Source organism: Salinicola endophyticus, from assembly GCF_003206575.1.
GTDB classification, from domain to species: domain Bacteria; phylum Pseudomonadota; class Gammaproteobacteria; order Pseudomonadales; family Halomonadaceae; genus Salinicola; species Salinicola endophyticus.
Genome location: NZ_PZJO01000007.1, coordinates 57,039 through 113,445, shown reverse-complemented (window position 1 = coordinate 113,445; position 56,407 = coordinate 57,039). Strand labels below are relative to the sequence as shown.

Below are 56,407 nucleotides of genomic sequence, written 5' to 3'. Positions count from 1 at the left end.
AGCCGAACGGCTCGCCAAGATAGCCGAACGGCTCGCCAAGATAGCCGAACGGCTCGCCAAGATAGGGGAGCAGCTCGCTCATGACTGGCGCTCCTCCGGTGTCTGGCGCCTCTCCGGCGACTGGCGCTGGCGTGCTGCGATGCCGTTGTGCAGCACCAGCGCGCGCTCGTCGTCGGTGAACACGCCGACCGGGTGGCGTGACGCGCCGTCGTCGGCACTCTGTTCGAGCATGAAGTGGCGCAGGACGCCGCCGAAGGCGCGTTCCAGATTTTCCTGGGTGAAGGTCTCGGGCGTGGGGCCGTGGGCGAGCACAGTGCCCTTGATCAGCACGCTGCGATCGCAGAACTCCGGTACCGAGCCCAGGTTGTGGGTGGAGACCAGTATAACTCGACCTTCATCGCGCAGTTCGCGCAGGAGCGCGATGATCTGATCCTCGGTCTTGACGTCGACCCCGGTGAACGGCTCGTCGAGCAGAATCACCCGGCTATCCTGCGCCAGCGCCCGAGCCAGGAAGACGCGCTTGCGCTGGCCGCCGGAGAGCTCGCCGATCTGGCGCTGGCGGAACTCACGCATGTCGACCCGATCCAGTGCCGTCTCGACCGCCTCGCGATCCTGGCGCTTGGGGATTCTGAGCATGCCCATATGGCCGTAGCGGCCCATCATCACCACGTCCTCGACCAGTACCGGGAACTGCCAGTCGACCTCCTCGGACTGGGGGACATAGGCGATCAGGTTGCGCTTCAGGGCGCTATCCACGGACATGTCGAGCACGCGAATCTCGCCCCGGGCGAGCTTGACGAAGCCCATGATCGCCTTGAACAGCGTCGATTTGCCGGAGCCGTTGACCCCGACCAGCGCGGTGATGGTGCCGTTGGGGATCTCGAAGCTGGCGTCGCGCAGCGCGGTGTGGCCGTTGCGGTAGGTGACCGTGGCCCCCCTGACGGCAAGGCCGCCCCCCGGTGGTCGGGTGTCGGCGACCTGTGATGGTCGGGGGGCGGCGACCTGTGATGGTCGGGCTTCGGCGACCTGTGAGGCTCGGGTGTCGGCGGACGTCATTGCGCCTGTCCTTGGCTGAGCCCCGCGGTCAGACCATCGGCGATGGTTCGGGAGGTGACCTCGACCAGATCGATGTAGGTCGGTACCGGGCCATCGGCGGCGCTCAACGAGTCGACGTAGAGCACGCCACCGTAGCGGGCGCCGGTCTCGCGGGCGACCTGCTGCGCTGGCTTGGCGGAGACGGTGCTCTCGCTGAAGACGGCGGGGATGTCATGTGCACGCACTGTGTCGATCACCTGGCGAACCTGCTGCGGCGTGCCCTGCTGGTCGGCGTTGATCGGCCATAGATAGCGTTCCTTCAGGCCGAAGTCCCGGGCCAGATAGGAGAAGGCGCCTTCGCTGGAGACCAGCCAGCGCTTCTCCTCGGGGATGGCGGCGAACGTCGCGCGGACCGGCGCGATGGCGGCTTCGATCTGCTGCTGGTAGGCGGCCGCATTGGCGCGATAGGTGTCCGCGTTGTCCGGATCGTGCTGGATGAAGGCATCGCGGATGTTATCGACGTAGATCATCGCGCTCGACGGCGACATCCAGGCATGCGGGTTGGGTTTGCCGTCGTAGGGGCCGGCAGCGATGCTGATCGGCTCGACGCCGTCGGAGACCACGGCGCTGGGCACGTCATGGAGATGTTGGAAGAACTTCTCGAACCAGCGCTCCAGATCGAGTCCGTTCCACAGGATCAGATCGGCGCCCTGGGCGCGCATGATGTCGCCCGGCGTCGGCGAGTAGTCGTGGATCTCGGCGCCCGGTTTGGTGATCGACTCGACGGTTGCCGCATCCCCGGCCACGTTCCGGGCCATATCCGCGATCACCGTGAAGGTCGTCACCGCCTTGAACGGGTGGGGCGTGTCATCCTGCGCAAAGGCTGGCAGCGCGATCATCAGCGTCGTGAAGGTCACGATCCGCACCAGCGTCGAACGTCGATCAGTCATTCCAGGCATGCGGGGCTCCGAGTCGAAACGAGGCTTTACAGGGTGGCCGCCACCGGTGTGCTCCAAGCCCACTCACGGCGTCGAGCGCGAAACGGTAGCGTGATTTATTTTTACCATGGTTAAATAGTGTTCCTTTGGTTGCGATGTATAGCATCGGTTGATTCGGCTGTGAAGGGGGGAAGCGATGGCAATCGAAAAAGCGGGAGGGGCGCAGTAGGGAAGGCGCGCAGTGGAGAAAGGATCGAAGGGGGAGGAAAGGCGCGACGCGGGAGAAGCGGGGGAAGTGGGAGAAAGTGGGAGAAAGTGGGAGAAGTGGCCGGACCGCTCGAGGGGGCAAGCTCGGGTCCTTGACGTCCGGGTGGAGCTTGCCCATGAGCCGCTAATTCAGATCGTGTCCTCGATCTGCCAGTTGATCGGGACCGTGGCGATGCCGGCAGAGGGCGGCAGCGTCACGAGCATCTGTACCACGCGGGCGACCTCCTCGGGTTGGGTGACGCTGGCGCCATCGACCTGGGCGGCGGTGGCCATATCGGTCGCGACGAAGCCGGGGCAGATCGCGGTGGCGCGGACACGGGTCTCCGCCGTGCAGTGGCGCAAGCCGTGGACGAACGCCTGGGCGGCAAACTTGCTCATCGCGTAGAGACCGGAAGCGGCGGATCTGACCCTCAGCCCGGAGAGCGAGACGATCGAGATCACCTTGCCCTGTTCGGCGGCGACCAGGTGCGGCCAGGCTTGCTGAGTGAGCAGCATCGGCGCGCGGGCATTGACCGCCATCACGCGGTCGAACTCATCGCCACTCGCCTCCAGTACCGTCGATTGGCTGAGGATACCGGCGTTGTTGATCAAGGCATCCAGGCGGCCGAAGGTGCGCAGGGTTTCATCGACCCAGGCCTGGCCGCTGGCGGCATCGAGGGCATCGTAGTGATAGCTCAGCCAGTCGTCGCGCGTCGGACGTTCGCTGGGCGGGGTACGGCAGCCAAGACTCACGCGCCAGCCGGCGGCCAGCAGGGTGTCGGCAATGCTGGCGCCAATACCGCGATTGGCGCCACTGATCATGGCAACCGGAGCGTCGGACATGATCTCTCTCCTGGTTCGGATGGAGTGACGGATGGAATGACGGGTGGGGTGACGGGTGAGGGCCAAGCCAGGCCGCTGGGCGTTCTCGTCATGTTCAGCATGCCGCTTGCAGCGGTCTATCACCGCGCCTGAGTCGTCATGTTAGTGGTTGGCGGTCAGGAACGTCATTGTCGGGACTTATCTGTCGCGCCATGTCTCGAGCACGTCGACCAAGGTCGCTTCGAGCACCTCGCACAGACGTTCGACGTGCGTGCGCTTGAAGACCAGCGGAGGGCGGATCTTCAGCACATTGGCCTGTGGCCCGGTGGCGCTGATCAGCACCTGGCGCTCGCGCAGGCCGTCGACCAGCGCCTGCGCGAGCGCGGCGTCCGGTGCGCCCTGGGCATCGAGCACCTCGACACCGGCCAGCAGACCCGCACCGCGCACCGCGCCGAGCCGATCCGTGGTGGCCGCGATCTGACCCAGGCCGGCGTGCAGATCGGCGCCAACCGTGGCGGCCTGTGCCACCAGATTCTCCTCGGCCATGACGCGCTGGACCGCCAGCGCGGCGGCGCAGGACACGGGATTGCCGCCGAAGGTATTGAAGTAGCGCGCCGTCTCCCCGAAGTGGTCCATCACATCGCGCCGGCCGGCAACCGCGGCTACCGGATGGCCGTTGCCCAGCGGTTTGCCGAGCGTGACCAGATCGGCCCTGACGCCGTGGCGGGGGAAGCCCCACAGGACGCCGGTGCGGCCGAGCCCGGCCTGCACTTCGTCGGCGATATAGAGCCCGCCGGCGCGCCGGATCGTCTCGACCGCCGGGGCGAGAAACCCGACCGGATCGGTCACGATGCCGTCGCTGGAGAAGACACTGTCGAGCAGCAGCGCGGCGGGCCGGATGCCGTGGGCGGCGAGATCATCGATCGCCGCCTGCACGCCGGCGGCGAAGCGTACACCCATCGCCGCGGCGCCGTCACCGCGATCCACGGGCGCTGGCACGGTGCGCACGCTGGTGCCCAGCTTGACCTTGCTGCCGAGGGAGGGCGACGCCTCGGCGATCGCCTGGGTCACGCCGTGATAGGCCAGCTCGGTGACGATCAGCCCCTCGCCGCCGGTGAAGGCGCGGGCCATGCGCAGGGCGAGATCGTTGGCTTCACTGCCTGAACAGGTGAAGACCAGCTGTGCCAGGGGCGCCGGCAGTGAGTCGATCAGCCGTTCGGCGCAGTCGAGGATCGTCTCGTGTAGGTAGCGGGTATGGGTATTGAGGGTGGCCGCCTGGTTGGCGATGGCTTCCACGACCTTCGGGTGGCAGTGGCCGACACAGGCGACGTTGTTGTAGGCGTCCAGGTGCGCCGTGCCGTGACGGTCGAAGAGCCACACGCCCTCACCGCGCACGGGATGGAACGGCCGCTGATAGAACAGGCGGTAGGAGGCGCCGAGCAGGCGCTGGCGCCGCGCCAGCAGGGCCGCGTCGACGGCATCGTCATCTTTCACGCTGGGCTCCTGCATGTTCATTCTCCCGTACCCGATGAATTGAAGGGTGAATCGAGCGCCTCGCTCAGGCGGCGCTGGAAGGTCGCCGCGGACAGGCTCAGGCAGTGCTCCAGGGCCCGGCGGGAAGCGGCCGTATTGCGCAGCAGGTAGTCGGCGTTTTGCGGGTAGCGTCCGGCGCGATGGGTGGAGACCGTAATCGCCATTGCCAGCCGGGTTTCGATCAAGCCGCGCAGCAGTGCGCCCTCTGCATCATCGAGCGGCGAATGGGCATGATAGCCGGCGATCAGCGCCAGGGCCCCCGCCAGCGGATCGGCGGCATCCTTCATCTGGTAGGCCGCGGCCACGGCGAGATCGACCACCCGCGGGGCGAACAGCATATCGCCGAAATCGATGATCCCCGCGGGGTGCTCGGGCAAGGGGTTGGCGTCGCCCTGGGTCGATGTGAACAGCACGTTGTGACCATTGAGATCGTTATGGATCGGCTGACGCGGCAGCGCCGCCAGGCGTGGACGCAGCTGCTCGGCGAAGCGCTGAAGCCGGTCGCGGATGCGCTGGCGCGAGGCGTCATCGAGGCTATCGGTCTGCGGCAGCAGGTCGTCGGCGCGCTGCAGGTCCCATGGCATCGACAGCTCGCGAACCGGATGGTCGAAGTCGGCCAGGGCGACGTCGATCCGCGCCAGCCAGCCGCCTAGCCTGGACTGGAAACGCGGGGAGGCCACGTGGTCGGCCAGCGGCGTGCCGGGCAGGAAGGTCGACAGGCGCACGTGACTGACGCGGCCATCCTCGAGCCGCAGCGGTGGCGCCGGATCGCCATCGCGGTCGCGCAGCACCCGCGGAACCGGCAGGGTCGGATCCCGTTCGGCCAGGTGCATCAGCGCCCGGACCTGAAAATCGCTCACCGCCTGGCGCTCCGCCGGATGGGTGAACTTGAGCAGGTAGCGCTGGCCGTCGGCCGCCGCCGCGCGAAAATTGCAGTCGCGCTCGCCGCTGAGTGGCTCGAGGGTGGCAGCGAGGCCGAAGCGCGTGGCCAGCACCCGTTGGGCGGTCTCTGGCGACACCGTCAGGGCCGTGGCCGCGAGGACGTCCGTGCTGTCGTCTGTGTGACTCGTCATCATTCGAACCCCGACAGCGCGCTGACCAGGTTGTCGCCGAGGGCATCGGAGAGGTAGCCCCCCTCCTGCACGATGACGGTGGGCAGGCCGAGCTGGGCGATCTGGCGGGTGATCTGCGCAAAGCCCTGCGTGGTCACCGCGACGCCCTGGTAGGGGTCGTGTGCGTAGATATCGAGGCCGAGCGAGACGACGAGCGCACCGGGGGCGAAGTCGGCGATGCGCTCGCAGGCGCGGGTCAGCTGGCGCAGATAGCCAGCGGTCTCGAGCCCCTGGGGCAGCGGCAGGTTGAGGTTGTAGCCCTCGCCGGCGTCGCGCCCGGTTTCATGCGCGTGACCGGTGAAAAAGGGGGTCATGAAGTGCGGGTCCGCATGCAGCGAGACCGTCAGCACATCGTCACGGTCGTAGAAGATGCCCTGGGTGCCGTTACCGTGGTGAACGTCGATATCGAGTATCGCCACCCGGGCATGGTGACGGCGTAGCGCGCTGGCGGCGATGGCGGCGTTGTTGAGATAGCAGAAGCCGTTGGCACGCTCGGCGTAGGCGTGGTGCCCCGGCGGGCGGCACAGCGCGTAGGCGAGGCGATGACCTGACTGGACGTGGCGAGCCGCGCTCAGGGCGCACTGGGCGGCACCTCTCGCCGCCCGCCAGGTGCCGGGCCCGATCGAGGCGGCCATATCGCCCAGGTGGAAGCCGACCCGCCCGACCAGATGATCCGGGTAGGTGCAGGGCTCGCCGGGAAAGGGGTGGACGTTGGCGACCACTTCCTCCGGGTTGCGGTCCTCCAGAGCCAGCCAGCGGCTGTGGACGTGTTCGAGGAAGTCGAGATAGCGCGGGGTGTGGACAGGGGACAGTGTGTCGTGGTCGACCTCGGCATCCGCGGTGACCAGGGTATGGCCGGCGCTGGCGGCGGAGCGCTGCAGGCGATCGGCCCGTTCCGGCTGCTCGTTGCTGCGGCGGACCTGACCGCGCACGACGAAGAACTGCGGGTCGTGATCGCGGTGAGCGTCACTCACGAACACATGCATAGTCATCTCCCCCTGGTTGGCAGGTCTGCGATATCGGTACTCGGGCCCGTGCGGTACGGCCAGAGACCGCTGCCATGCTCACGGGCGCCGGGCCGCCATCAGCGCTTGGCACGTTCCCGGAACATCTCCATCACCCGCTGCTGGGCGACGCCGATATGGTAGTCCAGCGCCGCCTCGCCGGCGTCGGGGGAGCGGGTGCGCAGCGCTTCCAGAATCGGCTCGTGGGTATCGGCGACGCGCATGGCGTCATCGTAGAGCTGACCGATCAGCAGAATGCAGAAGCGCATCTCGTGGCACAGCTCGTCGAACACGCGCACCAGGCGCTGGTTGCCGCTGAACTCGCACAGCATGCGATGGAAGGCGACATCCTCCTCGATCTGCTGCACGGCGGTGCCGTCGCGGGCTACCTGGCGCATCTTCTCGAGCTGATGCGTGAGCGCCGCTTCCATCTCGTCGGTCAACTTGCCGGCGAGCAGGCGAACGGCGTGGCGCTCGAGGCAGAGGCGCAGGTCGTAGACATCCTCCAGCTCGTCGGCGTTGAAGGTGCGCACGAAGAAGCCGCGCCGGGGCTGGGAGACCAGCATGCCACGGCTTTCGAGCAGACGTGCCGCTTCCCGCACCGGGGCGCGGCTGACGCCGAAGTCGCGTGCCAGTTGCGCTTCGGCCAGATGCACCCCGGGTGCGAAATCCCCCTTGAGCAGCGCTTCCGTCAGCATGTCGGCAATCTGGTTGACCAGATCGCGCTGCTGAATGGTGGCAAATCCCTGCGTGGTCGTCGTCATGGCATCTCGTTTGGCTGGCGGTTGGCATCGCTCACACACTCTGTGGCGATCGTAGCGGGTCGACTGTCGAGTGTCGACAGTTTGAAAATTGCCTGATAGGTTAATGACAGACCCCGCGGTCGCCGACGATGACGGCGCTGTCGCATGCCCCCACAGGAGATCGATGATGGATATGGCGAATGACGCTCACCAGGCCTCGAAGCAGGTCGCACGTCGCGACCTGGCGGCAGCCTATCGGCTGATCGCGCATTTCGGCCTGGATGACAGCATCTATACGCATATCTCCGCACGTGCCGAGGCGGGCAAGGAGAACTTCCTGATCAACCCTTACGGCTATCGCTTCGAGGAAGTGACCGCGGCCAATCTGGTGACCGTCGATCTCGAAGGGAAGGTGCTCGACGATCCGGAGCGTGCCGGGATCAACAAGGCCGGCTTCACCATCCACAGTGCGATCCACGAGGCGCGCCCGGACGTTCACTGTGTACTGCATACCCACTCGGTGGCCGGTGTCGCCGTCTCGTGTCTGGAAGAGGGGCTGTTGTCCCTGAACCAGTGGTCGATGGAGTTCCACGGCCGCACCGCCTATCACGACTACGAGGGGATCGCCCTGGACCTGGCCGAGCGCGAGCGCCTGGTCGCGGATCTCGGCGACAAGCCGGTCATGGTGCTGCGCAACCACGGCATGCTGGTGTGTGGGCGTAGCGTCGGCGAGGCTTTCAAACGGATGCACAACCTCGAGCGCAGCTGTCAGGCACAGCTCGCGCTGATGGGCAGCGGCATGAAGATTCGCCGGGTGGACGATGCCCTGGCCGAGCACACCGCGCGGCAGTACGAAAAGTGGGACGCGGATCACGGTGTCACCGATCGCGATCCGGAGTGGGAGGCCTATCTGCGCCTGCTGCAGCGCATTCAGCCCGATTTCGAGGGCTGACGGAGCGCCGCTGGAGGCCCGCACGTCTGCCGGCGATCCCTGAGGTTGGATATCAGAGACGGGACAGTACGAGGTCGTACATCACCCGGTCGTACATCACCAGATTGGACATCACGAGGCTGGATACGAGAAGGCGCGCGGTAACCCTGACCTATCGCGCTGAACGCGTCTGAAAGGCGCTTTGACAGTGGTTCGAAGATTCGACAAATCCAATAACGACGAGATCTGCCATGACCCTGCTATCGTCCGTGACCGGCCGTCTGACGGCGGCCGCGCTATCGCTTGCTGTCGCACTGCCCGCCGTGGCTCAGGAAACGCCGTCATCCGGCGGAGTCGCCAATGTCGCCATTCAGCCCGAGCCGCCGGGGCTGATGCTGCCGCTGGTGCAGAATGCCCCCACCCAGCGGGTGGCCGGGAATATCTTCGAAGGGTTACTGCGTTACGACGCCGACCTCGAGCCGATGCCGCAGCTGGCGACCTCCTGGGAGATCAGCGACGATGGCCTGACCTACACCTTCCATCTGCACCCCGACGTGACATGGCATGACGGCGAGGCGTTCTCCGCCGCCGACGTGGTGTTCTCCGCCGATGTGTTCCTGCGCGAGACCAACCCGCGAACCCGCGCGATTCTCGACCACGTCGCCAGCATCGAGGCGCCGGATGACGAGACGGTGGTCTTCACGCTCAAGCAGCCCTTCCCGGCCTTCATCCAGGCCTTCGAGGTCGGTACCTTGCCGATCGTGCCCAAGCACCTCTACGCGGGCACCGATTTCTACAACAATCCGGCCAACAACCATCCGATCGGCACAGGCCCGTTCGAGTTCGCCAAATGGGATCGCGGCTCGGTGATCGAGCTGGACAAGAACCCGAACTACTACGAAGCGGGCAAGCCCTATCTCGACAAGATCTACTGGCACGTGATCCCGGATGCGGCGTCCCGGGCAGCGGCCTACGAGAACGGGACCCTGAACATCATGCCCGCCGGCTCGGTGGAGAACTTCGATATCCCGCGTCTCGCCAAGTTGGACGGAAGCTGCATGACGGAGGCGGGCAGCGAGTACTTCAACCCGTTCGCCATGCTGTGGCTCAACAACCGTGAAGGGCCGACCGCCGACAAGCGCTTCCGCCAGGCGGTGATGTACGCCATCGATCGTGATTTCGCCAAGAACGTGCTCTGGAATGGGCTGGGCAAGGTGCCCAACGGCCCGTTCAGTTCGACCCTGGCCGCTCATGACGACGATCTCCAGCCGTACCCCTACGACCCTGACAAGTCCAGGGAGCTGCTCGCCGAGATGGGCTACAAGGGCGAACCGGTACGCTTGTTGCCGCTGCCCTACGGCGAGACCTGGACCCGCTGGGCGGAAGCCGTGCGCCAGAACCTCGAGGATGTGGGCATCGACATCGAAACCGAGTCCTCGGACGTGGCGGGGTGGAACCAGAAGGTGAGTGACTGGGACTACGATATCGCCTTCACCTACCTGTTCCAGTATGGCGATCCGTCACTGGGCATCGCCCGGACCTACATCTCCAGCAATATCGCCAAGGGTTCGCCGTGGAACAACGTCGAGGGCTACGAGAACCCCGAGATCGACAAGCTGTTCGCCGCTGCCGCGGTGGAGAACGACCCCGACAAACGCCAGGCGATGTACGACCAGATTCAGCAGACGCTGCACGACGACGTGCCGCTGGCGTGGATCATGGAGCTGGCGCAGCCGACGATCTACCGCTGTAACGTGCATGACCTGATCACCACCGGTATCGGTCTCAACGACGGGTTCAAGAACGCCTGGATCGAGCAGTAGGCGACCCCCGTTTCGGTAGGCAGCGTCGGCGGCCTTCAGGTGGCCGACGCTCGGCGAGGACAGAACCATGGCTTATGTCTCTCTGATCCTGGGTCGTGTCGGCAAGGCCGTCATCGTGCTGTTGGCGATCCTGGTATTCAATTTCTTCCTGATTCACGCCGCCCCCGGTGATCCGGCGGCCGTCATGGCGGGCGAAGCCGGGGCGACCGACCAGCAGTTCCTCGACGATCTGCGCGAACGCTTCGGTCTCGACCAGCCACTGCCGGTGCAGCTCTGGCGCTACATGAGCGGGGTGCTGCAGCTCGACTTCGGCTACTCCTATCGCCAGCAGATGCCGGTGCTCGATCTGATTCTGGAGCGATTGCCGGCGACGCTGCTGCTCACCGGCGCGGCGTTCTGCATCTCGCTGCTGTTCGGGATCATCGCGGGGGCGCTGGCCGCCATGCGCGCCAAACGGCCATCGGGCTCGATCATCATGGGGCTGGCGCTGCTGTTCTATGCCACGCCGCTCTACTGGGTGGCGATGATGGCGGTGCTGGTCTTTTCGGTGACGCTCGACTGGCTGCCCGCCTACGGCTACTCGACGGTCGGTGCCGACTACACCGGCCTGGCCCACGTCGGCGACGTCGCGGTTCATCTGATTCTGCCGGCGCTGACGCTGGGGCTGTTCTTCATGGCGGTCTACACCCGGATGACGCGCACCTCGATGCTGAGCGTGTCGCAGCAGGATTTCGTCAAGACGGCACGCGCCAAGGGGCTGGCGCCGGGGGTGATCCAGCGTCGGCATATCCTGCGCAATGCACTGCTGCCGATCATCACCCTGGCCGGGCTGCAGGCCGGGCAGATGGTGGGCGGGGCGGTGCTGACCGAGACCGTGTTCGCCTGGCCCGGTATCGGCCGGCTGATGTACGAGGCGCTGATGCAGCGGGACTACAACCTGCTGCTGGGCATCTTCTTCTTCTGCGCGCTGCTGGTGATCCTGTTCAACATGCTCACCGACGTGATCTATCGGCTCGCCGATCCGCGGATCAAGCAAGGCGCTACCTGAATGCCTGCGCGGACGGATCGCTTTGCTATGGCCGCCGTCCTGGCGGCCACCGAAGGCCAGCCTGCGGCTGTTCCATTTCGCTCCCGGCGAAATGGTGCGCGGTGCTCTAGCGCAATCCTAACAGCCAGTTATGTCTTGCTCTCTGCGCGCCGAGCGCCTCGCGCTTCATTCCGCTCGGCGATCCAGGCAACTCTTTCTTTGGGGGCCGCATGAATTTCTTCAAACGCTTTGCCCAGAATCGTGGCGCCCTGGTGGGGCTGGTGATTCTCGGTCTGGTGGTGCTGCTGGCCTTGCTGGCGCCCTTTCTCTATCCCGACTCTCCCTGGCGCATGGTGCAGCGACCGTTTCTGGCGCCGGGCGAAGTCTCCGGTTTCTGGCTGGGCACCGATGTCATGGGGCGCGACGTCGCCGCGGGGCTGGCCCACGGCGCCTGGGTGTCGCTGCTGATCGGCTTGATCTCCACCGTGGTGGCGCTCGCCATCGGGGTGCCCCTCGGGGCGCTGGCGGGGTATTTCGGTGGCAAGGTCGACGACGCTCTGATGCGCTTCACCGAGTTCTTCCAGACCATTCCCAACTTTGCGCTGGCGATCGTGCTGGTGGCGATCATGGAGCCGAGTACGTTCTCTATCGTGCTGGCCATCGCCATCGTCAGCTGGCCGCCGGTGGCGCGCCTGGTGCGCGGTGAATTTCTCTCGATCAAGCATCGCGAGTACGTCGAGGCGGCGCGCCTGGTCGGCCAGACCCACCGTGACATCATCATCAAGCAGATCCTGCCCAATACGCTCTCACCGGTGATCGTGCTGGCCTCGCTCATGGTGGCCACGGCGATTCTGCTGGAATCCTCGCTCTCCTTCCTCGGTCTCGGCGACCCGGACACCATGTCCTGGGGCTACATGATCGGCGCCGCGCGGACGGTCATGCGCCAGGCCTGGTGGCTGTCGGTCATTCCGGGGGTGGCGATCCTGCTCACGGTGCTGGCGCTCAATCTGGTCGGCGAAGGGCTGGATGATGCACTGAACCCGCAGCTCGCCAGAGCTCGCTAGGAGACCGACCATGAGTGAACCCACACGAGAGTCCGGCGCGCCCCTGCTGCGTATCGAGCGCCTGTCGCTGGCCCTGCCGGAGGGCGCCGACCGGCTCTATGCCGTCGATAACGTCAGTTACGACCTGACGGCGGGCGAGATCCTGTGCGTGGTCGGCGAATCCGGTTCCGGCAAGTCGATGACGGCCAATGCGCTCATGGGGCTCTTGCCGAGCGGTGTGCGTGTCGCCCAGGGGCGGGCGCTGTTCGACGGCCAGGACGTGCTGGCGATGGATGAACTCAGCCACCGTGCCCTGCGCGGGCGGCGTATCGGCATGATCTTTCAGGAGCCGATGACGGCGCTCAACCCGCTGATGCGGGTCGGCGAGCAGATCGCCGAAGTGTTCGAGGCGCATGATTTGTTGACCCCGCGGGCGCGCAAGGAGAGGGCGCTGGCGCTGCTCGAGGAGGTCCGCCTGCCCGATCCGACGTCGGCGTTGCGCGCCTATCCCTTCGAGCTCTCCGGCGGCCAGCGTCAGCGGGTGATGATCGCCATGGCCCTGGCCCTCGAGCCGGAACTGCTGATTGCCGACGAGCCGACCACGGCGCTGGATGTGACCACCCAGGCGCAGATTCTGCATCTGGTGAAGGATCTGCAGGCGCGGCGCGGCATGGCGGTGATGTTCATCACCCACGATTTCGGCGTGGTCGCCGAGATCGCCGATCGCGTCTGCGTCATGCGCGAAGGCAAGATCGTCGAGATGGGGGAGGCCCGCGAGGTGCTCGACCATCCCCGGCATGACTACACCCGTGCGCTGATCGACGCCATCCCCGCCGATGTCGTGGCGGCGGTAGGAAGACCCGCCGATGTCCTGGCGGCGGTGGAAAGGCCGGGGGGTGCCATCCCGCCGCAGCGGGACGGCACGCAGTCGACACCGCTGTTGTCGGTCAGCGGCCTCGACAAGGTCTATCGCACCAGTGGCGGCTGGTTCCAGCCCAAGCGTGAAGTCGTCGCGCTCGATGGCATCGGCTTCTCGCTCGGCAAGGGCGAGACGCTGGGGATCGTCGGCGAGTCGGGCTCCGGGAAATCGACACTGGGGCGCTGCATCGTGGGCCTGAACCGGCCGGACAGCGGCGAGATCCGTCTAGACGGGGTGGACCTGAGCGCCCTGGAGGGCCGCGCGCTGCGAGCGCATCGGCGTCGCATCCAGATGGTCTTCCAGGACCCGTATGCGTCGCTCAACCCGCGCATCCGTGTCGGCATGGCGATTGCCCAGGGGCCGATCGCCAACGGCGTGCCCAAGGCCGAGGCGCTGGCACAGGCGCGGGCGCTGCTGGCAACGGTGGGGCTCGATGGCGGCGCCGCCGAGCGCTATCCCCACGAGTTCTCCGGCGGCCAGCGTCAGCGTATCGGCATCGCCCGGGCGCTGGCGCTCAACCCCGAACTGATCGTGGCCGACGAGGCCGTCTCGGCGCTGGACGTCTCGATCCAGGCGCAGGTGCTGAAGCTGCTCGATGACCTGAAGCGGGAGCTCGATCTCTCGCTGCTGTTCATCACCCATGACCTGCGGGTGGCGGCCCAGATCTGCGATCGTCTGATCGTGATGCAGAAGGGCCGTATCGTCGAGCACGGCAGCGCCAGGGAGATCTTTAACTCGCCGCAACACCCCTATACCCGCGAGCTGCTGGAAGCGATACCGGGACGCCGCGATGCGCCGGCGCCGGTGACGGCAACCGCCGGGGTGCTCTGAACCGATCCACGACACCGGGAACGCATGACGACCATGGAAACCGAACATCACGCTCGGACACCCGAACCAGGCGCCGGTGCACCCACCGTACAGGGCGTGCTGTTGGGCTCGGCCGAGATCATGACGACCTACATTGCCGCCTTCGAGCAGGTGGCGCCGCATATCCGTCTGGCACTGCCGGATGCCATCACCGATCCCGAGAGCGTGACCTTCGCGCTAGCCTGGGACCCGGGAGCCGAGGATTTCCGGCCCTATCCCCATCTGCGCCTGGTGTCGTCGATCGCCGCTGGCGTCAACGGGATTCTCCAAAGCCCCAGCCTGCCGAGTGACGTGCCGCTGATGCGCATTGCCGGTGAGTCCCAGGCCCAGATGATGGCGGGATTCGTGACCTGGCACGTGCTGTGGCATCACCGTCGCTTCGGCGACTATCTGCGCCATCAACGTCAACGCCACTGGGAGCGTCTGCCGAAGCGCGCCGCCGCGGATGTCCGCGTGGGGCTGCTGGGGGCGGGCAGGATGGGCGGGGCGGTGGCGCGCTCACTGGTGGCGCTGGATTACGACGTGGCGATCCATTCGCGCAGCGGGCGCAACCTGCCGGCCGGCGTCGAGGGGTTCAGCGGTGAGGCGGGGCTCGAGCGGCTCGCGGCGCGCAGCGACATCCTGATAAATCTGCTGCCATTGACCCCGCAGACCCGGGGCATCCTCGACGCCACGCTGTTTGCCCGGATGCCACGGGGCGCGGCGCTGATCCACGTCGGGCGCGGTGAACATCTCATCGAGGACGACCTGCTCGCGGCCCTGGCGAGCGGCCAGCTTGCGGCGGCCTCGCTGGACGTCTTCGCGATCGAGCCGCTGCCGCAGGATCATCCGTTCTGGCGGCACGAGCGGATCCTGGTCACGCCGCACGATGCCTGTGACTCGACCCCGCCACAGGTGGCCCAGGCGGTGGCGAAGGCGCTGCAGCGTCTGGAAAGCGGCCAGCGACCTGCGGGCATGGTAGATCGAACGGCGGGTTATTGAACCAGGCCTAGTCACGGATGGCGGACAACCAGGACACTCCATGAATACCTTCTTTCACGACGATCAGCTACTGCACCAGCCGCAGACCTATTTCTCCCGCGGCAAGATGCGCAAGCCCCAGGAAGTGCGCGACCGCGCCGAGCACCTGCTGGCCGCGGCCAAGCGGCTCGGTTTCCAGATCCAGGCGCCGACCGACCAGGGGGTCGGCCCGCTGCGCGCCGTGCACTCGCTGCCCTACCTGCGCTTTCTCGAGAGCGCTCACCGGCGCTGGCACGAGCTGGGCGAGGACTGGGGCGAGGAGGTGATCTCCAATGTGTTCGTGCGCTCGCCCAACGCCTTGCGCGGCATCCTTGCCGAAGCGGCGCGCTACCTGGCCGATGGTAGTGCGCCGGTGGGCCGGCACACCTGGCAGGCGGCCTACTGGGCGGCGCAGAGCGCGGTGGCGGGGGCCGACACCCTGCTCGCCGGCGAGCGCTTCGCCTATACTCTGTCGCGCCCGCCGGGTCACCACTCGGGGATCGACTCCGCCGGCGGCTTCTGCTTCCTCAACAACGCGGCTATCGCCGCACAGCGTCTGACCTCGCGCTATCCCCGCGTCGTCGTGCTCGATACCGACATGCACCACGGTCAGGGCGTGCAGGAGATCTTCTACGAGCGCGACGACGTGATGTATATCTCGATCCACGGCGACACCACCAATTTCTACCCGGTGGTCTGCGGTTTCGAGGATGAGCGGGGGCGCGGCGCGGGGCTCGGTTACAACCTCAATCTGCCGATGCCCCACGGATCACCGGAATCGGTCTTCTTCGCGCGGTTGGCAGAGGCTTGTCAGGCGATTCGCCTGTTCGAACCGGATGCGCTGGTGCTGGCGCTGGGCTTCGATATCCATGAGAAGGACCCCCAGGCCAAGGTGGCAGTCTCCACGTCGGGGTTCGGCAGACTCGGCCGCGACATCGCCGCCCTCGATCTGCCCACGCTGGTGGTGCAGGAGGGCGGCTACTACCTGGAAGGGCTCGAAGAGAACGCGGTGCGCTTCTTCGAAGGGTTGTTGGAGCGCTAAGACTTATTTCAGGCTGTTCTGCCGACGGTAGATATCGATGTTCGAGTGGTGGTGGCGAGATTGTGCCTCATGGCTCATGCCAATCTTCTGGGCGACCCTGGCGGACGCTCGGTGGTCGATGTCGACGATCGCCATAATGGAATCCAGTCCGCATTGCTCAAACCCGTAGCGAAGTGCGGCGCTAGCCGCTTCGGTGGCGAGGCCGGCACTCCAAGCTCTCCTGGCTAGACGATAACCGAGTTCGATCTCTTCCCTGCCATTGAGCTCTGTCGGACCCAGTCCGCAGAAGCCGAGCAGTACCCTGCGGGCCTTATCTTCCAAGGCCCACATTGCGAAGTTTCGCTCTGCCTGACAAGCCCGGTTGGCTGCAATGAAATCACGAGTCTTTTCAGTGCTGTAAGGCCCATGAAGCGAAAAACGCATGACCTCGGCATCGGCGAGAATCTCTGACAACGCGCCAATATCGGTCGGCCGAAATTCGCGGATTCGGAGCCTGCGGGTATCCACAATGGCGATGCTGTCGGTCATGTCGTCACTCACTTGCTCTGCTTCTGGGAACAGACTCAGCGGGGAGCGTGAGTCGCGGGGCGTTCGAGCTCATCGATGACCCGCATACCGATTATCGACGCCTCCAATTTTTCGTCACAGTCGTGTAATTATATCGTCCGTGTCATTCCCCCCCCCCATTCAAGCAGAAGCAGCGTGAAGATTTCACGGCGTATCAAGGCGTTGATCGTTATGGCCGTGGTTGTCTACGTGCTCGCGCACTTGATTCGCGCCATACTGTCGACGATGCTGCGTTCGAATGCGCTGCTGCATCCGTTGCGCCGGTCGCCGGCATCGCCGCGGCGTACCACGCGGCTCGAGAGCGACGAGGCCGAAACGCTGAAGCACCGCACGCGCTGCTGACGTCCAGTCGCTCGGCGCTTGTTGTGGTGTAAACCCGGCTCAATCCCCGTACATGTCACAGCGTCCCCCTTCACTATTAGGCGTGTCGAGATGGGGATATGCCGATCATCGACTCTGAGCGGCGAAGTCTGTCGTTTTCGGCGAGTCGTGTATTCGGCAAGCGTCCTGGCGCCTTATCAGATCGAAGACCTAGCATTCATGGTGATGCAAAAACTAAGGTCTAATACCTGGGCTGCGTAGTGCTGTGCTATAGAATCCGGTTTTGCAGCGGGTATCTACCTATGTCGCATCCTCTCCCTCCCTTGAATCCGCTGCGGGCTTTCGAGGTCGCGGCCCGGTTGTGCAGCCTGACCAAGGCGGCCGAGGAGCTGCACGTTTCGCAGGTCGCGGTGAGTCGTCAGGTCAAGGTGCTCGAGGACTACATGGGCGTGGTGCTGTTCTACCGCCAGCATCGCGGTATCGAGCTGACGCGGGAGGGGCTGGAGCTCTACCGAGGCGTGAAGAACGCCTTCAAGGAGATCTCCGACGCCAGCCGACGTGTCTCGCGTCGCGGGCGCAAGGATGTGCTGTCGATCCAGTCTTACACCACCTTTTCGCAGCGTTGGCTCATTCCCCGGCTGGCGGATTTCAACGCCCGCAACGACCTGCTCGAGGTCAAGCTCTCGTCGTCTCTGAAACCGGCGGACTTCGATAGCGGCAACGTCGACGCGGCAATCCGTGCCGGGCGCGGAGAGTGGTCGGACCTGCACGCCGAGAAGCTGGTGGATATCGAACTCATCCCCGTTGTCTCCGCCGCTCTGCAGGCCTCGGCCGGGATCAAGACCGTGCGCGATCTATCCCGCGTTCGGCTGCTGCACTCGATGGCCCGCTCCTCGGACTGGCAGCACTGGCTCGCCGCCTATGGCGATACGGTCGAGGACAAGGCGAGTGTTCAATTCGAGAGCTCTGCGCTGGCCTACGAGGCGGCGTCGACGGGTATGGGCTGCGCCATCGCCGTCAAGATGTTCGTGGAGAAGCAGCTCGAATCGGGAGAGTTCCTGGCCCCGTTCCCGGAGACGTTGAAGACCGGCGAAGCCTACTATCTGGTCTGGCCCAAGGGAACGCCGCCCTCGGATGCGCTGCTCAGATTTCTCGAGTGGATGCGGGGTGTGATGCAGACGCAAACGCCGGCAGCGCCCGCTGCCGGCGAAGAGGGAACGCCGCCGGCGCGGGTGCTGGACTCCCTCGGTTGAGGTCGGGCCGGCAGTGCGTCCGGTGCTAGACCTGCGCCGCTTTCTTGAAGAAGGACTTGCGCAGGCGCGGCAGGATCAGCGAGATCACCATGATCGCCAGCAGCGTCGCGCTGATGGGATCGGTCAGGAACGTGGTCATGTCGCCATTGGCGATCGAGACTGCGCGGCGGAAGTTGGTCTCCAGCATGTCGCCCAGCACCAGGGCGAGAATGATCGGCGCCAGCGGAATATCTACCTTGCGTAGCAGATAGCCGATCAGGCCGAACGCCAGCGTGATGAAGACCGGGAAAATGGCGTTCTCTGTGGCATAAGCGCCCATCAGGCTGATCCCGGCAACGATGGCTGCGATGATCGGCCCCGGGATGTCAGACACCTTGGCCCAGAAGCGAGCCCCCGCCAGACCGATGATGATCATCACCGGCACTCCGATCCAGAGTGAGGCGAAAATCGTGTAGGGGATCTCCGGGTTGGTCGCGAACAGCAGCGGTCCGGGTTGAATGCCTTGAATCATCAGCGCGCCGATCAGGATCGCGGTGGTCGGCGAACCGGGAATGCCGAGTGCCAGCAGCGGCGCCAGCGCGCCGGATACGGCGGCATTGTTGGCGGTTTCCGAGGCCGCCACACCCTCCAGGCTACCCTTGCCGAAGCGCTCGGGGTGACGCGAGCTCTTCTTGGCCACGCCATAGGACGCGAACGAAGCGATCGAGGCGCCCGCACCAGGAATGATCCCGATCACGTAACCCAGAATGGAGCTGGTCAAGAACACGCGCTTGAGCTGGGTGAACGTGCTCAAGGGAACCGCGAACAGCCCACTCATGGGCTGGCTCTTGACCGAACCCGCCGCGCCTTTCTCGATCATGAACAGCACTTCGGAAAGGGCGAACAGCCCCAGTAGTACCGGTACCAGCGGCAGGCCCTCGAAGAAGTCCGGGTGATAGCTGAAGCGCGGCACGCCCGTCTGGGTGTCGAGCCCGATGGTCGCCAGGCCGAGCCCCAGGCCCATGGCGATCAGCCCCTTGAGCAGCGAAGGCGAGAGGCTGGAGACCAGGCTCAGGCCGAGCAGCGCGAGCGCGAAGTAGGCCTCCGGGCCCAGGGCGAGGGCATACTCCGACAGCGGCACGGCGGTGAAGAAGAGCAGGACGGCACTGACGAAGATGCCCACACCCGAGGAGATGATGGAGACGTTCAGCGCCAGGCCGGCCTTGCCCTGCTGCGACAGCGGGTAGCCATCCCAGGAGGTGGCGACCGCCGCGGCGGTGCCCGGCGAGTTGAGCAGAATCGCCGAGATCGCACCGCCATATTCGGCGGCGACATACAGGGCCACCAGGGTGACGATGGAGACCGTGGGGTCCATGCCGTAGGTGAATGGAATCATCAGGGCGACGCCCAGGCTCGGACCCAGCCCGGGGATGGCCCCGATGAGATAGCCCAGGAGCGCCCCGCCGAGCAGACCCACCACGACCAGCGGGTTGGCGAAAGAGCCGAATCCGACCAGTATTTGATCAATCATCTGATGCCCTCAATCGAAGTAGACGCCGAGTGCCATGACGAAAATGGCGTAAATGGCGGCGGAGAACAGGGGAGGAATGATCGCCAGCATCGTCAGGCGTCGTTCGCCTGCGACCCACATGAGCAGGAATGAGAACAGGGCGATCGTAATCAGCGGCCCTGCCGTCTTCAGCAGCGTGGTCTCGGCGATGAGGATGGCGACGGCGGCCAGCACCGACAGGGGGCGGCTGAATGCCAAACGCTCCTGGGGCGTTCTGCGCGGCTTGATGAAGAGGCTGATGAACAGCAGACCCAGAAGCAGCAGCAGGTTGATGACGGCGATGATGAGCGGGAATCCGCCGGGACCCACGTGTGGGCTCGGTACCTGAACATGAAGCCGATAGGCTTCGCTCAGATAGAAGATATCGACAGCGATGAGCAGCAGATAGATCACGACTTCTGCCAGAGATTTCTTGATCGTCAAGGTCTGATCGCGATCGTGATGGTCATCGACATCGTTGCCGATTCGGGAGGGGGATTTTACGGCCTCTACGGTCATGAGGAACCTCCACAAGACGTGATGGTGGTATCGTTCTTGTTGCCATTCGGGCGAGGCGAACGCGCGCTCTTCGGCGCCAGGATGGAAACACCGCCGAAGAGATAGCGCTACTATGGGGGATGCGGCCGACTCGGATCGACTGAGGATATGTCAGGGAGGTCTGGCCATACTGTTGGTCACATTTTCGACCAATGGCTACTGGCCAATCGTGACGCCCAGTGGGCGCCGCGTGACCGCTGAACTCGCCCGGTCCGGCGACACGGGGCGCCCCGCTTGCAAGGCGACCTCAGCACCGCTCGATCAGTAGCGCCACGCCTTGACCCACGCCCACGCACATGCTGCACAGCCCGTAGCGCCCACCGCTGGCCTCCAGCTGATGCAGCGCGGTGGTGATCAGGCGTGCACCGGAGGCGCCCAGTGGGTGGCCGATGGCGATGGCGCCGCCGTTGGGGTTGACGCGCGGGTCGTCGTCGGCGAGTCCCAGCCGGCGGCCTACCGCCAGCGCCTGGGAGGCGAAGGCCTCGTTGAGCTCGATGGTGTCCATCTGCTCGAGGCTGAGCCCGGTCTGGGCCAGCAACTTCTCGATCGCCGGCACCGGGCCCATGCCCATGACCCGCGGTGCCACCCCGGCCGTCGCCATGCCGACGATGCGCGCGCGTCCGACCAGGCCGTGCCGGCGGGCACCCTCGGGCGTGGCCAGCAGCAGCGCACAGGCGCCATCGTTGATACCCGAGGCGTTGCCGGCGGTGATGCTGCCGTCTTCGTGCGTCACGCTGCGCAGCTTGCTCAGCGCTTCCAGCGTACTCTCCGGTCGCGGATGCTCGTCGCAGGTGAACGCCAGGTCGGGCTGGCCGCGCCGGCTCACGGTCACCGACATCAGCTCCCGGTCGAAGAATCCGCGGGCGTGGGCGGCCTGCCAGCGCTGCTGGCTGCGCAGGGCGAAGGCGTCCTGATCGGCGCGGCTGACACGCTCCTCCTCGGCGACGTTCTCGGCCGTCTGCGTCAGCGGATCGACGCCGTAGCGTGCCTTCATCGCTGGATTGATCAGGCGCCAGCCAATGGTGGTGTCTTCCAGGGTCTGGCCGCGCGAAAAGGGCTTTTCGGCCTTGCCCATGACATAGGGTGAGCGGCTCATGCTCTCGACGCCGCCGGCCACCATCAGTTGAGCCTCACCGCAGCGCAGGGCGCGGGCGGCACTGCCGACCGCATCCATGCCGGAGCCGCACAGACGGTTGAGGGTAGATCCCGGGACTTCGAGCGGCAGCCCGGCGAGCAGCGCGGCCATGCGTGCGACGTTGCGGTTGTCCTCGCCGGCCTGGTTGGCACAGCCGTAGATCACGTCGTCGACCCGGTGCCAGTCGAGCTCGGGGTGGCGCTGCATCAGCGCCTGTATCGGCAGGGTCGCGAGATCGTCGGCACGGATGCCGGAGAGGGCGCCCTGAAAGCGCCCGAACGGGGTGCGGATGGCGTCACAGATCCACGCTTCTGACATCACGTCTTGCTCCTGTTGGCGGGTTCGGAAGGCCCTTGGGAAGATTCTCGAGAACACGCCGTGGACAGGACGGCGGGGTCACCGGCCACATGGCCCTGGCCGCTCGCCCGGGCGAGCTGGTCGAGGGCGGTGGCAAGGGCCTCTGCGGGCATCTGGCGGGCGATGAACACCGGCCCGCCGCGCCAGCGCGGAAAGCCGTAACCATTGACCAGCGCGATATCGATATCCTCGGCACGGCGACAGACACCTTCCCCGATGACCAGCAGCGCCTCGTTGATCAGCGCCGCCACCACGCGTTGCTGGATCTCGCTGGCGCTGAATGCGCGCGGCTCGATACCCTGCGCCTGGCGATAGGCGTCGATCATGGACATCACCTCGGGATCTTCCGAAGGCTGCAGCGAATCGTCGTAGCGGTAGTAGCCCTGGCGGGTCTTGCGTCCGAAGCGGCCGGCCTCGCACAGGCGGTCGGGCAGACCGACATAGCGCCGGTCAGTGTCTGCCGCGGCAGTGGCCTGGCGCATCTTCCAGGCGATATCGAGTCCGGACATGTCGGCGACCTTGAATGGCCCCATGGCGAAGCCGAACGCCTCCAACGCGGTGTCGATCTGCGTCGGGGAGGCGCCCTCTTCGAGCATGAACTCACACTGCCGGCGGTAGGCGGCATAGATCCGGTTGCCGACGAAGCCCCAGGCATTGCGGACCACGATCGGTGTCTTTTTCAGCGCCTTGGCGAAGGTGTGCGCGGTGACCAGCGTCGTGTCGTCGGTACGCGCAGTGGCGACGATCTCGAGCAGGGGCATGCGATCCGCCGGGCTGAAGAAGTGCAGCCCCAGCACCCGCGATGGCTGCGCGACCTCGGCGGCGATCGCGTCGATATCGAGATACGAGGTGTTGGTCGCCAGTAGCGTGTCGGACGAGGTCAGCCGCGACAGCTCGGCGAACAGCGACCGCTTGATCTCGAGATCCTCGACGATCGCCTCGATGACCAGATCGGCCTGCTCGACGCCCGCCAGTTGAGTGCTGCAGGCCAGACGCGACAGCAGCTCGGAGAGCGGTGTGGCGGTGGTACCGTGCCGCTCGATGAGCTGTTGTTGCGCCTTCTCGATCCGCTCGACGCCAGCGGCCAGCGCCTGGGCATCGCGCTCTATCAGGTCCACTCGATAGCCGGCGCGCAGCGCGGCCAGAGCGATGCCGCTGCCCATGGTTCCGGCGCCGATCACTGACACCCGTGTGAGCGTCGCCGGCGCGGCGGTGAGCTCTGCCAGCGGATTGGCACGCTCGGCGAAGAACAGATAGCGCAGGGCTCGGGCGGCCTCGCTGTCGCGCAGTGCCAGAAAGCGTTCGCGCTCGTGTGCCACGCCTTCGGCGAAGGGCGTGCGTGTGGCGATCATCACCGCATCGGCGGCCTCGGCGGCGGCGGGCAGGCCGCGTTGTCGACGTACCTGCTGCGCCTGCAGGCGTGCGCTCTGGTCGGCATCGAAGGGGGGCACCGACCGCGCACTGACGCGGCGCTTGTCCGCCGGCATGCGGCGCGCGAAGTCGAGCGCCGCGACCTCCTGGTCGGCGCGCTCGGTGGTGTCCAGCATCTGGTCGACGAGCCCCCACTGGTGAGCCGTGGCGGCGTCGATGGGCTTGCCGGCAACGATCATCGTCAGCGCGTGATCGACCCCCACCAGCCGCGGCAGGCGCTGGGTACCGCCGGCCCCCGGGATGATGCCGACATTGACCTCCGGCAGGCCCAGACTGGCGCCGGGGGTTGCCAGGCGCGCGTCGCAGGCCAGCGCCAGTTCGAGCCCCCCGCCCAGCGTATGGCCACGGACCACGGCGACGATCGGCAGCGGGAACGCCTCGAGTGCCTGCGTGACCTCGGGTAGTGACGGTGCGGTGGCGGGCTGGTCCAGTTCGCGCAGATCGGCCCCCGCCATCAAATGCTTGCCGGCCCCCTGCAGCACCACTGCGCGGACGCGCTGGGTGTCGATTGCCGCCAGCGCGTCGAGGATGCCCTGGCGGATACGTTGGTTACCGCTGTTGACCGGTGGATTGTCGAGGGTGACCACGGCGATGTCGTCGACGTAGTCGAGCTCGACCCGTGGCGGCTGGTGCGTATCAGGCATGGGCGATCTCCTCGCCGGCCGCTGCGGTGGCGGTCGTCACCAGCACGGCGTCGGCGGCCACCACGCCTTCCCCCTCCGGCAGCACGAACAGAGGGTTGATCTCTGCCGTCACCAGGCGCTCACCCAGCGCTGCGGCCAGCGTGGAGAAGTCGACGATCGCCTGCGCCAGTGCCGCGGTATCGCGCGGCTCGGACCCGCGGTATCCGGCTAGCAGCGGCCAACTGATCAACTGGCGCATCATCGCGTGGGCCTGATCCAGGCTGAGCGCCTGGCCGTCGGGCAGCAGATGCAGGGCCGTGTCCTTGAACAGCTCCGCGGTGACGCCGCCTGCCCCGAGCAGGATCGAGGTGCCGAGCGCATCGCGGTTGGCGCCCAGGATCAGCTCGAAGCCGCCCGGTACCATGGCTTCGACGAGGAACCGCTGCGGCGTGTGCCCGGTATGCTCGGCGACCGCCTGCTGCATGCGCGTCAGGCGCTCGGCGATGGTGTCGGCGCCGAGATTGAGCGCCACGCCGCCGATGTCGCTCTTGTGCAGGAGCGTACCGTCGAGCACCTTGAGCACCACCGGCGTAGCGATCTCGGCGGCGGCGTGCGCCGCCTCCTGCGGCGTGGTCACCGTGCGGCTGGCGGGAACCGCGATGCCATGGGTGCGGAATAGTTGCTTGGCGCTCGCTTCGTCCAGCGACCCTTGGGGAGTGTCCGCCATCGCCGGCGTGACGGCGGCGGCCGGGGCGGATGTCACCCGCGTGGAGGTGACATGGATCGCCTCCAGCGCTGCGCTGCAGCTTTCCGGTGAGCTGAAACCGGGGATGCCGGCGCGGTTCAGGCGTTTCAGCGTCTCCGGTGCGTGCGGGCTGACATACGCCAGCACCGGCTTGTCGCTGAGCGCCAGATTGGCCTGGATGGCACCGACGACCAGGTCGGGCATGGCCAGACCGGAAGAGCCGATGATCACCACCAGCGCATCGTAGGTCTCGCTCTCCAGCAGCGTACGAATCGCCTGACGCAGCAGATCGGGCTGCAGGCCAGCCAGTGTGACGTCGATCGGATTGCGGTCGAGTTCCGCCGGGGTGTCGCCCTGCAGCTCGCGCAGGCGCGCGGCGGTGGCCTCGTCCGGAAGCGGCGCCTCGAATCCCTTCATGCCCAGGCTGTCGGCGATCAGCGTACCGGCGCCGCCGGTGGAAGTCAGGATCGCTACGCGGCGCTTTTGCATGCGGCGGCCGGCGGTGAGTACCGCGGGGATGTCGAGCAGCTCGTCGAAGGTGTCGGCGCGCACGATACCCAGGTCACGGAAGAAGGCGTCGTAGACCCGGTCCTCTCCGGCCAGCGCACCGGTATGGGAGCTGGCCGAGCGTGCGCCGGCCTCGGAACGGCCGATCTTGAACACCACCACCGGCTTGCCGGCGGCCCGCGCACGTTCGGCGGCGGCACGGAAGCGCGCCGGGTGGCGGATGCTCTCGAGATAGAGGGCGATCACCCGGGTGTCGGGGTCGTCGACCAGATGATCGATGAAGTCGCTCACCTCCAGGTCGACTTCGTTGCTGGTGGAGACCAGGGACGAGAGTCCGATACCGCGGCCGGCGGCGCGTGACAGCAGCGCGCCGAGGATACCCCCGCTCTGCGACACCACGGCGATGCCACCTCGCGGCAGCTCGCTCACTTCGAGGGCGCCGCTGGCCGACAGCGGAATGCCGGCGGAAAGGTTGACCAGGCCGATGGTATTGGGGCCTAGCAGGCGCATGGCACCGGCGGCCTGCTTGAGCTCTTCCTGCATCGCCAGGCCCGAGTCACCCGCCTCGGCGTAGCCGCTGGCGAGCACGATTGCTGCGCGGCACCCCAGCGCCGACAGCTCGCGCACCGCCTCGATACTGTGGCGGGCGTTGAGCAGGACCAGCGCGACATCGGGCGCCTTGGGGAGGTCGGGAATGCGCGCGTAGCACTTCAGCCCCTGGATCTCGCTCGCCTTCGGGTTGACGGGATAGATATTCCCCGAAAAACCGTGCTTCAGCAGATACGAGATCGGGCGACCGGAGGTCTTGTGAGGATCGGCCGAGGCACCCACCACGGCCACACTCCGGGGGTTGAGCAGGGCGTCGAGCTGGCTCATGCGGTGGCCTCCTTGGCGCGTGCCAGAAATGCCTGGACAGAGTCGCGATGCTCGCGGGAGGTGTAACAGATCCCCTGCGCCTTGCTGCCCTCGGCGAACACCTGCTGCTCGGAGAGCTCGTAGCTACGGTTGAGAATGGATTTGGTCAGCGCCGTGGCGGTGCGCGAGCCGCGACTCATCTGGGTAGCCATCGTCAGCGCGCTCGACAGCAGCGCATCGCCCGAGCAGCGCTGATCAGCGATGCCCAGGGCGAGTGCCTCTTCGGCCTCGACGCGGCGGCCGCTGAAGATCAAGCCCTTGGCGCGGCTGAGCCCGACTCGGCGCGGGAGGAAGTAGAGGCCACCGCCGTCGGGAACCAGCCCGCGCGCGATATAGGCCCAGGTAAAGGTGGCGGCATCGGCGGCGATGACGAAATCGCAGGAGAGCGCGAGGTCGGCGCCCAGCCCCGCGGCGGCGCCGTTGACTGCCGCCACAGTGGGAATCGGCAGATTCAGCAGCAGGCTGGCCGCGTAGTGCACGCCCTGCTGGCGTTCCCAGCCGTTGAAGCCGACCGTGGCCGGGTCGGCCTCCATGCGCTGCTGCATGCCGGCGATATCGCCACCGGCGCAGAAACCCTTGCCCTTGCCAGTGAGCACCAGGGCGCGGATCGAGCGATCCTCGCGGATGCGCTTGAGTTGCTCGACCAGTTCCGCACGCATGGCATCGCTCATGGCGTTGCGCTTCTCGGGGCGGTTCAGCGTCAGAATGGCGATGTCATCCTGCTGCGAAAATTCGATCAATTGACTCTGTGACATGAACAATCCTCTGATGCAGTGGGGGCGACGACACGCTGACAGGGTGTGTTACGGGTCGGTCGCGTGGTGGCGGGGTCGCCGCGACGGCGAACCCGGTCGTCTTGGCCCCAGGAACGGTGGCAGTCGATGTGTGAGTTGGTCGGATGGCGTGGGGGCAGGCCGCGGCGCGGGTGCGCCGCGGCAGGTCTCACTTGACCCCGGCTTTTTCCAGCGCGACCTCGGCGGTGTCGCTCATGCTGTAGATGAACTTCTTGTAGGCCTCGGGGCCCATCCATGAGTCGATCACCCCGGAATTGCGCGCGTACTGCTGGTAGTTCTTGTCTTTCATCGCCCTGTGGAAGGCGTCCGCGATCTGCTGCTGGGTCTCTTCGGGGATGCCGGCCGGACCGAACACGCCTCTGACCTGGACCCAGTCGTTGTTGACCTGATAGCCCTGCTCTTCGAAGGTCGCGACGTCGGGGAGTGCTTCCAGGCGGTCCGCGGCTAGCACGCCCAGACCATGGAGGCGGCCTGCATCGAAGTAGGACTGGGCGCCACTCAGATTGGACATGCCGACATCGATATGTCCGCCCAGCACTGCGGCGACGATATCGGGGGTAGCGTTGAAGGCGACCCATTCGAACTCGACACCGGCGGCCCGTTCGAGCATGGAGAGCGCAATGTATTGGGTGGAGCCGATCGAGCCGAAACCGCCCACACTGATCTTCTTGTCGCTGCGTTTTGCCTCCGCGATCAGATCGTTGAGGTTGCGGTAGGGCGAATCTTCGGCGGTCCAGATGAGGTTGGGGTCGACCTGGGTCGATGCGATCCAGGAAAAGTCGTCCAGGCTGAAGACACCCTTGAGATTGGTCAGCATGCCGGTCAGCGGGGTCAGGGTGTTGATTCCCAGTGTCAGGCCATCAGGCGCGGCGGCACGAACCCGCGCCAGCTGTGCGGCACCGGCGCCGCCAGGCGAATTGATGACCACGACCGGCTGGCCGATTTCCGGCTCCAGCGACTTTGCCAGAGTCCGCATGAAGACGTCGGAAGAGCCGCCAGCCTTGGTGTGCATGACGACCTTGACGGGGCCGGAGGGCCAGGTCTTGTCCTGAGCCATGGCCGTCGAGCCGATGACGCCAGCGAAGGAGAGGGCGGTGGCCGCCAGGACGACGGCTGTCTTACGTAGCAAGTGTGAAGTCTGCATGGCGTGTCTCCGTTATTGTCGCTTGTGGAGTTATCGATGTCCGATGGACTCGGCAGCAGATTCACACAGCAGACGTTCACGGCGCGACCGACGATAAGTCAGGACAGAGCCAAGATATTTTTAGAGTTTCTTCGGGTGTTTATTGCCTGATTTATTCAATGAGACTTTGGTCTATGACAAGAGTGGCGCGCCGGCTCACCTCTTGCGGCGCGTTGAGAGTCAGGTGGATATCACACCAGCGTCGCCGGCATCTCGTGGGTGTCGAGGATCTTCCGCTTGAGCGCCTTGCTGGCGTGTTTGGAGAGAACCTGCTGGCTCAATTCGTCATATTTGGCGATGAGTTCTTCCAGTGACAACGGGTTTTCGGGGTCGCCTTTGCGGCACGTCTGTAGGTGCGAAAAGGTTTGTCCATCGGTGGTCGTCAGGTGAACTCTGGCCATTCTTTGCGTGGGATAGTGCGCCGATAATTCGCGGTCTTCCTCTACGCTGATGCGTTCCATCAGGGCGCGAATATCGCGGCGGACCAGGGTCTCGGGCGCGAATGCCTCTAGGCGCAAGCGCCGCGTGAGCAGATAGGTCGCCAGACTGTACTGGAGGCTGAAGCGTGCTTCCTGCGGGGTGGTCGGCTCGGGCCGGTCGCACATCTGGTGCGTGGCTGCGTAACCCTCGACATGAATGTGCGTGATCGCTTCCACCTGCGTCCCGGTGGTGGCGAGCAGCGTTGCCAGCCCGTCGATGGCCGGGAAGATGTGTCCGCAGCAGCCGTGCGCCTTGATCGTCATGCGCGTAATGGGCGTCCACTCGCCGATACCGGCGAGCGCGCGCTGCCAGTCGCCGGGCGAGTCGCTGGTGGCCGCGGCGAATCCTGCCGGCGCCTCCAGACTGGCGAGAGAGGCGGTGACCCCGTGGCTGGCGGCATAGCCGGCGAGCACCCCTGCCTCGGCGGCATGGCCGGCGTGCAGCGGCTTGGCCATGCCACTGCCCTGCAGGTTCTGCTGATGGCCTGCGGCGAAGCTGCTGGCGAGAGCCACGGCGTGAGCGATTGTCTCAGCGTTGCCGCCCAGCAGCATGGCGGTGGCAGTGGCGGCTCCCAGGGTGCCGACTGTCGCCGTGGTGTGCCAGTAACGATAATGACTGGGCTGAATGGCGAGCGCGACACGACAGCCGAGCTCGTAGCCACCGATGATTGCCCGGTGCAGCGCTTGTACCTCGGCGCCGATCTCCTGGGCCACGGCCAGCGCAGCGGCGATCGTCGGGCTGCCGGGGTGATAGCCGCCGTCCTTGAAGATGTCATCGAACTCGACGGTATGGCTGGCGGTAGCATTGACCAGCGCCGCATAGCGCGGCGAGCGGTGGGTGCCGTCGACATAGCTCACGGCATTGCCCTGACAGGGGAGGGCGGAGAAGGCGCTGGCCAGCAGGGTAGCCGGCGCCTGAGTGGTGCCGGGAAGGGTCGTGGCGAACCAGTCGAGCAGCGCCTTGCGTGTCGCCAGTGTCACCTCGTCGGTGAGTGCCGCGGTGTTCCAGTGATGTGCGGCTGTGGCCAGCGTTTGAACGATTGACATCTCTCTCTCCCCGAAGATGACCGAAAGCCCGGCAGCACGCGGTAGAGCCGCGTCCGGGCCATGTCCGCAGCAGCGTGACCCAGCTTCACCGGTACGAGAACTGACAATTGTTTAAGCCAGCACTGCGTTCTGGTTAGTAGGGGATTGTCGATGAACGCCACAGGCGATGCCGGAGCCGTTCCTGCGGCCTTCGGGTGCCAAGCCATCATGGCACGCGGATGTCAGGGTAGGTTTTCTCGGTCTTGGATACGCCGTGCTCGACATCAAATTCTACAGGCTGACTCAAAGATTGGAGCCCTGCAGGAACTCGTGACGGGACTACGTCGAGGTGGCTATCCATTGGGTGAGCCAAGACGGCGGTCGTGCTCGAGTCTGCACACCGAAATGGCTTTTCGTCAGGCGGGCACGATGGTGATATCGACCATCGCGGCATGACGCCGCGCGGCGCGCGCCTCGCGATATTCTGCGGAGTGATAGCAGGCCAGTGCCTGTTCCAGGCTCGGGAACTCGAAGATCACGCAGCGTTCCGGCGTCTGGCCGTCGCGACTCTCCAGCACCTGGGGCTGATCACTGCGTACCAGCAGGCGCCCACCGTAAGCCTCGAAGGCCGGGGGGGCCAGCTGCTGGTACATCTGGTAGCGCTCGCGTTGCGTGATCTTGACCGTGGCGATCCAGTAAGCCTTGGGCATGTCGCTCTCCGTCGATTGCTTTTTGTATTATGGTATGCCAAAACGAGTGGGAAGACATCTCTTCTCCCCACTGACTGGACCACGCCATGACTACCAAGCCGCTCACCTGCCGTGACGACACGCCTTTCGATACGATCGAAGAGATCATCGCCGACATGCGTGCCGGGAAAATGGTCCTGATGGTCGATGACGAGGATCGCGAGAACGAGGGTGACCTGGTGCTCGCGGCGGATCATGTCAGTGCCGAGGCGATCAATTTCATGGCCCGCCACGCCCGCGGGTTGATCTGCCTGACGCTGAGCGGAGAGCGCTGCGATCGTTTGGGGCTGCCGCTGATGGTGCGCGACAACGGCTCCAGCTTCACGACCGCTTTCACGGTCTCGATCGAGGCGCGTGAGGGCGTCACCACCGGCATTTCTGCCGCCGATCGTGCGGCCACCGTGCGTGCCGCGGTGGCGCCCGATGCCAGCCCGCGAGATCTCGTCAGCCCGGGGCATATCTTTCCGTTACGTGCCCAGCCAGGGGGCGTGCTGCAGCGCGCGGGGCATACCGAGGCCGGCTGTGACCTGGCGCGCCTGGCGGGCCTGGAGCCAGCCGCGGTGATCGTGGAGGTGATGGAGGAGGATGGCAGCATGGCCAAGCGCGACTCGCTGCTGGCCTTCGCCCGGCAGCATGGGATCCGCATCGGAACCATCGCCGACCTCATCCATTATCGCTCGAGTACCGAGCAGACCATCGCCAGCGTCGGCCACCAGGCGCTCGACACCGTGCATGGCCGGTTCGAACTCTACAGCTTCGCCGATAGCGTCGACGATGAGGTTCATCTGGCGCTGATGATGGGCGCGCCCGATGCCGAGCGCGCTTTTCCGGTGTATGTCCATGTCACCGATCCGCTGCGCGATCTGGTCGGGGCGCGGGCGCCCGGCGCGCCGCTCGGCTGGACGCTGTGGCAGGCATTGGAAACGATCGCCGCGCAGGGCGAGGGGGTGGTGGTCATCCTCGCGCATCAGGACTCGCCGGCGTCGTTGCTGTCACGGGCCGTGCACATACAGCAGGGTGACCTGACCAGGCTGCGTCGCGACAAGGCGCGCACCGGCACGGGATCGCAGATTCTGGCGCGGCTTGGCGTGACGCGGATACGACTGCTGGGCGCGCCGGGCCCCTACCGCGGGTTGGCGGGGTTCGGGCTGGAAGTGGTGGATACGCTGGCGCCGCAAGGGGCAGAGGATGGCTCTCAAGAGATGAAGTGAATGTGCCCGCTTTCCATGCTGCCACTGTAGACGCCGTGGCGGCCGGTAAGGCCTTCGTCGAAGTAGCGCGTGAGAATCTGGCCGATGGCAGGATAGAAGATCTCCTGCCACGGCAGATCATTGGCGCCGAACCACTGCACTTGCAGGCTTTCGGGGCCAGGCTCGGTCTCATGGGCGACCAGGGTGGCGCGGTAGATCAAATAGATCTCGTTGGTCGGCGGGACGCTGAAAATCGAGTAGGGGGAGCGGATCTCGACCCGCATCCCGGTCTCTTCCATCACCTCCCGCGCGGCGGCCTCTTCGACGCTCTCGCCGTGCTCCATGAACCCCGCCGGCAGTGTCCAGCGCCCGACGCCGGGCGGAATGCCGCGCTGGCACAGCGCGATGCGCCCGCCTTCATCGATGATCGCGCCGGCGATGACGCGCGGGTTGTCATAGATCAGGTGGGCACAGGCCGGGCAGCGTAACCGCAGGTGGGTATCGCCCGGCGGCACGCACTGCTCCAGCGGCGCATGGCCGCACTGGGGGCAGTGGCGGGCGGCGGGGTGGCGTGGATTCACGGCAGGTTCTCGACCGGTAAGGGTGGGGTGATGGGGTCGGCGCTGACACCGTCGCGCTCGGCCAGCATCTCCAGTGCGACGAGGCTGGCGGACTCGATATGGGCGACACACGCCTGATGCGCCGCGGCGGCGTCACGTGCCCGAATCGCCTCGACGATGCGCGACATCTCGCGAAAGCTCTCGCGATAGCGCCCCGAGCGCGAGACGGTGGTCGCACGCAGATAGCTCACGCGGGCCTGCAACTGGGCCAGCAGCTGCCCGGCGACGCGGTTGCCGGAGCCGTCGTAGAGCACGCCATAGAAGGTACTGACCGCTTCCACGATGGCATCCGTCTTGCCGCTGCGCAGATGCGCCTTGAGCACCTCCCAGGCGGCGTCGAGCTGAGCCATCTGCACGGCTGTCGCCTTCTGGGTGAACAGCTGCACGATCAGGCTCTCCAGGCTGCAGCGCAGTTCATAGATATCGCGGGCGTCCTGCAGCGAGATCACCGCCACGCGTGGCCCGCGGGTGCCGCACTGCTCGACCAGGCCTTCGGCCTGCAGATGACGCAACGCTTCACGTACCGAGGTGCGGCTGACGCCGAGGCGTTCGCACAGGTCGCGCTCGACCAGGCGGTCTCCGGGCAGGAACTGAAAGTTCATGATCGCTTCGCGGAGCTTTTCGAGGACCATTTCGCGCAGGGTGACCTGGGGGCGGGTGACCTTGAGGCTGTCGTCCATGGGGGTTCTTTTCATCGCTGACGTGTCCCTGGCGTCCGATTGAGCGAGCGAGAGGCCGCCGTCGGCAGGGCCGACGCACGCGCCTCGAGAGCTCGATCTTAGCATGGCGCCGGGGCCCGCCGCGGCTAGCCGCACGGGCGCGTGGTCAGCGCCTCGGGCAGTCGGCTCATCATGCCGCGGCAGTAGAGCAGCGGGTCGGGGCTGTCATCGCACAGCGTCAGGTGCTCGACTTCGCCGACGATGATGGCGTGGTCGCCCCCGGGATAGTTCTCCCATAGCCGGCACTCCAGGTAGGCGGCAGCGCCGGCGAGAATGGCATGTCCCCGCGGCGAGCGCTCCCAGGCGATGCCTGCGCTCTTGTCGGGGCGCTTGGAGGCGAAGCGGTAAGCGGTCTCTTCCTGGTCGTGGCCCAGAATATGGATGGTGAAGCGCCCGCTTCTGCAGATCACCGGATAGGAGTCCGATGTCAGGGCGGGGCAGACCAGCACCAGGGGCGGGTCCATGGAGACGGCCGAGAAGGCGCTGGCGGTGAAACCGACCAGGCGCTCCTGCTCATCCAGGGTGGTGACGACGGTGACGCCGCTGGGGAACGAACCCAGTACGCGCTTGTAGTTGTCGCTAACGCTCAGGGTCATGACGGTCTCCTCTCTCTCAACGCATGACGAAGGGGTCTGGCATCGGCTCATCGGAGAGATTGATCCAGATCGTCTTCAGTTCGGTGTAGTCCTTGACGCTGTCCGGGCCGCACTCGCGGCCGTAGCCGCTGGCCTCGAAGCCGCCGATGGGCGCCATCGCCGAGACCGCCCGGTAGGTGTTGACCCACACGATGCCGGCGCGGATATCGCGGCTCAGTCGGTGCGCCCGTGCCACGTCGCGGGTCCAGATGCCCGCGGCCAGGCCATAGTCGGAGTCGTTGGCCAGCGCCAGGGCTTCGGCCTCGTCGCGGAAGGGCATCACCACCATCACCGGGCCGAAGACCTCTTCGCGCACGATGCGCGCCTGCGGATCGCGGGTGAGCAGGATGGTGGGCTGGAAGTACCACCCCGCGGCATCGCCCGGGGGGCGGTGGCCACCGGAGATCAGCTCCACGCCCTGCGCTTCGGCATCGCGTACGCGGCGCTCGACCGCTTCGAGCTGGGCCTGGGTCGCCATCGGGCCCATCTCGGTCGCGGGATCGTCGGGGCGGCCGATGACGATGGTCTCGGCGCGCCGGCGCAGGGTCTCCAGCAGCGCGGGCAGGGCCTGTTCCTGGACCAGCACCCGCGAGCCGGCGACACAGCTCTGCCCGGCAGCGGCGAAGACGCCGGCGACGATACCGTTGGCGGCGCTGTCGAGATCGGCGTCGGCAAAGACGATGTTGGGCGACTTGCCGCCGAGCTCCAGCGATAGCTGGGCGAAGTTCTCGGCGCTGCCACGGACCACATGACGGGCGCTCTCGGTGCCCCCGGTGAACGCGATCTTGCGCACTTTGGGATGGCGTGTGAGGGCGGCGCCGGCGGTGGCGCCGTAGCCGGTCACCAGATTGACGACGCCCGCCGGGAAGCCGGCGCGCTCGACCAGCCGCAGCAGTCCGACCAGGCTGGCGGAGGCGTGCTCCGAGGGCTTGATGACCAGAGTGTTACCCGCTGCCAGCGCTGGCGCGAGCTTGATCGCGGTCAGATAGAGCGGGCTGTTCCAGGGAATGATGGCAGCGACCACGCCCAGCGGCACACGCACCGTGGCACCGAACATGTCGGGCTTGTCCAGCGCCAGGGTATCGCCGGTGACCTTGTCGGCCATCCCCGCGGCGTAGCGGAAGAAGGCCGGCAGATAGGCGACCTGGCCGCGGGTCTCGCGGATCAGCTTGCCGTTGTCGCGGCTCTCCAGCTGCGCCAGCGTCTCGGCTTCCGAGGCGATCAGGTCGGCCAGGTGGTTGAGCATCTGGCCACGGCGCGAGGCAGTCAGCGTCGGCCATTCGCCCTGTCTGAAGGCGCGGTGGGCACTCTCTACCGCGCTGTCGATATCTTTCTCGCCGGCATCTGGGAAGCGGCACCAGGGCGCGGCGGTGACCGGATCGAAGCTCTCGAAAGTGGCGCCGTCCTGCGCATCGCACCACTGTCCGTCGATGTACATCTGCATGTGCTCGAGGGTCATGACTGCATCTCTCCACGCGAGTGAGCGGAATGGTGGATCGTGAGGAAGTTGGCGATCAGCTCGGTGGCGACGCGTGGATGCTCCATCACGAACATGTGCCGCATGGCCGGCAGAATTCGGCACTCGGCGTTGGCCAGCCGCTGGCTCAAGCGCCGGGCCATGGCCGGGGTCGAGCCCGGGTCGTCGTCGCCGGTGGCGACCAGAACCGGCACATCGATCTGTGACAGACGGTCGCGACCGACGTTGTGCTCGCTGCCGAACAGCGCATAGCTGACGGTGTAGCCGTCTGGATCGTTGCTGGCCACCATGTCGCGAATGCGCGCGATGGCCTGTGGATGAGTGGCGCGGTAGGCGGGGCTGAACCAGCGCTCGATGGCGCTATCGACGTTGGCAGCCGGGCCCTCGGCACGCACCTGTGCAAGGCGTTCGCCCACGCCCTCGACCTGGCTCGGGCTGCGCTCGAAGACGCTGGCCAGAATCACCAGCGCCCAGCAGCGCTGGGAGTGATCCAGCGCCATCAGCCGTGCCACCAGGCCACCCATCGAGAAACCGACGATCGCTGCCGTGTCTATCTGCAGGGCATCCATCAGCTCGCAGGTCTGGGCGGCGTAATCCTCGAGCGTGCAGCCGGAGGGCGGCCGCGGGCTCGCGCCATGGCCCAGCATGTCGTAGGCGATGACGTCGTAGCGCTCGGCCAGCGCCGCGAACTGGGCCGACCAGATCGTGGCATCGAGACCGACGCCATGGATCAGCACCACGCTGGGGCCATGGCCCGCCCGCCAGTAGCGCGTGCCCGCTGGCGTCTCGCGCGCCTGGTGGGTGTGCATGCTCGCGTCCCGGGAACTCATTGTCCGGTATCACCCTCCGCCGCAAGCTCCTCGAGGTCCTGGTAACGGTTGCCGATCCGCGGATGCAGACGGCCGCCGTCGGCGGCACCCAGCGCGACCACGATTTCGTTGGCGCGGGGGGCATCCTCGATACGCATTTCGAGCGTGATGTAGTGCGAGCGGAAGCCCTCGTCGTCCTTGTGCATCATCGGGATCTGAATGGATGTGCCCGGGGCGCCGCGCTTGTTGGTGAAGCTGAGATAGCTCTGAGCGTTGACCGCACGACGGTAGTGATTGCCGAAGCGCAGCGTATGGATGATCGCCGAGGCGTGCTCGATCTCGCCCTCTGCACCCACCACGGCCGCCTTGCCGTAGGCCTCGATGGTATCGCCCGGCATCTCGCGCAGAAGGCGCGCGACGATCTCTTCACCCAGCGCCGAGCAGTGCTGCCGAATTTCGGGCTTCAGGTCCTCGACGAAGCCCCGGCCGGCCCACGGATTGGTCACCACGGCGGCGATACCCAGCATGGTCACGGGTTTGTCGCCGGCGCGGCCGCCTTCGATGAAGGTGGTCTCGCGGTAGCTGACGATCTTGCGAATCTCGAAACTCATGGCGCTCTCCCTTGAGCTGGTGAACAGGCCGGCGCGCGGCACTGCGATCGTTTTTATTCTTGGCATACCATAATACAGAAAGTCAAACCCCATGAATCGACAGCGAATCTCGCGGCAGACCCGAATTGAACTTTGGTATCAGGGGGCCTTTTTTGAGGTGACTGGATGTCTCTCTGAGTTTAAGGTTTTGTATTACGGTATACCAAAATCCAAAAAACAATGATGCGCTTCGGCTGACAGCGGTGGGACCGGTTCGGCTCGAGGCTCCCGACAGGAGAGGCAGATGCACGACACGCGAGAGGACATTCCTCGATCCGGGCCGTTGGCTGGCGTCGACGTCACGACCACGGTGGCAGCGACGACCATGGTCATCGCCTTCATTCTCTTTACCGTGCTGATGCCGGATACGGCTCAGGCGACCTATACCTCGATCAAGAACTTCATCACCCAGCGGCTGGGCTGGTACTACATCGCCACCGTCAACCTGGTGCTGCTGGCGGCCGTGGTGCTGATCCTCTCTCCATGGGGCGGCATCCGCCTCGGGCGTGACGAGGATCGACCCGAATTCAAGTGGTTCAGCTGGTTCGCGATGCTGTTCAGCGCCTCGGTCGGCACCGGCCTGATGTTCTTCAGCATCGCCGAGCCACTCACCCATATGCAGGGCAATCCGTTTCAGCGCATGGCGGGGATCGAGGCGGGATCACTGGCCAGTGGCGAGCAGGCGCTGCAGATCACGCTGTTCCACTGGGGCCTGCACGGCTGGGCGATCTACATCCTGATCGGAGCCATGCTCGGCTACTTCTCCTATCGGCGCGGCCTGCCGTTGACCATCCGCTCTGCGTTCTATCCGCTACTGGGACGCCACATCTATGGCCCACTGGGTCATGCCATCGATCTACTGGCGATCTTTGCCACCCTGTTCGGCACCGCGACCACGCTGGGGCTGGGGGTGGCGCAGATGAATGCCGGGCTCAACCAGCTCTTCGGCTTGAGCATCAGCACCACGCACCAGGTGGTTCTGGTGGTGATCGTGAGCGTGCTGGCGACGCTGTCGGTCGTCTCGGGGCTGAAGAAGGGGATTCGGCTGCTGAGCGAATGGAACATCCATCTCAGCATGATTCTGTTCGCGTTCTTCATCATTGCTGGGCCCACGCTCTTCCTGCTGACCACCTTCGGCAAGACGATCGGCGGCTATCTGCTCCACATGATCCCGATGGGGCTGTGGGTCAATACCGATCCCAGTGACCAGTGGCAGAGCTGGTGGACCCTGTTCTATTGGGGCTGGTGGCTCTCCTGGGGCCCGTTCGTGGGCATGTTCATCGCGCGGATCTCCTACGGTCGCACCATTCGGCAGGTGCTGCTCGGTGGCATGGCGGCGTCGCTGCTGGCGGCCGGAGCCTGGATCGCCATCTTCGGTGGTACTGCGCTGCACCTGCAGTTCTTCGCCGGCGTCGATCTGGCCAACCTGGCGTCGAAGGATCTCGCCTCGGTGCTGTTCCACACCATCGACTCCGTCGCCGGTGGCGCGCTCGGCACCACCATGATCGGCATGGCGACGCTGATGATCATCACCTGGTTCGTCACCTCGGCCGACTCGGGAACCCTGGTGATCTGCACCATCCTCTCCCGCGGGGAGGCGCATCCGCCGCAGCTGCAGCGTGTCTTCTGGGGGCTTTTCCTCGGTGCGACCTCTGCCGTCCTGCTGGTCGCCGGTGGGCTGCAGGCGCTGCAGACCGCGGCCATCGCCTCCGCGCTGCCTTTCTCGGTGGTACTGCTGCTGATGTGTTTCTGCCTGTTCAAGGCCCTGATCGAGGACGGCCGCAGTCCCAGCCCGAAACGCTACGCATCCTCGCAGCAATGACCACATCACGTTCACCTTGGAGGCAATGATGAAGTTCTCTCTCTTTCTGCACATGGAACGCTATCAGGACAAAGAGTACCGGCAGCTGTTCGAGGAGCTGTGCGAACTGGCCCAGATCGCCGAGCAGGGCGGTTTCGACAAGATCTGGATCGGTGAACATCACGGCATGCAGTACACGGCGTCGCCCAGTCCGAGCCAGCAACTGGCCTACCTGGCGGCCAAGACGTCGCGGATCCGGCTGGGCGCCGGCACCTTCATCGCGCCGTTCTGGGATCCGCTGCGCCTGGCCGGCGAAGCCGCCATGCTCGATGTGATCAGCAACGGCCGTCTCGAGTTCGGGATCGCGCGCGGTGCCTACCAGTACGAGTTCGACCGCCTGGTGCCCGGCATGAAGGCCTCGGAGGGCGGTGCCGCGCTACGTGAGATGGTGCCGGCGATCAAGGCGTTGTGGCAGGGCGACTACGCCCATGAGGGCGAGGTCTACCAGTTCCCTACCAGTACCTGCGTGCCCAAGCCCCAGCAGTCGATGCCACCGATGTGGATCGCGGCGCGCGACCCCAGCTCGCACGAGTTTGCGGTCGCCAATGGCTGCAATGTCATGGTCACGGCGCTGATGAAGGGGGACGAGGAGGTGGCCGACCTGGCGGACAAGTTCGATACTGCCTGCGCCAAGCATCCTGAGGTGCCGCGGCCTGAGCTGATGCTGCTGCGCCACACCTATGTCCACGAGGAAGACGATCCGGAGGGCTGGAAGGTCGGTGCCGAAGGGCTCAACCGCTTTTATCGCCACTTCCTTGGCTGGTTCAAGAACGAGTCGCCGGTGACCGATGGCTACATGCCCCCGGTCAGCCCCGAGAGCGTGGCCGACAACCCTGAATTCACCCTCGAGAGCCTGCATCGCAACATGATGGTGGGGACGCCGGACGCCTTGACCGAGCGCTTGCGCTATTACGAGTCCCTGGGCATTACCGAGTACAGCTACTGGACCGACAATACCCTGTCGTTCGAGGAGAAGAAGCGCTCGCTGGAACGCTTCATTCGCGACGTTATGCCGCGCTTCGCGGCCTAGCAAGCCAGCGCCCGGGCTCGGTTGCACGGGCGCGGGGTGTCGTGGCCGCCGATGGGCCGCGACACCCGCTCTCGATCTGCTCACGCGGCTGGTGCAGGAGGGCGGCTCGTCGGGGGCGTTCGAGCTCATCGATGGCCCGCATACCGATTATCGATGCCTTCAATTTTCCGTCACACTTTCGTGATTATATCCTTGCTGCCAATCCCCCCAGTACCTCTCTTGCAAGGAGACGCAGCGTGAAAATCTCAGGGCGCATCAAGGCGTTGATCATCATGGCCGTGGCTATCTACGTGGTTGCCCACGTAGTGCGTGTCATGGTGATGATGCTGGCGCGCCCGGCCATGCTGCGTCTGCCGGCCCGCGAGGCGCGGCCGCGCCTGACCAGCGCCGAGCGCAAGGCCCTGAAGTCCTGCTCACGTTGCTGAAGCCGTTCTGCTCGCACTGTTGAAGATGTGCCGTTGATCGCTCTGCGCTCGCCGACTTTTTGATCATTCGCCGAGTGCTGGCTGGCGTTCGCTGCGGGCGCTATCCAGCAAGGCGGAATCGGGAAGCGAAACCGGCAGGTGAAACAGCGAGATAAAAAAACGCCCGCGCTCATCGAGCGCGGGCATTTTTCTGTGGCTTGTTGGTGCGCCTGGGCAGCCGGTTTACTTGTTGGGCTGCTTGGTCACGCGCAGGTAGGGCTTCTTCTCGTCCCAGCCGTTGGGGAACAGCTCCTTGGCTTTCTCGTTGTCGATCGACGGCACGATGATGACGTCGTCGCCATCCTGCCAGTTGACCGGGGTGGCGACCTTGTAGCCGTCGGTCAGCTGCAGGCTGTCGAGCACGCGCAGGATCTCGGAGAAGTTACGCCCGGTGCTGGGCGGATAGGTGATGGTCAGGCGCACCTTCTTGGCCGGATCGATGATGAACACCGAACGCACGGTGTTGGTGCCGCTGGCGTTGGGGTGGATCATGCCGTAGGCCTCGCTCACCGAGCGGTCGGCATCCGCCAACAGCGGGAAGTTGAGGCCGCAGCCCTGGGTTTCCTCGATGTCGCCGACCCAGCGCTGGTGGTCGTCCAGCGGGTCGACCGAGAGACCGATCGCTTTGGTGTTGCGGCGCTCGAACTCCGGCTTGAGGCGCGAGACCTCGCCGAGTTCGGTGGTGCACACCGGCGTGAAGTCGGCCGGGTGGGAGAACAGGATGACCCAGCTGTCGCCGGCCCACTGGTGGAACGAGATCGGCCCTTCGGTGCTCTCCTGGGTGAAGTCCGGGGCGGTATCGCCGAGCTGTAACGCCATGACACTCTCCTGTTTGCCTGTTGACCTGGGGTGGCCGTGAAGCCGGAATCGGACGCTCATCATGACGCAGCGCCGAGAAGGTGTGAAACAACCGCTGGCGCTAACGACATGCCCGACATCCCGGGCGGCAGCGCCGGCCCGGGATGTCGTTCTCTTTCTGAAGTGGTAGCGCTGTCGGTGTTTCTCAAGCCCCTGGCCGGATTCTGTGTGGCATCAGCGCTTGTGCGCCTGGCGCAGCTGCTCGCGGCGGTAGTCGCCCTGGCGTTCGAGCATCCAGCCGGGGTACTCGGCGGGCAGGGCACTGACCTGATCGAGCCGCGCCAGCTCGTCGTCGCTCAGCGTGACCTGGGTCGAGGCGATGTTGTCGTCGAGCTGATCGAGCCGCTTGGCGCCGACGATCACGCTGGTCACACGCGGCTGGTGCAGTAGCCAGGCCAGGGCGATCTGGGCCACCGAGACGCCCTTGGCGTCGGCGATCTCGCGCATGGTGTCGATGCAGTCGAAGCCGCGTTCGCGGTCGACCGGCGGGAAGTCGAAGGTGGTACGGCGGTTGCCGGCCTGGGCCTCGCCGTCGCGTGAGTACTTGCCGCTGAGCAGGCCGCCCGCCAGCGGGCTCCACACCATCAGCCCCAGATCCTCGCTCTCGAGCATGGGGATCAGCTCGCGCTCCAGGTCGCGTCCGGCCACGGTGTAGTAGGCCTGCAGCGATTCGAAGCGGTGCCAGCCGTTGCGCTGGGCGATCCCCAGGGCCTTCATGATCTGCCACGCGGCCCAGTTGGAGACGCCGACGTAGCGCACGTGCCCATGCTCGACCAGCGTGTGCAGGGCGCGCACGGTCTCCTCGATCGGCGTGGCGGGATCGAAGCCATGGATCTGGTAGAGGTCGATATGGTCGAGCTGCAGCCGTTTCAGGCTCGCCTTGACCCCCTCCATGATGTGGTAGCGCGAGGCGCCGCGATTGTTGACCCCGGTCGAGCGGTAGGGGTCGTCGGTGCCGGTGGGGCCGAACACCTTGGTCGCGACCACCACATCGTCACGCGCCACGCCGAGGTTCTTGAGCGCCTGGCCGGTGATCACTTCCGACTGCCCCTGGGAGTAGACATCGGCGGTATCGATGAAGTTGATGCCGGCGTCGAGCGCGCGACCGACCAGCTTGTCCGCGTCCGCCTGCTGTAGATCGCCGATCTGGCGCCACATGTCACCGTCGCCGCCGAAGGTCATGGTGCCGAGACAGAGTTCGGAGACGAACAGGCCGGTATTGCCGAGCTTGCTGTAACGCATGGGGAGAGCTCCTGACACGAGAATGAAGGGCGCGACGTCGAGCGTCGCCGCTGCCACCCCAGTATGGTCAAGCCCGGTCGCGGAGACTGGCTCGATCCGGTCGGATATTTGCTCAAAACTCTTTGTCGTCTTGATGGCCGCCACACCGGCTTTCGGCTTGGCGTAAGCTGTTCCTGGCGCGACAGAACAGGAGGGGAGAGCCGTGCGGCTTTATCGGATGGGAGAGATGGCGATGTCGGCACGTCAGGAGACGGCTGCTGCGAACGCCCAGGCGCTGCGCCAGGAGCTGATCGAGTTGCTCGATCGTCTGACCCGTGGGCGCCAGGGCAAGTTGCCCACGGCGATCCCCGGGCTCGGCATCAATCGGTTCGATGCGCCGCAGCCGCCGCGCCACGTCATTCACGACCCGGTCTTCAGCGTGATCGCCCAGGGCGCCAAGCAGTTGGCGGTGGGGGAGACGCTGTTCGAGTACGACCCCATGCACAGCCTGCTCGCCGCGGTCGATATGCCGGTGCTGGCCGAGGTCACCCAGGCCAGCCGCGAACGCCCCTATCTGGGGCTGCGCCTGGATCTGGATCTCGAGTGCATCGGTGAGCTGCTGCGCGATCCCGGGCTACCCGCCATCGCCACCGGCGAGACTGCGGGCGGGCTCAGCGTGAGCGACCTGGAAACACCGCTGCTGGAGGCCTGCGTGCGCCTGCTGCGGCTGCTCGAGACGCCAGCGGACATCGCCGTCCTGGCACCGATGCTGCGGCGGGAGATCTTCTATCGCCTGCTGCGCGGTGAGCAGGGCGCACGACTGGCGCAGATCGCCAGCCAGGAGAGCCACGCTCACCGGGTGGCAGCGGCGGTGCGGCGGCTGCGCGAGCGTTACGCCGAGCCATTGACGATCACCGAGCTGGCCGCCGGCGTGCACATGAGCGTGTCCGCCTTCCATCATCACTTCAAGGCGGTCACGGCGATGAGCCCGCTGCAGTATCAGAAGCGGCTGCGGCTGCAGGAGGCGAGGCGATTGCTGCTGGGCGAGGGGCTGGAGGTGACGCTGGCGGCGCAGCGCGTGGGCTATGCCAGCCTGTCCCAGTTCAGCCGCGAGTATCGACGCTGCTTCGGACTGTCGGCGCAGCAGGACCGCCAGCGCTGGCGTCGCGGTGAGCGGAGTCAGTCGGTCGGGGCCGCTGCCCCCAGGTAGTGCTTGCGCCAGTAGCGCACGTCCAGCGACGAGACCGTCACCGTGCGGCCGCTGCCGGGGGCGTGGATCATCTGGCGGTGGCCCATGTAGATGCCGACATGGGTGGCGCGGTTGCCGCCGCCGAAGAACAGTAGATCGCCGGGGCGGGCGACATCGATCTCGGGCAGGGCGTGGTACTGCTGGTTGGCGGTGCGTGGCAGCTGTACGCCGATCTTGGCGTAGGCCATCTGCACCAGCCCCGAGCAGTCGTAGCCGGCGGGGGTGCTGCCACCCCAGCGGTAGGGCGTGCCGAGGGCATTTTTGGCCGCTGCCATGACCAGGATGCGCGAGATCGAAAGGTTGTCGCCGTCGATCGCCGGGCCGCTGTCGCGGGTGACGATCGCCTTCTGGGTGCTGCAGCCGGCAGCGAGTAGCAGCAGAGTGCAGAGCAGTAGCCAGCCTAAGGTTCGCACAGGGGCCTTGATGGATGTGCCACTCGGGGTTGTCGCAGAACAGCGTGTCGCGGGTGTCGCCATGCCTACTCGTCTCGCGCCGGTTTGTCAGGAGTGTAGAGCAGGCCGCGGGCAGGCAACAGCGCGTTGCCCCTGCCCGGTTGAGACGCGGGGGTACGCTCCCCATCTCTCTACGACAGGCCTGCAAGGCTATAGGTTTTCAAGGCTATAGGTTTTCAAGCACCAGATGCTGTCGTCGCGAACGGCATTCAGCCCGGTCGCGCCGCGCATGCATCATTATCGATCATACACAGCAGGAGAGTGCCCATGAGTATCGCCGAAGACCAGGTGCCGGGCGTCGAGCCCGCCACTGCCGAGAGTCAGGGCTTCGTGTTCAACCACACCATGCTGCGGGCCAAGGACCCCAAGGTTTCGCTGGCGTTCTACACCCGGGTGTTCGGCATGCGTCTGCTGCGCAAGCTCGACTTCCCGGAGATGCAGTTCACGCTCTACTTTCTCGGTCACGCCGAGGCGGGAGAGGTCCCGGAGGATGACGCCGAGCGCACCGCCTATACCTTCTCGCAGAAGGGCGTGCTCGAACTGACCCACAACTGGGGCAGCGAGAACGACCCCGAGCTCAGCTATCACGACGGTAACGCCGAGCCCCAGGGCTTCGGTCATATCTGCTTCGCGGTGCCGGATCTGGCAGCCGCCGAGCGCTGGTTCGACGCCAACGATGTCGAATTCAAGAAGCGCGCCAACGAAGGCAAGATGCCCAACGTGGTGTTCGTCAAGGACCCGGACGGCTACTGGATCGAGGTGGTACAGCCCGCGCTCTCCGCCGGCCTCGGCGACTGAGCCGCGCGCTGCCGCTGCACTGGTCGGCGTCGCCCCGACGCCGGCCAGCCCCGATCTGTCGACCTTTCCGGCGTTACCCCATCTACCCCCGTTATTCGCCCCGTGCTCACGGTAGCCGTCGATTCCGCTCCCTCGACCGGCCATCGACGGGAACCCATCTGCCCGACCAGCGTCTTATCATGGGATTTTATCGATGCAGCCCGGCGCGCGACGATCGGGTATGCTGCCAATCGTTGGTCCACCGAGGTCGGACTCGAGACGCAAAAAGGATGGGGTGTTCATGGATCGTAGAAGTGTACTGAAAAGTGCCATTGCACTGGCGGCCTGGTATGGCGTGCCTTCGGCGCCACTGTTCGCGGCGGCAAAGGCATCCAGCGGTATCGCCGACGGCAAGTCGCAGGCATTCAGTTTCGACTGGCTCAAGCAGTACGCCGGTTCGCTGGCGGCGAAGCCCTACCAGAGCACGGTCGAGAAGTTGCCACCGACGCTGGCCAACCTCACGCCGCAGCAGTACAACGCCATCGGCTACGATCCGGCCCACTCGCTGTGGCACGACATGAAGGGGCCGCTGGATATCCAGTTCTTCCATGTCGGCATGGCCTTCAATCAGCCGGTGCGGATGTACTCGATCGACCCGGAGACGCAGCAGGCCAAGGAGATCCACTTCCGCCCGGAGCTGTTCGACTACAGCAAGGCGGACGTCGATGTCTCCCAGCTCGAGGGCCAGGGCGATCTCGGCTTCGCCGGCTTCCGCGTGTTCAAGGCGCCGTCGCTGACCCAGCGCGACATCGTCTCCTTCCTGGGCGCCAGCTACTTCCGCGCGGTCGACGACACCTATCAGTACGGCCTGTCGGCACGCGGCGTGGCGGTCAACACCTATACCGACGGTAAGCGCGAGGAGTTCCCCGCCTTCACCCGCTTCTGGTTCGAAACGCCGAAGCCGGGCAGCACCACCTTCACCGCCTATGCGCTGCTCGATTCACCGAGCCTCGCCGGGGCCTATCGCTTCATCATCCACTGCGAAGAGACCCGCGTGGTGATGGAGATCGACAACCATCTCTACCCGCGTGAGACGATCGCCCAGCTCGGCATTTCGCCGATGACCAGCATGTTCAGCTGCGGTACCCAGCAGCGTGACATGTGCCTGACCTTCCACCCGCAGATCCACGACTCCGACCGCCTGTCGATGTGGCGCGGCAACGGCGAGTGGGTGTGCCGGCCGCTCAACAACCCGCCGCGGCTGCAGTTCAACACCTTCGACGACGACAGCCCCAAGGGCTTCGGGCTGTTGCAGACGGATCACGACTTCGAGAGCTACGAAGATATCGTCGGCAACTACCACGCGCGTCCGAGCCTGTGGGTCGAGCCCAAGGGTAACTGGGGCAAGGGCGAGATCCAGATGCTGGAGATCCCCACCACCGGCGAGACCATGGACAACGTGGTGGCGTTCTGGAAGCCGGCCAAGCCGGTGAAACCCGGCGAGACCTTCAGCTACGGCTACAAGCTCTATTGGAGCGCGCTGCCGCCGGTGCAGAGCGACCTGGCACGGGTGCGCAAGACCTTCACCGGTATCGGTGGTTTCCCCGAAGGGTGGGCGCCGGGCGAGCACTACCCCAAGGTGTGGGCGCAGCGTATCGCGGTCGACTTCGTCGGCGGCGAGCTCAAGCACTTCTACGACGACGGGATTCCGGTACACGCCCAGCTCGATGTGCCCGATGGCAAGGTCGAGCAGGTCGAGATCCTGTGGGTGGAGGAGGTCAACGCCTTCCGCATCCAGTTCGACTGGTATCCGACCAGCGACTCCACGGATCCGATCAATATGCGCCTGACCCTCAACGCCGATGGCAAGACGGTCAGCGAGACCTGGCTCTATCAGTACTTCCCGCCGGCACCGGAGGATCGCAAGTACCCGGCGCACCCCAACGAGGCGAGCTGAGCGACGCCTCGGGCGGCTGATATCAGCCTGTGACATCCAGAAGGGCGGCCCCACCGGGCCGCCCTTCTGGTTTCCAGGGGCTGGCGTCGTCTAGGGGATGGCGTCCAGGGGCTGGTGCGTGCCGTACGGTGCGAGGCGTGCAGGCCGCAGGCATTGGATCGGCCATATTGCGACGATCCTCCTGGTTTCTGAGTGTCTGTGATCGTTTTCGCCACCATTCGCGCCTTTTCGCCATCTAGGTGGGTCGAGTGACCGCTGCCAATCCGATGTGACCCGAGGCCTGGAGGCGTCGGCAGAGGAGGAAAATCGTGGCTTCCCCTGGCGTTCGCGGCCTGTAGCGATATCATCGGCGGCTTCGCGCGTAGGGTCGGCCGTTGGCGCCGGCGTCATGAAGCAGAGAGTCGAGGCGACGCATGAATGCAGTGGTTCTGGCCATCCTGGTGATGGTCACGTTGAGTCTGGCCCGGGTATCGGTGGTCTTCGCGCTGATCGTGGCGGCGCTGGTCGGTGGCTTGTATGCCGGCCTGCCGCTGGCGACGATCCTCACCGCGTTCAACGACGGGCTGGGCGGTGGCGCCACGGTGGCGCTCTCCTACGCGGTGCTGGGGGCTTTTGCCGTGGCGCTGTCGCGCTCCGGTATCACCCAGTGGCTATCCCACCGGGCGGTGGGCAAGCTGGCGCTGGATGGCAGCGGGCCGTCGCGGCGCAGCGTGATCCTGGGTCTGCTGGGCTGTCTGCTGCTGGCGGCGATCAGCTCGCAGAACCTGATACCGGTGCATATCGCCTTCATCCCCATCCTGGTGCCGCCGCTGCTGGGGCTGATGAATCGGCTCAAGCTGGACCGCCGCGCAGTGGCCTGCGTGATCACCTTCGGTATCACCGCGCCCTACATGCTGCTGCCGGTGGGGTTCGGGGCGATCTTCCTCAACGACATCCTGCTCAGCAACGTCAACGCCAGCGGCGCCGCCTACGGGCTGCAGGTGCAGGCATCGCAGGTGCCACTGGCCATGGCGATTCCCATCGGCGGCATGGCGCTGGGGCTGCTCACCGCGGTGTTCTTCAGCTATCGCGGCCAGCGCCACTACGAGGATCTGCCCTATGTCGGCGAGAGCCCGGCCGATGAGCACGATCCGGCGGCCAGCGCCGGCGGACTGGCGCTATGGCAGAAACTGCTGCTGCTCGTGTCGCTGGCGGGCACGGTGCTGGTGCAGCTCTACACCGATTCGATGGTGCTGGGCGGGCTGTTCGGTTTCGCCGTGCTCTCGTTCACCGGGGTCTTCCGCTGGCACGAGCAGGACAGCGTCTTCACCGAAGGCATGCGCATGATGGCGCTGGTCGGCTTCATCATGATCGCCGCTGCCGGCTTCGCCAGCGTGATGCAGGCGACCGGCGCGGTCGACAGCCTGGTCGGCAGCTCCACCGCGCTGATCGGTGACCACAAGGGGCTGGCGGCGCTGATCATGCTGCTGGTGGGGCTGTTCATCACCATGGGGATCGGCTCGTCGTTCTCGACCATCCCGATCATCGCCTCGCTCTATGTACCGCTGGCGCTCAACTTCGGCTTCTCGCCGCTGGCCACGATCGCCCTGGTGGGCACCGCGGCGGCGCTGGGCGACGCCGGCTCGCCGGCCTCCGACTCGACCCTGGGGCCGACCGCGGGGCTCAATGCCGACGGCCAGCACGACCACATCTGGGACAGCGTGGTGCCCACCTTCCTGCACTACAACGTGCCGCTGCTGGTGTTCGGCTGGATCGCCGCGATGACGCTCTGAGCGCCGCCGAGGCTCATCCGGCGCTCATGCGGGGCACTCCTGGCGTTCACTCAGGGGCAGGGGCGGCCGCCTCTGCCTGCACCTGACGGGCGATGGCCCCGGGAGTGGTCCACCATACCCCCTCGGCCTCGCGGTAGCCGGCCAGCTCGGTGAGCACCTCGCGCAGCTGGCGCAGGCGGAACGGCTGGCCCACCAGCCAGTGGTGCAGGGCGATCCCCATCACCAGTCGCTGCTGCTGCGACTGCGCCAGCAGCTCCAGGAACTGATCGCGGATCATAGTGCAGAACTCCTGCATGCTCACCCGGTGGGCGGAGATGGTGGGAATGTCGTTGACCTCCTGCGGATAGGGGATCGACCACAGCGTGCCCGCGGTGGTGCGCATGGCGGTCGGGCGGTCGTCATGGGCCCAGTTGAGAAGGTAGTCGAAGCCCGCCTCGGCGAGCAGGTCGGGCGTACGCTCGCTCTCCGAGATCCAGGGTGAGAGCCAACCGCTCGGCGCCTGGCCCAGGTGGGTCGCCAGACGCTCACGGCAGGCGACGATCAGGCGGCGCTCGGCGGCTTCCTCGAGCTGCCCCTGACGCTCGGCGTTGGTGTGGCCATGGGCGATGATCTCGTCGCCCCGCGCGGCGAACGCCTCGAGCAGCTCGGGGCAGTGGTCGAGCAGCGCGGTATTGGCGATCACCCCTGCCGGCAGATTCAACGATTCGAACAGTGCCAGACAGCGCCAGGCGCCGACCCGGTTGCCATAGTCACGCCAGGCGTAGTTGAGCACGTCCGGCTCGCCCTCGGGGGCCGGAGGGGCGATGCCCACGCCGCGCCCCTCGCCGAAGGCGTAGTGCTCCAGGTTGAAGCCGAGATAGACCGCCAGGCGGGTCTCGCCGGGCCAGTGGGCGGGATCGTGGTCGGTGATCGGGCGGTAGGGAAAGCGGCCGTGGTGGCGCAGAAGGGGTTGAGACATCCTGTCGGTTCCTGTCCGTCATGGGGCGCTGGCGCGGCGGGGGAGCGCCGGGGCCAGCGGATCTCCCCAGCGTAGCCTGCTCGTTGCGCTGGCGCTGCCCATTCGCGGCGCGGCACTGCTAAGCTGGACGAGGAATCCTCCTCTTCACGACAGACACCAGTCAGGAAGGTGGTATGAGCAAGAGCACCGGCAAGAGCGCTAGTTCCAGCAAGAACGCTAGTTCCAGCAAGAACACCAAGGCCAAGACGCCGAAACGCACGCGCAGCGGCGGCAAGCCGCTCGACGATCAGGCGATGGCGTTCCTCGAGCGCTATCTCAACAACGCATCCCCCACCGGCTACGAGTGGGAGGGCCAGAAGCTGTGGATGGAGTATCTGCGCCCCTACGTGGATGAGTTCATCACCGACACCTATGGCACTGCGGTGGGCGTGATCAACCCCGACGCCGAGTACAAGGTGGTGATCGAGGGGCACGCCGACGAGATCTCCTGGTACGTCAACTACATCACCGACAACGGCCTGATCTACGTCATCCGCAACGGCGGCAGCGACCATCAGATCGCCCCCTCCAAGCGGGTCAATATCCACACCGACAACGGCATCGTGCCCGGCGTCTTCGGCTGGCCGGCGATCCATACCCGTCGCCAGGGGCCGCAGGAGAAGCCGCCGGAGCTGGACAACATCTTCATCGACGTCGGTGCCAGCACCAAGGACGAGGTCGAGGCGCTGGGCGTGCATGTCGGTTGCGTGATCACCTACCCGGACGAGTTCTTCGTGCTCAATGGCGACAAGTTCGTCTGCCGCGCGATCGACAACCGCATCGGCGGCTTCATGATCGCGGAAGTGGCGCGGCTGCTGAAGGCGCGCAAGCAGAAGCTCGATGTCGGCCTCTATATCGTCAACGCGGTGCAGGAGGAAGTGGGGCTGCGCGGGGCGGAGATGATCGCCGAGCGGTTGAAGCCGAACGTGGCGATCGTCACCGACGTCAGCCACGACACCTCGACGCCGATGATCGAACCCAAGCGCGAGGGCGCCAACAAGATCGGCGACGGCCCGGTGATCTGCTACGCCCCGGCGATCCAGAACAAGCTGCGCGAGCGCCTGATCCAGGTCGCCAACGCGCAGAAGATCCCGTTCCAGCGTCTGCCGCGTTCGCGGGCCACCGGCACCGATACCGATGCCTTCGCCTACTCCAACTCGGGGGTGGCCTCGGCGCTGATCTCGCTGCCGCTGCGCTATATGCACACCACCGTGGAGATGGTCCACAAGCAGGACGTCGAGCATGTGATCGAGCTGATCTACCACACGCTGCTCGACATCAAGCCCGGCGAGACCTTCAGCTACTTCGAGTGATGGCCGGCGCCTGACGCCTCCCGACCCGCGCCGGCGTTATCGCCGGCGCGCGGTTCTCACACGCTGATCAGATTTTCCCACCACCGCTTTACCGACACCCACCAGTCTGGCTGCGTCTCGTGCTCGGCGCGATCGCCGCCGAGATAGATGGTGGCGGTGAGTCCGGCGGAGAGCTTGGTCCCCGGCGGAATGTCGTCGAGGGCGATACGCACCGGAATGCGCTGCGACAGCCGCACCCAGTCGAAGGAGGCGTTGACCGAGGCCAGCCCGCCGTTCTGGTTGCTCAGGCTGCTGTCGCTGATGCCGCGGGCGAAGCTGTCGACATGGCCCCAGATCGGGCGACCGTTGGCCAGCAGTTGGACCCGCGCCGGCTCGCCGATCTCGATGCTGTCGAGCTTGGTCTCCTCGAAGTAGCCCAGGGCGTAGAAGCTGTTGGCATCGACCAGGGTGAGGGTGTCGGCCCCCACACCGACATACTGCCCCGGACGCAGCAGCAGGTTGGTGACATAGCCATCCACCGGGGCGCGCACCGTCGCTCGCTCCAGATCGAGTTCGGCCTTGGCCACCTCGACCGTGGCTTGTTCGACTGCGGCCTGGGCGGTCGACAGGGCGAAGCGGGCGTTGTCCTTGTCCTCCTGGGAGACGTAGTTCTTCAACTGCTGGCGCCGGCCGCTGGCGGCCTGGGCCTCGTCGCGCTGCTGTTGCAGGCGGTTCAGGTTGGCACGGGCATCGTCGAGGGCCAGCTGATAGCGGCGCTTGTCGATGGTGAAGAGCACGTCGCCCTTGGCCACCCGCTGGTTGTCATGGACCTCGAGATCGTCGACCAGCCCCGCCACGTCGGTGCCGAGATGGATGACGTCGGCGCGGATACGTCCGTCCCGGGTCCACGGGTCGTGCATGTAGTGGTTCCAGATCTCGGCCACGGCGACCAGGGCCGCCGCCACCAGGATCAGCGTCAGGGTCAGGCGGATCGCCTGGCGGAGTCGGTGGGTCATGGTCATGGTGTCTCTTGTCTCGGTCTCGGGCAGCCTGGCGTTGTCGATCAGGCGTTGTCGATCAGGTCTTGTCGATCAGATGTTGTCGATCGGATCTAGCGGTATCCCTGCCGGCAGCGGCGGGCGACCGGCGCCAGCACGATCATGGGGCGATCGGCAGTGCGCCGCTGAGCGCGAGCACCGCCCACAGTAGCAGGGCGAAGATCGCGATATCGGCCAGCACCGGCTGCCATAGCCAGTGATAGAGCCGCCAGCGCACGAACAGCCGCCGGATCAGCAGATAGAGCGCCAGCGCCAGCAGGACCGGCAGCGCCAGCGGAGGCAGCAGAAAGCCGAGAAACGACCACTCAGCGAACATGTGGATCTTCTCCCGTATCGGGCTCGTCCGAGCCGCTATCTGTCTCGTTCGTGCCCGTGTCTGGCGCATCCGGGCCGGTATTTGTCTCGCTCACGTCCGAGTCTGGCTCATCCGGGCTGCTATCTGTCTCGTTCACACTCGTGTCCGGCGCATCCGGGCCGCTATCCGTTTCGTTCACGTTCGTGTCTGGCGCATCCGGGCCGCTATCCGTCTCGTTCGCGCCCGTCTCTGGCTCATCCGAGCCGGTATCCGTCTCGTTCACGTCCGCGTCCGGCTGGCTCGGCTCCGGCGCGGCCGTCGCGCCCGGCGTGGCGGTGGGCGCTGCCATGACTGCCTCTGCCTGGTCGGCGTCCTGCGGCGCCGGGGCCGTGGTGTCGCCCTGTTCCAGTGTGACACCGGGGGCCGCGCGCATCAGGTGCCCGAGCATGGCGATCTCGCCGATGCTGGCGATGGGCAGGCGGGTCTCGTGGTAGAGCCGCTCGACCCAGGCGATCGCCTCGTCGGCGAGCTGGCGCCAGACCGCCGGGTCGTGGCGCTGGCGCGCCAGCAGGCGCGTGCCGATGCCTGCCAGCCACGCCTCTATCGCCTCGCGGTGCACGCCCAGCTCCGGACCCTGGCGGCGAATGCGCCACACGCACAGGGCCAGGGCGTGGAGATCGATCGCCTCGCGCAGGGCGGTATCGCTGCCACCCAGCGCCACCAAGCGGCCGAGGCGGTCGTAGAGGCGGCTCTCCAGGCGCGCGCGGCTGGGCTGGCTGCGCTCGCCGAGCAGCCGCGCCAGTCCCTGCCAGTAGGCCGACATCAGGGTGCGAATCCGCTCGTGCGGCGAGCGCTGACGCATCACCGAGTAGGTGATCATCGCCACCAGCGTGCCGATGATCGAGGCCACACCGCCGTTGATATAGCGTGCCGGGGCGAAGGTGTAGGTCGAGTTGAGATTGAGCAGGGTCATCATGGTGATCGCGCCGGCCAGACCCATCGCCGACCAGCGCGGGTGCGGCGTCAGCAGGGTGCCGATGGTCACCGGTACCGCCACTGCCAGGGCCAGCAGCGGGAAGCCGTTGATCACCGGCAGCACCAGGAACAGCAGCACGCCGCCCAGTATCACCGCCGCCAGCGATCCCCAGAGAAACTGATAGACCACCGCCGCGGGGTTGGGCGCCTTGGCGAACAGCATGGTGAAGACCCCCAGCAGCATCATCGCCAGATAGCCCGAGTGCCAGCCGCTGTGGATCCAGTAAAGCCCCAGCAGCTCGAAGGCGATGAATACACGCAGGGCGTTGTAGCGTGCCACGAAGTGCTCGTTGTGGGTGGTGCGCGAGCGGCGCTTTCGCGGCAATGTCTCGATCCGCGCCGAATCGGGGGCGGCCAGGGCGTGGCGCAGGCGCTGGCCGTGGTGGAGCAGGTCGAGCACCTCGCCCAGGCGCTGGCGCACCAGCTCGGCGCGGGTACGGCTGCGCGGCGAGACCTGATCGGGGTCCCAGTCGAACGCATCCAGTACCACCGGCTCATCCGGCGCGGCGGCGGGCTCGGCGGCGATGCGCTCGAGCACCGGCAGGGCCTGGTCGAGCAGCGGCGCCAGCCAGCGCTGGCCATCGTCGCAGGCGCGCAGGTAGTCCAGGGCGGTCTCCAGCTCGCGGATCGCGGTGATCAGCGCCAGGCTGTCACTGGCGAAACGGTCCAGGGCCGGGATGAAGTGGCTCAGCCGCCGGGTCTCCAGGCGGGTCAGCCCGCGCAGCTTCTGGAACTGCTGGTAGTGGCCCAGCAGGCGCTTGAACTGGCTGTCGCGCAGCGCCCGCGAGCGTGGCTGCGCCAGCGCGGCGAGGGTGTCGCGGGCGCCTTCGGCGAGAAACTCGGAGAGCGTCTGCGGCAGCGCGCGGCTGCCGAAGCGGGGCGCAATGGCGATATGCATCAGCAGCGCACAGCCGATGCCCAGGGCGGTCTCGCTGAAGCGCGCCTGGGCCACGTGCCACACCTGATCGACCCCGGTGCCGATGGCGGTCAGCGAGACCAGGGTCGCTGTATAGCCGCTGAGCATCATCACGTAGCCGAGATACTCGTCCTGCTCGAGCATCACCCAGTACATGCAGAAGGCCAGCCAGCCGCCGGCAAACAGCAGATAGAGCATCGGCTGCTGGCCGAACAGCGAGATCAGCACCAGCCCGACGATGGCGCCGAACAGGGTGCCGAACAGCCGCGCCACGCCGCGCCCGATGATGATGCCGATGGGCGGTGTGCCGCCGGTGAACATGACCGGCTGCAGGGTCACGATCATCACCGCCAGGATGGACCAGGCGGGCTGATAGAGATCCAGGCGCATGGCCAGGAACAGTGCCAGCCAGACGGCGAGCAAGGTCCTCAGGGCGAGCAGCCAGTGATCGGCGGGAATGCGTGTCATAAAAGAACCAGAGCCCGGAGGTGTGCACACGCCCGGGCCAGTCGTCGATGTCTCGAAAAAGACGCGAAAAAGTGAACTAACAGTTAGTCTGCGAAGTATCACATCGACTACGACGTTTGTCTAGCGCCGGCCAGCGGATTGGGTCAGACGAAAAAAAGGCCACCGCACGGGTGGCCAAGGAGAGAGTGGGAGCTCCCTGAGAAGATCGAGTCGCCGGCCCTGCCGGCCGGCGGCTTTAAACGTGGTTACCTAGAAGCGGTAGCCGAGGCCCGCCATCACCACCCAGGGGTCGATATGCAGGGTGGTGTCGTAGGACTGCCCGCCCACCTTGGCAGTGGCATCGGAGTCGATATCGAGATACCAGGCAGCGGCGTTGAGCGACCAGTGATCGTCGATCAGCAGATCGACCCCCAACTGACCGGCGGCGCCCCAGGAGTCGTCCAGGTCGAGACTGGCGCCGGGTACGTCGATCTTTTCATCGGAAAAGTGGGTGTAGTTGAGACCCGCGCCGACATAGGGCTGGACCCAGGCATCGGTGCCGCCGAGCGGGTAGTACTGCAGCGTCAGGGTCGGCGGCAGGTGCTTGATCGAGGCGCCGTCGTTGCCGTTCAGATTGATGTCGTGCTTGAACGGTGCCGCTGCCAGCAGTTCCACCCCGAATTTGTCGTGAAAGCGATAGCCCAGTGTGAAGGCGAAGTTGCTCTTGTCCTGGACATCGACATCGATACCGAGGTCATCGAAGCGCCCGTTGTCGTCCTTGGGCGAGACCTTGGCCACCCCGAAGTGGGTGAACCAGTCGCCGGCGCCATAGGCGAGGGCGGTGCTGCTCGGCAGTGCGGTAGCCACGGCGACGGCAGCGAGACAGAGATGACGAGTCATTACGTTCATTAGCGTTCCCTTGTGCGATCCACAAGCACAGGTTACGCGGTAAAAACCTTATGGATAATGTGGTTATTTGTCGCAAAAGCAAACTTAGGCTGCGTACCGACCCTGGTTTTGACGCAACGCCGTCTCATCCCAGACGCCGTCTCATCCCAGATGGTGGGCGAGCCACTGCCCCGGCGGTCGGTCATCGTGCAGCTGCAGGCTCAGCCCGAGCCACGCTGCCAGGCGCTCGAGTTCACCCGATAGCGCGCCCAGGGCGTCGGCGTCCAGCGTGGCCCCCGGCTCCGGATGCAGCGCTAGCACGGCGAGCTGGCCATCGCCGCGGCGCGCGCGCAGATCGAGTCGGGCGATCAGGCGCTCGCGATAGAGGAAGGGCATGACGTAGTAGCCGTAGCGCCGCTGCGCCGGCGGCACGTAGAACTCCAGCCGGTAGTGGAAATCGAATAGCCGCTCGGTGCGCTCACGCGCCCAGATCAGCGAGTCGAACGGAGACAGCAGCGCCGCGGCCTCGACCCGGCGCGGCACCCGTGGCGTACCGCAGACGAAGGCGGTATGACGCCAGCCGTGCACCGCTACCGGGGTCAGGGTGGCGTCCTCCACCAGCGTCGCCAGCGCCGCGCGGCTATCCTCGGGCGCCAAGCGGTAGTAGTCGCGCAGGTCGCGTTCGGTGGCGACTCCGAGCGCCTGGGCGGCGTGGCGCAGCAGCTCGCGGTGTGCCTCCAGCAGGGTCGGCTCGGGGCGCGCGAGCACAGCGGCGGGGATCACCCGCTCGGGCAGATCGTAGAGGCGCTCGAAGCCGCGACGGCTGGCCACGGTCACCTCGCCGGCGGCGAACAGCCACTCCAGCGCCTGCTTCTCGTCGCTCCAGTCCCACCAGGCGCCGGCCGGCCCGTCGCGAGTGCTGAGTTCGCCGGCGCCGAGCGGGCCCTGGGCGGCGACCCGCGCCAGCACCTGGTCGATCAACGGGCGCTGCTCGCGTCCGAAGCGTGCCAGATGCTTGTAGATGCCCTGACCGCGGCGCGCCCGATGCATGCGCCAGCGCAGCGCCGGGTAGCTTGGGAGTGGCAGCAGCGAGGCTTCGTGCCCCCAGTACTCGAACAGGCTGCGCTGGCGATTGCGGCCCCAGGCGAGCTCGTCGAGCAGCGCCCTGGGGTAGGCGCCGAGACGCGCAAAGAGCGGCAGGTAGTGCGAGCGGGCGAGGGCGTTGACCGAGTCGATCTGGAGCACGCCGAGTCGGTTCAGCAGCCGGCGAAGATGGCCGCGGTCGATCGCTGTGGTGGGGGTGGCACCGAAACCCTGGGCGCGCAGCGTCAGACGGCGGGCCTGAGCCGGTGTCAGCGTATCCTGGGTGGGGGGTATAGCGGCGGGCATGGCGGCTCGCGTCGGCGACATATGGCGATCAGTCTCGTCGACGCGAGTGTGAAAGGCCAGCGACGCGCGCCGCCGGCCTGCCGAGGTCGGG

At 66.0% G+C, this 56,407-nt stretch carries 52 protein-coding genes (1 of these 52 running past the window's edge); 18 read left to right on the top strand and 34 right to left on the bottom strand.

All coding sequences use genetic code 11. The annotated features are described in order from the left end of the window. The 8 genes from DOM66_RS15465 to DOM66_RS15430 form a co-directional block, all read right to left on the bottom strand. On the bottom strand, window positions 1-82 hold the beginning of the coding sequence (locus DOM66_RS15465) for a metal ABC transporter permease (RefSeq protein ID WP_110690791.1). Its footprint begins 854 nt before the window's first position; only the first 82 of its 936 coding nucleotides appear in the window; the start codon lies at window positions 80-82; the stop codon falls past the left edge of the window. Next, window positions 79-1,056: a manganese/iron ABC transporter ATP-binding protein gene (locus tag DOM66_RS15460; RefSeq protein ID WP_110690790.1), complete on the bottom strand. Its 978-nt coding sequence runs from the start codon at window positions 1,054-1,056 to the stop codon at window positions 79-81. The genes DOM66_RS15465 and DOM66_RS15460 overlap by 4 nt, the downstream gene beginning before the upstream one ends. Then, on the bottom strand, window positions 1,053-1,994 hold the full coding sequence (locus DOM66_RS15455; protein WP_280951268.1) for a metal ABC transporter substrate-binding protein: 942 nt from the start codon (window positions 1,992-1,994) through the stop codon (window positions 1,053-1,055). The genes DOM66_RS15460 and DOM66_RS15455 overlap by 4 nt, the downstream gene beginning before the upstream one ends. A 375-nt stretch (window positions 1,995-2,369) precedes the next feature. Next, window positions 2,370-3,062: an SDR family NAD(P)-dependent oxidoreductase gene (locus DOM66_RS15450; RefSeq protein WP_188115199.1), complete on the bottom strand. Its 693-nt coding sequence runs from the start codon at window positions 3,060-3,062 to the stop codon at window positions 2,370-2,372. 177 nt (window positions 3,063-3,239) lie between these two features. Then, window positions 3,240-4,550, bottom strand: coding sequence for an aspartate aminotransferase family protein (locus DOM66_RS15445; protein WP_223162013.1), 1,311 nt, complete (start codon window positions 4,548-4,550; stop codon window positions 3,240-3,242). A 2-nt stretch (window positions 4,551-4,552) separates the two neighbouring features. Next, window positions 4,553-5,647, bottom strand: a complete 1,095-nt coding sequence (locus DOM66_RS15440; protein WP_157959068.1) for a phosphotransferase — start codon at window positions 5,645-5,647, stop codon at window positions 4,553-4,555. Then, a complete protein-coding gene (locus DOM66_RS15435) occupies window positions 5,647-6,672 on the bottom strand; it encodes a histone deacetylase family protein (RefSeq protein WP_110690786.1) in 1,026 nt (341 codons plus the stop codon). Before DOM66_RS15435 ends, DOM66_RS15440 begins: the two co-directional genes overlap by 1 nt. A gap of 98 nt (window positions 6,673-6,770) precedes the next feature. Further along, window positions 6,771-7,454, bottom strand: coding sequence for a GntR family transcriptional regulator (locus DOM66_RS15430; RefSeq protein ID WP_110676057.1), 684 nt, complete (start codon window positions 7,452-7,454; stop codon window positions 6,771-6,773). A 166-nt stretch (window positions 7,455-7,620) separates the two neighbouring features. Between DOM66_RS15430 and DOM66_RS15425 the strand changes: the two genes are divergently transcribed. From DOM66_RS15425 to DOM66_RS15395, 7 genes are all read left to right on the top strand, one after another. Then, a complete protein-coding gene (locus tag DOM66_RS15425) occupies window positions 7,621-8,385 on the top strand; it encodes a class II aldolase/adducin family protein (RefSeq protein WP_407071990.1) in 765 nt (254 codons plus the stop codon). Window positions 8,386-8,615: 230 nt separating this feature from the next. Continuing rightward, complete coding sequence (locus DOM66_RS15420; RefSeq protein ID WP_110690785.1) at window positions 8,616-10,187, top strand: ABC transporter substrate-binding protein; 1,572 nt, start codon at window positions 8,616-8,618, stop codon at window positions 10,185-10,187. Between the two features lie 67 nt (window positions 10,188-10,254). After that, complete coding sequence (locus tag DOM66_RS15415) at window positions 10,255-11,235, top strand: ABC transporter permease (RefSeq protein ID WP_110690784.1); 981 nt, start codon at window positions 10,255-10,257, stop codon at window positions 11,233-11,235. 209 nt (window positions 11,236-11,444) lie between these two features. After that, window positions 11,445-12,278 (top strand): ABC transporter permease, encoded by an 834-nt coding sequence (locus DOM66_RS15410; RefSeq protein WP_110676051.1) that lies wholly within the window; start codon window positions 11,445-11,447, stop codon window positions 12,276-12,278. Between the two features lie 10 nt (window positions 12,279-12,288). Further along, the gene (locus tag DOM66_RS15405) at window positions 12,289-14,007 is read left to right on the top strand and encodes an ABC transporter ATP-binding protein (protein WP_110690783.1); all 1,719 of its coding nucleotides are present in this window, start codon (window positions 12,289-12,291) and stop codon (window positions 14,005-14,007) included. Between the two features lie 24 nt (window positions 14,008-14,031). Beyond that, complete coding sequence (locus DOM66_RS15400) at window positions 14,032-15,027, top strand: 2-hydroxyacid dehydrogenase (protein WP_232825230.1); 996 nt, start codon at window positions 14,032-14,034, stop codon at window positions 15,025-15,027. Between the two features lie 40 nt (window positions 15,028-15,067). Continuing rightward, the gene (locus DOM66_RS15395; RefSeq protein WP_110690782.1) at window positions 15,068-16,087 is read left to right on the top strand and encodes a histone deacetylase family protein; all 1,020 of its coding nucleotides are present in this window, start codon (window positions 15,068-15,070) and stop codon (window positions 16,085-16,087) included. Between the two features lie 3 nt (window positions 16,088-16,090). Here the strand turns inward: DOM66_RS15395 and DOM66_RS15390 are convergent, their stop codons facing one another. After that, entirely contained in the window at window positions 16,091-16,615 is a 525-nt protein-coding gene (locus DOM66_RS15390) for a GNAT family N-acetyltransferase (protein ID WP_110690781.1), read from the bottom strand. A 174-nt stretch (window positions 16,616-16,789) separates the two neighbouring features. Between DOM66_RS15390 and DOM66_RS19645 the strand changes: the two genes are divergently transcribed. Continuing rightward, entirely contained in the window at window positions 16,790-16,996 is a 207-nt protein-coding gene (locus DOM66_RS19645; protein WP_157958849.1) for a hypothetical protein, read from the top strand. A 281-nt stretch (window positions 16,997-17,277) separates the two neighbouring features. Further along, window positions 17,278-18,228, top strand: a complete 951-nt coding sequence (locus tag DOM66_RS15385; RefSeq protein WP_110676043.1) for a LysR substrate-binding domain-containing protein — start codon at window positions 17,278-17,280, stop codon at window positions 18,226-18,228. Window positions 18,229-18,253: 25 nt separating this feature from the next. On the opposite strand, the gene DOM66_RS15380 is transcribed toward DOM66_RS15385, so the two are convergent. The 9 genes from DOM66_RS15380 to DOM66_RS15340 all read right to left on the bottom strand — a co-directional run bounded on the left by DOM66_RS15380 (window position 18,254) and on the right by DOM66_RS15340 (window position 30,219). Beyond that, window positions 18,254-19,738, bottom strand: a complete 1,485-nt coding sequence (locus DOM66_RS15380; protein WP_110676041.1) for a tripartite tricarboxylate transporter permease — start codon at window positions 19,736-19,738, stop codon at window positions 18,254-18,256. Between the two features lie 9 nt (window positions 19,739-19,747). Beyond that, a complete protein-coding gene (locus DOM66_RS15375; RefSeq protein ID WP_110690780.1) occupies window positions 19,748-20,275 on the bottom strand; it encodes a tripartite tricarboxylate transporter TctB family protein in 528 nt (175 codons plus the stop codon). Window positions 20,276-20,561: 286 nt separating this feature from the next. Next, window positions 20,562-21,767, bottom strand: a complete 1,206-nt coding sequence (gene pcaF / locus DOM66_RS15370; RefSeq protein ID WP_110690779.1) for a 3-oxoadipyl-CoA thiolase — start codon at window positions 21,765-21,767, stop codon at window positions 20,562-20,564. Further along, complete coding sequence (locus DOM66_RS15365) at window positions 21,767-23,881, bottom strand: 3-hydroxyacyl-CoA dehydrogenase NAD-binding domain-containing protein (RefSeq protein WP_110676035.1); 2,115 nt, start codon at window positions 23,879-23,881, stop codon at window positions 21,767-21,769. Before DOM66_RS15365 ends, pcaF begins: the two co-directional genes overlap by 1 nt. Then, complete coding sequence (locus DOM66_RS15360) at window positions 23,874-25,988, bottom strand: acetate--CoA ligase family protein (protein WP_110690778.1); 2,115 nt, start codon at window positions 25,986-25,988, stop codon at window positions 23,874-23,876. The genes DOM66_RS15365 and DOM66_RS15360 overlap by 8 nt, the downstream gene beginning before the upstream one ends. Then, on the bottom strand, window positions 25,985-26,782 hold the full coding sequence (locus tag DOM66_RS15355) for an enoyl-CoA hydratase/isomerase family protein (protein ID WP_110676031.1): 798 nt from the start codon (window positions 26,780-26,782) through the stop codon (window positions 25,985-25,987). Before DOM66_RS15355 ends, DOM66_RS15360 begins: the two co-directional genes overlap by 4 nt. Before the next feature lie 187 nt (window positions 26,783-26,969). Next, window positions 26,970-27,965, bottom strand: coding sequence for a tripartite tricarboxylate transporter substrate binding protein (locus DOM66_RS15350; RefSeq protein WP_110690777.1), 996 nt, complete (start codon window positions 27,963-27,965; stop codon window positions 26,970-26,972). Window positions 27,966-28,195: 230 nt separating this feature from the next. Continuing rightward, window positions 28,196-29,530: an MmgE/PrpD family protein gene (locus DOM66_RS15345; protein WP_110690776.1), complete on the bottom strand. Its 1,335-nt coding sequence runs from the start codon at window positions 29,528-29,530 to the stop codon at window positions 28,196-28,198. A 395-nt stretch (window positions 29,531-29,925) separates the two neighbouring features. Beyond that, window positions 29,926-30,219, bottom strand: a complete 294-nt coding sequence (locus tag DOM66_RS15340; protein WP_110676025.1) for a DUF1330 domain-containing protein — start codon at window positions 30,217-30,219, stop codon at window positions 29,926-29,928. A gap of 86 nt (window positions 30,220-30,305) precedes the next feature. Here DOM66_RS15340 and ribB point away from each other — a divergent pair, with 86 nt between their 5' ends. Continuing rightward, a complete protein-coding gene (gene ribB, locus DOM66_RS15335; protein WP_110690775.1) occupies window positions 30,306-31,469 on the top strand; it encodes a 3,4-dihydroxy-2-butanone-4-phosphate synthase in 1,164 nt (387 codons plus the stop codon). On the opposite strand, the gene DOM66_RS15330 is transcribed toward ribB, so the two are convergent. The 6 genes from DOM66_RS15330 to DOM66_RS15305 form a co-directional block, all read right to left on the bottom strand. Next, on the bottom strand, window positions 31,454-32,029 hold the full coding sequence (locus tag DOM66_RS15330) for an NUDIX hydrolase (RefSeq protein ID WP_110690774.1): 576 nt from the start codon (window positions 32,027-32,029) through the stop codon (window positions 31,454-31,456). The genes ribB and DOM66_RS15330 overlap by 16 nt on opposite strands. Further along, the gene (locus DOM66_RS20015; protein WP_110676019.1) at window positions 32,026-32,763 is read right to left on the bottom strand and encodes a GntR family transcriptional regulator; all 738 of its coding nucleotides are present in this window, start codon (window positions 32,761-32,763) and stop codon (window positions 32,026-32,028) included. Before DOM66_RS20015 ends, DOM66_RS15330 begins: the two co-directional genes overlap by 4 nt. Window positions 32,764-32,873: 110 nt before the next feature. Further along, window positions 32,874-33,383 carry a flavin reductase family protein gene (locus DOM66_RS15320; protein WP_110676017.1) on the bottom strand — a complete coding sequence of 170 codons (510 nt, stop codon included), beginning with the start codon at window positions 33,381-33,383 and terminating at the stop codon, window positions 32,874-32,876. A gap of 16 nt (window positions 33,384-33,399) precedes the next feature. After that, complete coding sequence (locus tag DOM66_RS15315) at window positions 33,400-34,881, bottom strand: aldehyde dehydrogenase (RefSeq protein ID WP_110690773.1); 1,482 nt, start codon at window positions 34,879-34,881, stop codon at window positions 33,400-33,402. Then, complete coding sequence (locus DOM66_RS15310; protein WP_110690772.1) at window positions 34,878-35,708, bottom strand: alpha/beta fold hydrolase; 831 nt, start codon at window positions 35,706-35,708, stop codon at window positions 34,878-34,880. The genes DOM66_RS15315 and DOM66_RS15310 overlap by 4 nt, the downstream gene beginning before the upstream one ends. A 17-nt stretch (window positions 35,709-35,725) precedes the next feature. Next, window positions 35,726-36,319, bottom strand: a complete 594-nt coding sequence (locus DOM66_RS15305) for an amino acid synthesis family protein (protein WP_110676012.1) — start codon at window positions 36,317-36,319, stop codon at window positions 35,726-35,728. Between the two features lie 283 nt (window positions 36,320-36,602). On the opposite strand from DOM66_RS15305, the gene DOM66_RS15300 reads away from it, so the two are divergent. The 3 genes from DOM66_RS15300 (at window position 36,603) to DOM66_RS15290 (ending at window position 39,674) form a co-directional block, all read left to right on the top strand. Further along, window positions 36,603-38,180, top strand: a complete 1,578-nt coding sequence (locus tag DOM66_RS15300; protein ID WP_110690771.1) for a BCCT family transporter — start codon at window positions 36,603-36,605, stop codon at window positions 38,178-38,180. A gap of 28 nt (window positions 38,181-38,208) precedes the next feature. Next, window positions 38,209-39,249: an LLM class flavin-dependent oxidoreductase gene (locus DOM66_RS15295; protein ID WP_110690770.1), complete on the top strand. Its 1,041-nt coding sequence runs from the start codon at window positions 38,209-38,211 to the stop codon at window positions 39,247-39,249. A 236-nt stretch (window positions 39,250-39,485) separates the two neighbouring features. After that, window positions 39,486-39,674, top strand: coding sequence for a hypothetical protein (locus DOM66_RS15290; protein ID WP_110690769.1), 189 nt, complete (start codon window positions 39,486-39,488; stop codon window positions 39,672-39,674). 63 nt (window positions 39,675-39,737) lie between these two features. Here the strand turns inward: DOM66_RS15290 and DOM66_RS20010 are convergent, their stop codons facing one another. From DOM66_RS20010 to DOM66_RS15280, 3 genes are all read right to left on the bottom strand, one after another. Beyond that, window positions 39,738-39,860 (bottom strand): hypothetical protein, encoded by a 123-nt coding sequence (locus DOM66_RS20010; RefSeq protein WP_280951267.1) that lies wholly within the window; start codon window positions 39,858-39,860, stop codon window positions 39,738-39,740. 36 nt (window positions 39,861-39,896) lie between these two features. Next, window positions 39,897-40,532, bottom strand: a complete 636-nt coding sequence (locus DOM66_RS15285; protein ID WP_110676004.1) for a peroxiredoxin — start codon at window positions 40,530-40,532, stop codon at window positions 39,897-39,899. Between the two features lie 213 nt (window positions 40,533-40,745). Beyond that, complete coding sequence (locus DOM66_RS15280) at window positions 40,746-41,813, bottom strand: aldo/keto reductase (RefSeq protein ID WP_110676002.1); 1,068 nt, start codon at window positions 41,811-41,813, stop codon at window positions 40,746-40,748. Between the two features lie 232 nt (window positions 41,814-42,045). Here DOM66_RS15280 and DOM66_RS15275 point away from each other — a divergent pair, with 232 nt between their 5' ends. Further along, window positions 42,046-43,002 carry an AraC family transcriptional regulator gene (locus DOM66_RS15275; protein WP_245392458.1) on the top strand — a complete coding sequence of 319 codons (957 nt, stop codon included), beginning with the start codon at window positions 42,046-42,048 and terminating at the stop codon, window positions 43,000-43,002. Here DOM66_RS15275 and DOM66_RS15270 read toward each other — a convergent pair. Beyond that, window positions 42,972-43,454, bottom strand: a complete 483-nt coding sequence (locus DOM66_RS15270) for a C40 family peptidase (RefSeq protein WP_232825228.1) — start codon at window positions 43,452-43,454, stop codon at window positions 42,972-42,974. The two genes, DOM66_RS15275 and DOM66_RS15270, sit on opposite strands and share 31 nt — an antisense overlap. 306 nt (window positions 43,455-43,760) lie before the next feature. Between DOM66_RS15270 and gloA the strand changes: the two genes are divergently transcribed. The 3 genes from gloA (at window position 43,761) to DOM66_RS15255 (ending at window position 47,999) form a co-directional block, all read left to right on the top strand. Further along, window positions 43,761-44,291 (top strand): lactoylglutathione lyase, encoded by a 531-nt coding sequence (gene gloA / locus DOM66_RS15265; RefSeq protein WP_110675996.1) that lies wholly within the window; start codon window positions 43,761-43,763, stop codon window positions 44,289-44,291. A gap of 280 nt (window positions 44,292-44,571) precedes the next feature. Beyond that, on the top strand, window positions 44,572-46,227 hold the full coding sequence (locus tag DOM66_RS15260) for a glucan biosynthesis protein (RefSeq protein ID WP_110675994.1): 1,656 nt from the start codon (window positions 44,572-44,574) through the stop codon (window positions 46,225-46,227). A gap of 413 nt (window positions 46,228-46,640) precedes the next feature. After that, on the top strand, window positions 46,641-47,999 hold the full coding sequence (locus tag DOM66_RS15255) for a Na+/H+ antiporter family protein (protein WP_110675993.1): 1,359 nt from the start codon (window positions 46,641-46,643) through the stop codon (window positions 47,997-47,999). Window positions 48,000-48,045: 46 nt separating this feature from the next. On the opposite strand, the gene DOM66_RS15250 is transcribed toward DOM66_RS15255, so the two are convergent. Then, a complete protein-coding gene (locus DOM66_RS15250) occupies window positions 48,046-48,957 on the bottom strand; it encodes a polysaccharide deacetylase family protein (RefSeq protein ID WP_110690768.1) in 912 nt (303 codons plus the stop codon). A 173-nt stretch (window positions 48,958-49,130) separates the two neighbouring features. Between DOM66_RS15250 and DOM66_RS15245 the strand changes: the two genes are divergently transcribed. After that, the gene (locus tag DOM66_RS15245) at window positions 49,131-50,309 is read left to right on the top strand and encodes a M42 family metallopeptidase (RefSeq protein WP_223162011.1); all 1,179 of its coding nucleotides are present in this window, start codon (window positions 49,131-49,133) and stop codon (window positions 50,307-50,309) included. Between the two features lie 56 nt (window positions 50,310-50,365). Here the strand turns inward: DOM66_RS15245 and DOM66_RS15240 are convergent, their stop codons facing one another. The 5 genes from DOM66_RS15240 to DOM66_RS15220 all read right to left on the bottom strand — a co-directional run bounded on the left by DOM66_RS15240 (window position 50,366) and on the right by DOM66_RS15220 (window position 56,316). Further along, window positions 50,366-51,304 (bottom strand): efflux RND transporter periplasmic adaptor subunit, encoded by a 939-nt coding sequence (locus DOM66_RS15240; protein ID WP_157959067.1) that lies wholly within the window; start codon window positions 51,302-51,304, stop codon window positions 50,366-50,368. A gap of 142 nt (window positions 51,305-51,446) precedes the next feature. Beyond that, entirely contained in the window at window positions 51,447-51,662 is a 216-nt protein-coding gene (locus DOM66_RS15235) for a DUF1656 domain-containing protein (protein WP_110675987.1), read from the bottom strand. After that, window positions 51,652-54,060, bottom strand: a complete 2,409-nt coding sequence (locus DOM66_RS15230) for an FUSC family protein (RefSeq protein WP_110690766.1) — start codon at window positions 54,058-54,060, stop codon at window positions 51,652-51,654. The genes DOM66_RS15235 and DOM66_RS15230 overlap by 11 nt, the downstream gene beginning before the upstream one ends. A 249-nt stretch (window positions 54,061-54,309) precedes the next feature. Further along, window positions 54,310-54,939, bottom strand: a complete 630-nt coding sequence (locus tag DOM66_RS15225) for an OmpW/AlkL family protein (protein WP_110675983.1) — start codon at window positions 54,937-54,939, stop codon at window positions 54,310-54,312. Window positions 54,940-55,089: 150 nt separating this feature from the next. After that, a complete protein-coding gene (locus tag DOM66_RS15220; RefSeq protein WP_110690765.1) occupies window positions 55,090-56,316 on the bottom strand; it encodes a winged helix-turn-helix domain-containing protein in 1,227 nt (408 codons plus the stop codon). Window positions 56,317-56,407 lie beyond the last annotated feature (91 nt).

Excerpts from the sequence above, each read along its gene's own strand:
- DOM66_RS15390 (WP_110690781.1), bottom strand. The coding sequence starts at position 16,615 with ATGACCGACAGCATCGCCATTGTGGATACCCGCAGGCTCCGAATCCGC.
- DOM66_RS15430 (WP_110676057.1), bottom strand. The coding sequence starts at position 7,454 with ATGACGACGACCACGCAGGGATTTGCCACCATTCAGCAGCGCGATCTG.
- DOM66_RS15435 (WP_110690786.1), bottom strand. The coding sequence starts at position 6,672 with ATGCATGTGTTCGTGAGTGACGCTCACCGCGATCACGACCCGCAGTTC.
- DOM66_RS15320 (WP_110676017.1), bottom strand. The coding sequence starts at position 33,383 with ATGACCCTGAGCGTTAGCGACAACTACAAGCGCGTACTGGGTTCGTTC.
- DOM66_RS15255 (WP_110675993.1), top strand. The coding sequence starts at position 46,641 with ATGAATGCAGTGGTTCTGGCCATCCTGGTGATGGTCACGTTGAGTCTG.
- DOM66_RS15395 (WP_110690782.1), top strand. The coding sequence starts at position 15,068 with ATGAATACCTTCTTTCACGACGATCAGCTACTGCACCAGCCGCAGACC.
- DOM66_RS15425 (WP_407071990.1), top strand. The coding sequence starts at position 7,621 with ATGGATATGGCGAATGACGCTCACCAGGCCTCGAAGCAGGTCGCACGT.
- DOM66_RS15415 (WP_110690784.1), top strand. The coding sequence starts at position 10,255 with ATGGCTTATGTCTCTCTGATCCTGGGTCGTGTCGGCAAGGCCGTCATC.
- DOM66_RS15245 (WP_223162011.1), top strand. The coding sequence starts at position 49,131 with ATGAGCAAGAGCACCGGCAAGAGCGCTAGTTCCAGCAAGAACGCTAGT.
- DOM66_RS15260 (WP_110675994.1), top strand. The coding sequence starts at position 44,572 with ATGGATCGTAGAAGTGTACTGAAAAGTGCCATTGCACTGGCGGCCTGG.
- DOM66_RS15365 (WP_110676035.1), bottom strand. The coding sequence starts at position 23,881 with ATGCCTGATACGCACCAGCCGCCACGGGTCGAGCTCGACTACGTCGAC.
- DOM66_RS15460 (WP_110690790.1), bottom strand. The coding sequence starts at position 1,056 with ATGACGTCCGCCGACACCCGAGCCTCACAGGTCGCCGAAGCCCGACCA.
- DOM66_RS15230 (WP_110690766.1), bottom strand. The coding sequence starts at position 54,060 with ATGACACGCATTCCCGCCGATCACTGGCTGCTCGCCCTGAGGACCTTG.
- DOM66_RS20010 (WP_280951267.1), bottom strand. The coding sequence starts at position 39,860 with ATGCCCGCGCTCGATGAGCGCGGGCGTTTTTTTATCTCGCTGTTTCAC.
- DOM66_RS15305 (WP_110676012.1), bottom strand. The coding sequence starts at position 36,319 with ATGAGTTTCGAGATTCGCAAGATCGTCAGCTACCGCGAGACCACCTTC.
- DOM66_RS15350 (WP_110690777.1), bottom strand. The coding sequence starts at position 27,965 with ATGCAGACTTCACACTTGCTACGTAAGACAGCCGTCGTCCTGGCGGCC.
- DOM66_RS15280 (WP_110676002.1), bottom strand. The coding sequence starts at position 41,813 with ATGCGTTACAGCAAGCTCGGCAATACCGGCCTGTTCGTCTCCGAACTC.
- DOM66_RS15360 (WP_110690778.1), bottom strand. The coding sequence starts at position 25,988 with ATGAGCCAGCTCGACGCCCTGCTCAACCCCCGGAGTGTGGCCGTGGTG.
- DOM66_RS15275 (WP_245392458.1), top strand. The coding sequence starts at position 42,046 with ATGTCGGCACGTCAGGAGACGGCTGCTGCGAACGCCCAGGCGCTGCGC.
- DOM66_RS15220 (WP_110690765.1), bottom strand. The coding sequence starts at position 56,316 with ATGCCCGCCGCTATACCCCCCACCCAGGATACGCTGACACCGGCTCAG.
- DOM66_RS15385 (WP_110676043.1), top strand. The coding sequence starts at position 17,278 with ATGTCGCATCCTCTCCCTCCCTTGAATCCGCTGCGGGCTTTCGAGGTC.
- pcaF (WP_110690779.1), bottom strand. The coding sequence starts at position 21,767 with ATGTCAGAAGCGTGGATCTGTGACGCCATCCGCACCCCGTTCGGGCGC.
- ribB (WP_110690775.1), top strand. The coding sequence starts at position 30,306 with ATGACTACCAAGCCGCTCACCTGCCGTGACGACACGCCTTTCGATACG.
- DOM66_RS15310 (WP_110690772.1), bottom strand. The coding sequence starts at position 35,708 with ATGCACACCCACCAGGCGCGCGAGACGCCAGCGGGCACGCGCTACTGG.
- DOM66_RS15440 (WP_157959068.1), bottom strand. The coding sequence starts at position 5,647 with ATGACGAGTCACACAGACGACAGCACGGACGTCCTCGCGGCCACGGCC.
- DOM66_RS15250 (WP_110690768.1), bottom strand. The coding sequence starts at position 48,957 with ATGTCTCAACCCCTTCTGCGCCACCACGGCCGCTTTCCCTACCGCCCG.
- DOM66_RS15400 (WP_232825230.1), top strand. The coding sequence starts at position 14,032 with ATGACGACCATGGAAACCGAACATCACGCTCGGACACCCGAACCAGGC.
- DOM66_RS15285 (WP_110676004.1), bottom strand. The coding sequence starts at position 40,532 with ATGGCGTTACAGCTCGGCGATACCGCCCCGGACTTCACCCAGGAGAGC.
- DOM66_RS15410 (WP_110676051.1), top strand. The coding sequence starts at position 11,445 with ATGAATTTCTTCAAACGCTTTGCCCAGAATCGTGGCGCCCTGGTGGGG.
- DOM66_RS15295 (WP_110690770.1), top strand. The coding sequence starts at position 38,209 with ATGAAGTTCTCTCTCTTTCTGCACATGGAACGCTATCAGGACAAAGAG.
- DOM66_RS15450 (WP_188115199.1), bottom strand. The coding sequence starts at position 3,062 with ATGTCCGACGCTCCGGTTGCCATGATCAGTGGCGCCAATCGCGGTATT.
- gloA (WP_110675996.1), top strand. The coding sequence starts at position 43,761 with ATGAGTATCGCCGAAGACCAGGTGCCGGGCGTCGAGCCCGCCACTGCC.
- DOM66_RS15340 (WP_110676025.1), bottom strand. The coding sequence starts at position 30,219 with ATGCCCAAGGCTTACTGGATCGCCACGGTCAAGATCACGCAACGCGAG.
- DOM66_RS15455 (WP_280951268.1), bottom strand. The coding sequence starts at position 1,994 with ATGCCTGGAATGACTGATCGACGTTCGACGCTGGTGCGGATCGTGACC.
- DOM66_RS15375 (WP_110690780.1), bottom strand. The coding sequence starts at position 20,275 with ATGACCGTAGAGGCCGTAAAATCCCCCTCCCGAATCGGCAACGATGTC.
- DOM66_RS15315 (WP_110690773.1), bottom strand. The coding sequence starts at position 34,881 with ATGACCCTCGAGCACATGCAGATGTACATCGACGGACAGTGGTGCGAT.
- DOM66_RS15445 (WP_223162013.1), bottom strand. The coding sequence starts at position 4,550 with ATGCAGGAGCCCAGCGTGAAAGATGACGATGCCGTCGACGCGGCCCTG.
- DOM66_RS15380 (WP_110676041.1), bottom strand. The coding sequence starts at position 19,738 with ATGATTGATCAAATACTGGTCGGATTCGGCTCTTTCGCCAACCCGCTG.
- DOM66_RS15405 (WP_110690783.1), top strand. The coding sequence starts at position 12,289 with ATGAGTGAACCCACACGAGAGTCCGGCGCGCCCCTGCTGCGTATCGAG.
- DOM66_RS15225 (WP_110675983.1), bottom strand. The coding sequence starts at position 54,939 with ATGACTCGTCATCTCTGTCTCGCTGCCGTCGCCGTGGCTACCGCACTG.
- DOM66_RS15235 (WP_110675987.1), bottom strand. The coding sequence starts at position 51,662 with ATGTTCGCTGAGTGGTCGTTTCTCGGCTTTCTGCTGCCTCCGCTGGCG.
- DOM66_RS20015 (WP_110676019.1), bottom strand. The coding sequence starts at position 32,763 with ATGAAAAGAACCCCCATGGACGACAGCCTCAAGGTCACCCGCCCCCAG.
- DOM66_RS15345 (WP_110690776.1), bottom strand. The coding sequence starts at position 29,530 with ATGTCAATCGTTCAAACGCTGGCCACAGCCGCACATCACTGGAACACC.
- DOM66_RS15420 (WP_110690785.1), top strand. The coding sequence starts at position 8,616 with ATGACCCTGCTATCGTCCGTGACCGGCCGTCTGACGGCGGCCGCGCTA.
- DOM66_RS15240 (WP_157959067.1), bottom strand. The coding sequence starts at position 51,304 with ATGACCCACCGACTCCGCCAGGCGATCCGCCTGACCCTGACGCTGATC.
- DOM66_RS15355 (WP_110676031.1), bottom strand. The coding sequence starts at position 26,782 with ATGTCACAGAGTCAATTGATCGAATTTTCGCAGCAGGATGACATCGCC.
- DOM66_RS15300 (WP_110690771.1), top strand. The coding sequence starts at position 36,603 with ATGCACGACACGCGAGAGGACATTCCTCGATCCGGGCCGTTGGCTGGC.